The 52865-nt window shown below is 60.0% G+C and carries 72 protein-coding genes and 1 pseudogene (2 of these 73 cut by a window edge); 43 read left to right on the top strand and 30 right to left on the bottom strand.

Features of this window, described 5'->3' with window-relative positions; all coding sequences use genetic code 11:
* The 9 genes from H8711_RS04400 to polA form a co-directional block, all read right to left on the bottom strand.
* On the bottom strand, nt 1–909 hold the 5' portion of the coding sequence (locus tag H8711_RS04400; protein WP_249282329.1) for an NCS2 family permease. Its footprint begins 492 nt before the window's first position; only the first 909 of its 1401 coding nucleotides appear in the window; it begins with the start codon at nt 907–909; its stop codon lies off the left edge, out of view.
* Nucleotides 910–1158: 249 nt separating this feature from the next.
* Nucleotides 1159–2934 (bottom strand): phosphoenolpyruvate carboxykinase (GTP), encoded by a 1776-nt coding sequence (locus H8711_RS04405; protein WP_249282330.1) that lies wholly within the window; start codon nt 2932–2934, stop codon nt 1159–1161.
* 200 nt (nt 2935–3134) lie between these two features.
* Nucleotides 3135–3326, bottom strand: coding sequence for a hypothetical protein (locus tag H8711_RS04410; protein ID WP_249282331.1), 192 nt, complete (start codon nt 3324–3326; stop codon nt 3135–3137).
* 17 nt (nt 3327–3343) lie between these two features.
* Nucleotides 3344–4369, bottom strand: a complete 1026-nt coding sequence (gene tsaD / locus H8711_RS04415) for a tRNA (adenosine(37)-N6)-threonylcarbamoyltransferase complex transferase subunit TsaD (RefSeq protein ID WP_249282332.1) — start codon at nt 4367–4369, stop codon at nt 3344–3346.
* Between the two features lie 172 nt (nt 4370–4541).
* Nucleotides 4542–4997: a ribosomal protein S18-alanine N-acetyltransferase gene (gene rimI / locus H8711_RS04420; protein WP_249282333.1), complete on the bottom strand. Its 456-nt coding sequence runs from the start codon at nt 4995–4997 to the stop codon at nt 4542–4544.
* Between the two features lie 126 nt (nt 4998–5123).
* Nucleotides 5124–5825, bottom strand: a complete 702-nt coding sequence (locus tag H8711_RS04425) for a YjjG family noncanonical pyrimidine nucleotidase (RefSeq protein ID WP_249282334.1) — start codon at nt 5823–5825, stop codon at nt 5124–5126.
* A gap of 2 nt (nt 5826–5827) precedes the next feature.
* Nucleotides 5828–6010 carry a DUF6440 family protein gene (locus H8711_RS04430; RefSeq protein WP_249282335.1) on the bottom strand — a complete coding sequence of 61 codons (183 nt, stop codon included), beginning with the start codon at nt 6008–6010 and terminating at the stop codon, nt 5828–5830.
* Complete coding sequence (locus H8711_RS04435) at nt 6003–6437, bottom strand: acyl-CoA thioesterase (RefSeq protein ID WP_249282336.1); 435 nt, start codon at nt 6435–6437, stop codon at nt 6003–6005. The genes H8711_RS04430 and H8711_RS04435 overlap by 8 nt, the downstream gene beginning before the upstream one ends.
* A 159-nt stretch (nt 6438–6596) precedes the next feature.
* Complete coding sequence (polA, locus tag H8711_RS04440; RefSeq protein WP_249282337.1) at nt 6597–9191, bottom strand: DNA polymerase I; 2595 nt, start codon at nt 9189–9191, stop codon at nt 6597–6599.
* Between the two features lie 282 nt (nt 9192–9473).
* Here polA and dusB point away from each other — a divergent pair, with 282 nt between their 5' ends.
* The 4 genes and pseudogenes from dusB to H8711_RS04460 all read left to right on the top strand — a co-directional run bounded on the left by dusB (nt 9474) and on the right by H8711_RS04460 (nt 12393).
* On the top strand, nt 9474–10478 hold the full coding sequence (dusB, locus tag H8711_RS04445; protein ID WP_249282338.1) for a tRNA dihydrouridine synthase DusB: 1005 nt from the start codon (nt 9474–9476) through the stop codon (nt 10476–10478).
* A complete protein-coding gene (locus tag H8711_RS04450; protein WP_249282339.1) occupies nt 10475–10627 on the top strand; it encodes a sodium ion-translocating decarboxylase subunit beta in 153 nt (50 codons plus the stop codon). Before dusB ends, H8711_RS04450 begins: the two co-directional genes overlap by 4 nt.
* 20 nt (nt 10628–10647) lie before the next feature.
* Nucleotides 10648–11622 (top strand): 1-phosphofructokinase family hexose kinase, encoded by a 975-nt coding sequence (locus H8711_RS04455; protein ID WP_249282340.1) that lies wholly within the window; start codon nt 10648–10650, stop codon nt 11620–11622.
* Nucleotides 11622–12393, top strand: a pseudogene (locus H8711_RS04460) (sulfite exporter TauE/SafE family protein). Before H8711_RS04455 ends, H8711_RS04460 begins: the two are co-directional and overlap by 1 nt.
* A gap of 62 nt (nt 12394–12455) precedes the next feature.
* On the opposite strand, the gene H8711_RS04465 reads toward H8711_RS04460, so the two are convergent.
* Complete coding sequence (locus H8711_RS04465; protein ID WP_249282341.1) at nt 12456–12767, bottom strand: helix-turn-helix domain-containing protein; 312 nt, start codon at nt 12765–12767, stop codon at nt 12456–12458.
* Nucleotides 12768–12879: 112 nt separating this feature from the next.
* On the opposite strand from H8711_RS04465, the gene H8711_RS04470 reads away from it, so the two are divergent.
* Complete coding sequence (locus H8711_RS04470) at nt 12880–13368, top strand: SLOG family protein (RefSeq protein ID WP_283245848.1); 489 nt, start codon at nt 12880–12882, stop codon at nt 13366–13368.
* A gap of 21 nt (nt 13369–13389) precedes the next feature.
* Here H8711_RS04470 and H8711_RS04475 read toward each other — a convergent pair whose 3' ends face one another.
* The 14 genes from H8711_RS04475 to H8711_RS04540 all read right to left on the bottom strand — a co-directional run bounded on the left by H8711_RS04475 (nt 13390) and on the right by H8711_RS04540 (nt 25926).
* Nucleotides 13390–13929 carry a DUF4760 domain-containing protein gene (locus H8711_RS04475; RefSeq protein ID WP_249282343.1) on the bottom strand — a complete coding sequence of 180 codons (540 nt, stop codon included), beginning with the start codon at nt 13927–13929 and terminating at the stop codon, nt 13390–13392.
* 115 nt (nt 13930–14044) lie between these two features.
* Nucleotides 14045–15484, bottom strand: a complete 1440-nt coding sequence (proS, locus tag H8711_RS04480) for a proline--tRNA ligase (protein WP_249282344.1) — start codon at nt 15482–15484, stop codon at nt 14045–14047.
* A gap of 157 nt (nt 15485–15641) precedes the next feature.
* Nucleotides 15642–15779, bottom strand: coding sequence for an OadG-related small transporter subunit (locus H8711_RS04485; RefSeq protein ID WP_249282345.1), 138 nt, complete (start codon nt 15777–15779; stop codon nt 15642–15644).
* A gap of 19 nt (nt 15780–15798) precedes the next feature.
* Nucleotides 15799–16965, bottom strand: coding sequence for a sodium ion-translocating decarboxylase subunit beta (locus H8711_RS04490; RefSeq protein WP_249282346.1), 1167 nt, complete (start codon nt 16963–16965; stop codon nt 15799–15801).
* A 216-nt stretch (nt 16966–17181) separates the two neighbouring features.
* Entirely contained in the window at nt 17182–17409 is a 228-nt protein-coding gene (locus H8711_RS04495; protein ID WP_249282347.1) for an acyl carrier protein, read from the bottom strand.
* Between the two features lie 94 nt (nt 17410–17503).
* A complete protein-coding gene (locus tag H8711_RS04500) occupies nt 17504–18304 on the bottom strand; it encodes an acetyl-CoA carboxylase carboxyltransferase subunit alpha (protein WP_249282348.1) in 801 nt (266 codons plus the stop codon).
* Nucleotides 18297–19175: an acetyl-CoA carboxylase, carboxyltransferase subunit beta gene (accD, locus tag H8711_RS04505; protein ID WP_425516012.1), complete on the bottom strand. Its 879-nt coding sequence runs from the start codon at nt 19173–19175 to the stop codon at nt 18297–18299. The genes H8711_RS04500 and accD overlap by 8 nt, the downstream gene beginning before the upstream one ends.
* A 98-nt stretch (nt 19176–19273) precedes the next feature.
* Nucleotides 19274–20626 carry an acetyl-CoA carboxylase biotin carboxylase subunit gene (locus H8711_RS04510; RefSeq protein ID WP_249282349.1) on the bottom strand — a complete coding sequence of 451 codons (1353 nt, stop codon included), beginning with the start codon at nt 20624–20626 and terminating at the stop codon, nt 19274–19276.
* Nucleotides 20627–20678: 52 nt separating this feature from the next.
* The gene (fabZ, locus tag H8711_RS04515; RefSeq protein WP_249282350.1) at nt 20679–21128 is read right to left on the bottom strand and encodes a 3-hydroxyacyl-ACP dehydratase FabZ; all 450 of its coding nucleotides are present in this window, start codon (nt 21126–21128) and stop codon (nt 20679–20681) included.
* Between the two features lie 14 nt (nt 21129–21142).
* Nucleotides 21143–21589: an acetyl-CoA carboxylase biotin carboxyl carrier protein gene (gene accB / locus H8711_RS04520; protein ID WP_249282351.1), complete on the bottom strand. Its 447-nt coding sequence runs from the start codon at nt 21587–21589 to the stop codon at nt 21143–21145.
* 21 nt (nt 21590–21610) lie between these two features.
* A complete protein-coding gene (gene fabF, locus H8711_RS04525) occupies nt 21611–22846 on the bottom strand; it encodes a beta-ketoacyl-ACP synthase II (protein ID WP_249282352.1) in 1236 nt (411 codons plus the stop codon).
* 128 nt (nt 22847–22974) lie between these two features.
* Entirely contained in the window at nt 22975–23712 is a 738-nt protein-coding gene (gene fabG, locus H8711_RS04530) for a 3-oxoacyl-[acyl-carrier-protein] reductase (protein WP_249282353.1), read from the bottom strand.
* Nucleotides 23713–23728: 16 nt separating this feature from the next.
* Entirely contained in the window at nt 23729–24919 is a 1191-nt protein-coding gene (gene fabV / locus H8711_RS04535; RefSeq protein ID WP_249282354.1) for an enoyl-ACP reductase FabV, read from the bottom strand.
* Nucleotides 24920–24933: 14 nt separating this feature from the next.
* Nucleotides 24934–25926 carry a beta-ketoacyl-ACP synthase III gene (locus H8711_RS04540; RefSeq protein ID WP_249282355.1) on the bottom strand — a complete coding sequence of 331 codons (993 nt, stop codon included), beginning with the start codon at nt 25924–25926 and terminating at the stop codon, nt 24934–24936.
* A 179-nt stretch (nt 25927–26105) separates the two neighbouring features.
* On the opposite strand from H8711_RS04540, the gene H8711_RS04545 reads away from it, so the two are divergent.
* The 6 genes from H8711_RS04545 (at nt 26106) to H8711_RS04570 (ending at nt 31666) form a co-directional block, all read left to right on the top strand.
* A complete protein-coding gene (locus H8711_RS04545) occupies nt 26106–27032 on the top strand; it encodes an ACP S-malonyltransferase (protein ID WP_249282356.1) in 927 nt (308 codons plus the stop codon).
* A gap of 33 nt (nt 27033–27065) precedes the next feature.
* Nucleotides 27066–27917 (top strand): shikimate dehydrogenase family protein, encoded by an 852-nt coding sequence (locus H8711_RS04550; RefSeq protein ID WP_249282357.1) that lies wholly within the window; start codon nt 27066–27068, stop codon nt 27915–27917.
* A gap of 163 nt (nt 27918–28080) precedes the next feature.
* Nucleotides 28081–28584, top strand: coding sequence for a shikimate kinase (locus H8711_RS04555; RefSeq protein WP_249282358.1), 504 nt, complete (start codon nt 28081–28083; stop codon nt 28582–28584).
* Nucleotides 28585–28791: 207 nt separating this feature from the next.
* The gene (locus tag H8711_RS04560) at nt 28792–30099 is read left to right on the top strand and encodes a MurT ligase domain-containing protein (RefSeq protein WP_249282359.1); all 1308 of its coding nucleotides are present in this window, start codon (nt 28792–28794) and stop codon (nt 30097–30099) included.
* Complete coding sequence (locus H8711_RS04565) at nt 30096–30806, top strand: hypothetical protein (RefSeq protein WP_249282360.1); 711 nt, start codon at nt 30096–30098, stop codon at nt 30804–30806. The genes H8711_RS04560 and H8711_RS04565 overlap by 4 nt, the downstream gene beginning before the upstream one ends.
* Nucleotides 30803–31666, top strand: coding sequence for an HAD hydrolase family protein (locus H8711_RS04570; protein WP_249282361.1), 864 nt, complete (start codon nt 30803–30805; stop codon nt 31664–31666). Before H8711_RS04565 ends, H8711_RS04570 begins: the two co-directional genes overlap by 4 nt.
* A 74-nt stretch (nt 31667–31740) precedes the next feature.
* Here the strand turns inward: H8711_RS04570 and H8711_RS04575 are convergent, their stop codons facing one another.
* Nucleotides 31741–32328 (bottom strand): hypothetical protein, encoded by a 588-nt coding sequence (locus tag H8711_RS04575; protein WP_249282362.1) that lies wholly within the window; start codon nt 32326–32328, stop codon nt 31741–31743.
* Nucleotides 32329–32354: 26 nt separating this feature from the next.
* Nucleotides 32355–32618, bottom strand: coding sequence for a hypothetical protein (locus H8711_RS04580; RefSeq protein ID WP_249282363.1), 264 nt, complete (start codon nt 32616–32618; stop codon nt 32355–32357).
* Between the two features lie 659 nt (nt 32619–33277).
* Here H8711_RS04580 and rpsJ point away from each other — a divergent pair.
* The 32 genes from rpsJ to rplQ all read left to right on the top strand — a co-directional run bounded on the left by rpsJ (nt 33278) and on the right by rplQ (nt 49024).
* Nucleotides 33278–33589, top strand: a complete 312-nt coding sequence (gene rpsJ, locus H8711_RS04585) for a 30S ribosomal protein S10 (RefSeq protein ID WP_092755234.1) — start codon at nt 33278–33280, stop codon at nt 33587–33589.
* A 159-nt stretch (nt 33590–33748) separates the two neighbouring features.
* Nucleotides 33749–34381 (top strand): 50S ribosomal protein L3, encoded by a 633-nt coding sequence (gene rplC, locus H8711_RS04590; RefSeq protein ID WP_249282364.1) that lies wholly within the window; start codon nt 33749–33751, stop codon nt 34379–34381.
* Nucleotides 34382–34398: 17 nt separating this feature from the next.
* Nucleotides 34399–35022: a 50S ribosomal protein L4 gene (rplD, locus tag H8711_RS04595; RefSeq protein WP_249282365.1), complete on the top strand. Its 624-nt coding sequence runs from the start codon at nt 34399–34401 to the stop codon at nt 35020–35022.
* A complete protein-coding gene (rplW, locus tag H8711_RS04600) occupies nt 35022–35315 on the top strand; it encodes a 50S ribosomal protein L23 (RefSeq protein WP_249282366.1) in 294 nt (97 codons plus the stop codon). The genes rplD and rplW overlap by 1 nt, the downstream gene beginning before the upstream one ends.
* 113 nt (nt 35316–35428) lie before the next feature.
* Complete coding sequence (rplB, locus tag H8711_RS04605; RefSeq protein WP_249282367.1) at nt 35429–36262, top strand: 50S ribosomal protein L2; 834 nt, start codon at nt 35429–35431, stop codon at nt 36260–36262.
* Between the two features lie 27 nt (nt 36263–36289).
* Entirely contained in the window at nt 36290–36571 is a 282-nt protein-coding gene (gene rpsS / locus H8711_RS04610; RefSeq protein ID WP_249282368.1) for a 30S ribosomal protein S19, read from the top strand.
* A 24-nt stretch (nt 36572–36595) separates the two neighbouring features.
* Nucleotides 36596–36931 (top strand): 50S ribosomal protein L22, encoded by a 336-nt coding sequence (gene rplV, locus H8711_RS04615; protein ID WP_249282369.1) that lies wholly within the window; start codon nt 36596–36598, stop codon nt 36929–36931.
* A gap of 21 nt (nt 36932–36952) precedes the next feature.
* On the top strand, nt 36953–37639 hold the full coding sequence (gene rpsC / locus H8711_RS04620) for a 30S ribosomal protein S3 (RefSeq protein ID WP_249282370.1): 687 nt from the start codon (nt 36953–36955) through the stop codon (nt 37637–37639).
* Entirely contained in the window at nt 37639–38067 is a 429-nt protein-coding gene (gene rplP / locus H8711_RS04625) for a 50S ribosomal protein L16 (RefSeq protein WP_249282371.1), read from the top strand. Before rpsC ends, rplP begins: the two co-directional genes overlap by 1 nt.
* Nucleotides 38067–38267: a 50S ribosomal protein L29 gene (gene rpmC, locus H8711_RS04630; RefSeq protein WP_249282372.1), complete on the top strand. Its 201-nt coding sequence runs from the start codon at nt 38067–38069 to the stop codon at nt 38265–38267. Before rplP ends, rpmC begins: the two co-directional genes overlap by 1 nt.
* On the top strand, nt 38239–38541 hold the full coding sequence (gene rpsQ / locus H8711_RS04635) for a 30S ribosomal protein S17 (RefSeq protein ID WP_249282373.1): 303 nt from the start codon (nt 38239–38241) through the stop codon (nt 38539–38541). Before rpmC ends, rpsQ begins: the two co-directional genes overlap by 29 nt.
* 86 nt (nt 38542–38627) lie before the next feature.
* A complete protein-coding gene (gene rplN / locus H8711_RS04640; RefSeq protein WP_249282374.1) occupies nt 38628–38996 on the top strand; it encodes a 50S ribosomal protein L14 in 369 nt (122 codons plus the stop codon).
* Nucleotides 38997–39014: 18 nt separating this feature from the next.
* Complete coding sequence (gene rplX / locus H8711_RS04645; protein WP_249282375.1) at nt 39015–39338, top strand: 50S ribosomal protein L24; 324 nt, start codon at nt 39015–39017, stop codon at nt 39336–39338.
* 15 nt (nt 39339–39353) lie between these two features.
* Nucleotides 39354–39893, top strand: coding sequence for a 50S ribosomal protein L5 (gene rplE, locus H8711_RS04650; protein ID WP_249282376.1), 540 nt, complete (start codon nt 39354–39356; stop codon nt 39891–39893).
* Between the two features lie 13 nt (nt 39894–39906).
* Entirely contained in the window at nt 39907–40092 is a 186-nt protein-coding gene (locus H8711_RS04655; protein WP_249282377.1) for a type Z 30S ribosomal protein S14, read from the top strand.
* A gap of 27 nt (nt 40093–40119) precedes the next feature.
* Complete coding sequence (gene rpsH / locus H8711_RS04660) at nt 40120–40518, top strand: 30S ribosomal protein S8 (protein WP_249282378.1); 399 nt, start codon at nt 40120–40122, stop codon at nt 40516–40518.
* A 12-nt stretch (nt 40519–40530) separates the two neighbouring features.
* On the top strand, nt 40531–41076 hold the full coding sequence (gene rplF / locus H8711_RS04665) for a 50S ribosomal protein L6 (RefSeq protein WP_249282379.1): 546 nt from the start codon (nt 40531–40533) through the stop codon (nt 41074–41076).
* 19 nt (nt 41077–41095) lie between these two features.
* A complete protein-coding gene (rplR, locus tag H8711_RS04670) occupies nt 41096–41455 on the top strand; it encodes a 50S ribosomal protein L18 (RefSeq protein ID WP_249282380.1) in 360 nt (119 codons plus the stop codon).
* A 16-nt stretch (nt 41456–41471) separates the two neighbouring features.
* Nucleotides 41472–41972: a 30S ribosomal protein S5 gene (gene rpsE / locus H8711_RS04675; RefSeq protein ID WP_283245844.1), complete on the top strand. Its 501-nt coding sequence runs from the start codon at nt 41472–41474 to the stop codon at nt 41970–41972.
* Nucleotides 41973–41985: 13 nt separating this feature from the next.
* The gene (rpmD, locus tag H8711_RS04680; protein ID WP_249282381.1) at nt 41986–42162 is read left to right on the top strand and encodes a 50S ribosomal protein L30; all 177 of its coding nucleotides are present in this window, start codon (nt 41986–41988) and stop codon (nt 42160–42162) included.
* Nucleotides 42163–42182: 20 nt separating this feature from the next.
* Nucleotides 42183–42626, top strand: coding sequence for a 50S ribosomal protein L15 (gene rplO / locus H8711_RS04685; protein ID WP_249282382.1), 444 nt, complete (start codon nt 42183–42185; stop codon nt 42624–42626).
* Between the two features lies 1 nt (nt 42627).
* Nucleotides 42628–43938 carry a preprotein translocase subunit SecY gene (secY, locus tag H8711_RS04690; protein WP_249282383.1) on the top strand — a complete coding sequence of 437 codons (1311 nt, stop codon included), beginning with the start codon at nt 42628–42630 and terminating at the stop codon, nt 43936–43938.
* Between the two features lie 70 nt (nt 43939–44008).
* Nucleotides 44009–44641, top strand: a complete 633-nt coding sequence (locus H8711_RS04695) for an adenylate kinase (protein WP_249282384.1) — start codon at nt 44009–44011, stop codon at nt 44639–44641.
* 3 nt (nt 44642–44644) lie between these two features.
* Nucleotides 44645–45391, top strand: a complete 747-nt coding sequence (gene map, locus H8711_RS04700) for a type I methionyl aminopeptidase (protein ID WP_249282385.1) — start codon at nt 44645–44647, stop codon at nt 45389–45391.
* Nucleotides 45392–45404: 13 nt separating this feature from the next.
* Nucleotides 45405–45677, top strand: a complete 273-nt coding sequence (locus H8711_RS04705) for a KOW domain-containing RNA-binding protein (protein WP_249282386.1) — start codon at nt 45405–45407, stop codon at nt 45675–45677.
* Nucleotides 45678–45682: 5 nt separating this feature from the next.
* Nucleotides 45683–45901 (top strand): translation initiation factor IF-1, encoded by a 219-nt coding sequence (gene infA, locus H8711_RS04710; RefSeq protein WP_249282387.1) that lies wholly within the window; start codon nt 45683–45685, stop codon nt 45899–45901.
* A 56-nt stretch (nt 45902–45957) separates the two neighbouring features.
* Nucleotides 45958–46071: a 50S ribosomal protein L36 gene (gene rpmJ / locus H8711_RS04715; protein ID WP_066455330.1), complete on the top strand. Its 114-nt coding sequence runs from the start codon at nt 45958–45960 to the stop codon at nt 46069–46071.
* 65 nt (nt 46072–46136) lie between these two features.
* Nucleotides 46137–46505, top strand: coding sequence for a 30S ribosomal protein S13 (rpsM, locus tag H8711_RS04720; RefSeq protein ID WP_249282388.1), 369 nt, complete (start codon nt 46137–46139; stop codon nt 46503–46505).
* Nucleotides 46506–46524: 19 nt separating this feature from the next.
* On the top strand, nt 46525–46923 hold the full coding sequence (gene rpsK / locus H8711_RS04725; RefSeq protein ID WP_249282389.1) for a 30S ribosomal protein S11: 399 nt from the start codon (nt 46525–46527) through the stop codon (nt 46921–46923).
* 27 nt (nt 46924–46950) lie between these two features.
* Nucleotides 46951–47583, top strand: a complete 633-nt coding sequence (gene rpsD, locus H8711_RS04730; RefSeq protein WP_249282390.1) for a 30S ribosomal protein S4 — start codon at nt 46951–46953, stop codon at nt 47581–47583.
* Nucleotides 47584–47667: 84 nt separating this feature from the next.
* Nucleotides 47668–48633, top strand: a complete 966-nt coding sequence (locus H8711_RS04735) for a DNA-directed RNA polymerase subunit alpha (protein ID WP_249282391.1) — start codon at nt 47668–47670, stop codon at nt 48631–48633.
* 49 nt (nt 48634–48682) lie between these two features.
* Complete coding sequence (rplQ, locus tag H8711_RS04740; protein WP_249282392.1) at nt 48683–49024, top strand: 50S ribosomal protein L17; 342 nt, start codon at nt 48683–48685, stop codon at nt 49022–49024.
* Here the strand turns inward: rplQ and H8711_RS04745 are convergent, their stop codons facing one another.
* The 4 genes from H8711_RS04745 to H8711_RS04760 all read right to left on the bottom strand — a co-directional run.
* The gene (locus tag H8711_RS04745; RefSeq protein WP_249282393.1) at nt 49025–49330 is read right to left on the bottom strand and encodes a helix-turn-helix domain-containing protein; all 306 of its coding nucleotides are present in this window, start codon (nt 49328–49330) and stop codon (nt 49025–49027) included.
* 414 nt (nt 49331–49744) lie between these two features.
* On the bottom strand, nt 49745–50158 hold the full coding sequence (locus H8711_RS04750) for a type IV pilus twitching motility protein PilT (protein ID WP_249282394.1): 414 nt from the start codon (nt 50156–50158) through the stop codon (nt 49745–49747).
* A gap of 67 nt (nt 50159–50225) precedes the next feature.
* Nucleotides 50226–51563, bottom strand: a complete 1338-nt coding sequence (locus H8711_RS04755) for a glucose-6-phosphate isomerase (protein WP_249282395.1) — start codon at nt 51561–51563, stop codon at nt 50226–50228.
* Between the two features lie 142 nt (nt 51564–51705).
* Nucleotides 51706–52865, bottom strand: partial view of a D-alanyl-D-alanine carboxypeptidase family protein gene (locus H8711_RS04760; protein WP_249282396.1) — the 3' portion only. It continues 31 nt past the right edge of the window; the window shows 1160 of its 1191 coding nt (coding positions 32–1191); the start codon falls outside the window, past its right edge; it ends in the stop codon at nt 51706–51708.

A 52865-nucleotide genomic window follows, 5' to 3' on the forward strand; every position in this document is an offset into this window, starting at 1 on the left:
GCCCGCCTGGCCCGCGGTGCCCAGCAGGGTGCCGATGGTGTCAAACATGTCCACCATCGAGAAGGAGAGGATGAGCACCAGCACGGTGGTGATGGTGGAAGCGATATTTTTACCCGCAAACAGGGTGGCAAAGTCCAGACGGAACAGGGAGACATCCCAAAAATCCTTGGCCTGCGCGGCGAAGTTGATCGAGAAGTTCTCCGGCAGGGTGGCGACGCCGAAGGGGAAGTAGGCCAGGATGGCGGTGATGATGATGCCGATCAGGATGGAGCCCTTCACCTTGAGCTTGTAGAGAGCCGCGATGATGAACACACCCAGGATGGCGAGGATCGCGCCCATCACATCCACATGCATCTCGGGGTTGCCGAGCTGCGAGAAGTTGATGAGGGCGACCTGCGTGGAGGGATCGGCGACGACGATCTTCGCGTTCTGGAAGCCCAGGTAGGCGAGGAACAGGCCGATACCGCCGCTGATGGCGATTTTGACGTTGGCCGGGATGGCCTTGACAATCGCCTCACGCGCACCGATCACGGTGATGACGATGAACAGCAGGCCCGACATAAAGACGATGGCCAGCGCGCACTGGTACTGTTCAACCACGCTGAGTTCCTTCCCGGTGACGCGCACCATGGCGGGCATCACAGTGAAGGCGAAGAAGGCGTTGAGACCCATGCCGGAGGCCTGCGCAAAGGGGATTTTGGCCAAGAACGCCATGAGCATGGTTCCGATGAAGGCCGAAAGACAGGTGGCGAAGAAAACGCCGTTGTAAATCTGGCCGTCGCCCATCGAGAGCATACCGGGGTTGACAACGATGATGTACGCCATTGTGAAGAATGTGGTAAGACCGGCCACAATTTCGGTTCTTACCGTGGTGCCGTGTTGCTTGAGCTGAAAATAGTTTTCCAACATACGGGGACCCTCCTAAGAATTGTTTTATTTCCGGACACCGGCGCCAGCCACCGCGCCGTGTCAAACAGACAGGGACAAAAAGTCATACTATTAATAATTTATTATCAACTTCAATTTTAGCACAACTGCCCATAATCTTGCAATAGGTCTGGCGATAAAATGTAAAATCATTTCCTTCCAGCGGGAAAATGCGCGAAAAAAGCCGCCCGGAAGGCGTCCCCCGGGCGGCGGTCTGATCGAGGATCAGAATTATTTGTTCAGGTTGGCTTCCAGAGTATCCAGCTGTTCGACCAGCTCCTTGGGCAGCTTGTCGCCGAACTTCCCGTAGAACTCGCGGATGCCCTTGGCCTCTTCCTTCCACAGGTCCTTATCGACGTTCAGCAGGCCCTTGACGGTCTCAACATCGATATCCAGGCCCTCGAGGTTGATATCCTCGGGCTTGGGCTCGTAGCCGATCGGGGTCTCCACCGCGTCGGCCTTGCCCTTGCAGCGGTCCACAATCCACATCAGCACACGCATATTGTCGCCGAAGCCCGGCCAGATGAAGTGGCCTTCGTCGTCGGTGCGGAACCAGTTGACGTTGAAGATTTTGGGGGCCTTGTCGCCGAGCTTCTCGCCCATATCCAGCCAGTGCTGGAAGTAGTCGCCCATATGGTAACCGCAGAACGGCAGCATGGCCATCGGGTCGCGGCGCACAACGCCCACAGCGCCGGTCGCAGCGGCGGTGGTTTCAGACGCCATGGTGGAGCCGACGAACACGCCGTGTTTCCAGTCGCGCGACTGATAGACCAGCGGAGCGGTCTTGGCGCGGCGGCCGCCGAAGATCATCGCGGAGATCGGCACGCCCTCGGGGTTGTTGAACTCCTTGCTGATGCAGGGGCAGTTGACTGCGGGAGCGGTGAAGCGGGAGTTGGGATGCGCGCCCTTCTCGGTGGAAGTTTTGCCGTTCCAGGGTTTTCCGGTCCACTCAAGCGCATGCTCCGGCGGGTTCTTGTCCAGGCCTTCCCACCACACGGTGTTGTCGTCCAGGTTTTTCACCACGTTGGTGAAGATGGTGTTCTTCATGGTGGATTTCAGTGCGTTGGGGTTGGACTTCATGTTGGTGCCGGGCGCCACGCCAAAGAAGCCGTTCTCCGGGTTGATGGCGTACAGGCGGCCGTCCTTGCCCTGTTTGAGCCAGGCGATGTCGTCGCCGACCGTCCAGACCTTGTAACCCTGCTTCGCATACACCTCGGGGGGAACGAGCATGGCCAGGTTGGTCTTGCCGCAGGCCGAGGGGAACGCAGCGCAGACGTAGGTGACCTCGCCCTGCGGGTTCTCGATGCCCAGGATCAGCATATGCTCGGCCATCCAGCCCTCTTTCCAGCCCTGGTAGGAGGCGATGCGCAGCGCGAAGCACTTTTTGCCCAGCAACACGTTGCCGCCGTAACCGGAGTTGATGCTCCAGATGGTGTTGTCCTCGGGGAAGTGGACGATGTAGCGGTTCTCGGGGTCGACATCCGCCTTGGAGTGCAGGCCGCGCACGAAGTCGTCGGAGGTTTCGCCCAGGTTCTCAAACGCCTGCTTGCCCATGCGGGTCATGATATCCATATTGAGCACGACATAGATCGAGTCGGTCAGCTCGACGCCCACCTTGGCCAGGGGGGAACCGATCGGGCCCATCGAATAGGGGATAACATACATGGTGCGGCCCTTCATCACGCCGTCATACATCGGGGTCAGCTTCGCATACATCTCTTTGGGGTCGCACCAGTTGTTGGTGGGGCCGGCGTTCTCTTTCTCTCTGGAGCAGATGAAGGTGCGGGCCTCCACGCGCGCAACGTCGTTGGGGTTGGTGCGGTGCAGCAGGCAGCCGGGCAGCTTCTCTTCATTCAGAGCTTCCATCTCGCCGGTGGCGATCGCCTGATCGCGCAGGCCTTTGAGCTGCTCGTCGCTGCCGTCGATCCAGACGACCTGGTCGGGTTTGCACAGGGCGACCATTTCGTCCACCCATTTGAGCACATTTTTGTTATTCGTAAGTGCCATGATGCTATCTCCTTTCGCCGACTTTGTGTCGGATAAACCAAATTTTCCACAAATACATTATAGCTGTCTCGAATGCAATTTGCAATGAGGAAACGCAAAAAATTCACTATTTGTTAAAAATGTAACAAAAACTTCAAAGTTCCATAAAAAATCACCACCCTTTTGATCGGAAAGTGACCGCAGGGTGGTGAAATTTCGCATTAAAAGGGAATGTCGTCCTCGCTTTCGTCCTCATCCGGTTCCCCGTCGCAATAGCCGTCGCCCGGGAAATAATGGTTGCCATTGTTGTTGCCGCAGTAGACCCCCTTCTTGATGGGCGCCATCAGGAAGCCGATCACCACGCCGAGCAGCAGAAACATAGCCGAGAGCACGCAGACAAACGATTTGTTCATAGTGTTTACCTCCGGTTTCAAATTATGCGGGAATAGGGGGAATCGATGGGCCGGGTGGCGCAGGCGTTGAGCGAGAGCGAGGCCGTGCAGCCCGCGACCGCCTCGTAATACCCCTGCGCGCCGATCATGGCCGCATTGTCGCCGCACAGGGCGAGCTCGGGCAGATAGAGCCGGTAGCCGCGCTGGTCACACGCCGCCTGAAGGGAGGTGCGCAGGCCGCTGTTGGCGCATACACCGCCCGCGCCCACGATCACCCGCGCGCCGGTGTGCTCGGCGGCGAGCATCAGCTTGTCGGTGAGGATGCGGCAGACGGTGGCCTGGAAGGACGCGGCCAGGTCGTTGTTGTCGATCGCCTCGCCCTTTTGGGATGCGTTGTGCACGAGATTGACCACCGCCGTCTTGAGCCCGGAAAAGCTCAGGTCAAACGGGCTGCCCTCCACACGGGGGATCGGCAGGCGGTAGGCCTTGGGGTTGCCGGACTGCGCGGCCCGGTCGATATACACCCCGCCGGGGTAACAAAACCCCATCGAGCGCGCGGCCTTATCGAACGCCTCGCCCGCCGCGTCGTCGCGGGTGCGGCCGATCACCTCAAACTCGGTGTAGCCGCGCACGTTGACGATGTGGCTGTGCCCGCCCGAGGCCACCAGGCAGAGAAAGGGCGGCTCCAGATCCGGGTGGGTGATGTAGTTGGCGGCGATGTGACCGCGGATGTGGTGCACCGGCACCAGCGGCTTGCCGCTCGCAAGCGCCAGGCCCTTGGCGAAGTTCACCCCCACCAGCAGCGCGCCGATCAGGCCGGGCGCGTAGGTCACGGCGATCGCGTCGATCCCGCCGAGGCTCACGCCCGCGTCGAGCAGGGCCTTGTCCACCACCGGGATGATCGATTCCGCGTGGCGGCGCGAGGCGATCTCAGGCACCACGCCGCCGTATTGTTGATGCTCCGCCACCTGCGAGTGGATCACCGACGAGCGGACAAGGCGCCCGTCCTCCACTACGGCGGCGGCGGTTTCGTCGCAGGACGATTCTATTGCTAACAGTTTCAAATGCGGTACTTCCTTATCATAGTCAGATTGCTGGCCGCGCCTCCCCGGCGTCGCCGCCGGGCGCATGCCCGGTCAAAGGGTGCGGGTGGCAGGGTGCCCCGGCAGCTTCGGGCAGAGCGGCGGGGATTTTACAGCGGGACCTCCCCGGCATCGCCGCCGGGCGCATGCCCGGTCAAAAGATGCGGGTCATGAGAATCGCATCCTCGACCGGATTGACGTAAAAATCGGGGCGCACGCCCACCTCGTCAAAATCAAAATTTTCGTACAGCCGCCGCGCAACCTCGTTGGAGCGGCGCACCTCCAGGGTGATGAAGCTCAGGTCATTCTCCTTGGCCAGGCAGATGAGCTCGTCCAGCAACGCTTTGGCCACGCCGCGACGGCGGAACCGTTCGGTCACCGCGAGGTTGGCGAGGTACCCCTCGTCAATCACCTGGGTCATCCCCACATAACCGGCGATCTCGCCGTCACACAGAGCCACCAAAAACACCGCGAGAGGGTTGGAGAGCTCGGCAGCCAGCGACTCGTCGCTCCAGGGGGTGGAAAAGCATTCGGTTTCAATCTCCGCCAGACGCTCGATGTGCTCCTGGCGCATGGGCGTGATAGTAATACTTCGGCCTTCTATGTCCACTGATCTATCTCCTTCTTGCTGTGGGACCGGATTGCCGGATGCATGGCCCCAGCTGTCCCGCGATTAACAATACTATAGTATAAAATGGCGGCAGACGCAAGGGCCGCCCCGTTTTTCTCAAAATTTTCAGCCGTCCGCCTGGCCCAGCGCGATGGGGAGGAACCCCTCCAGCGCGCGGATTTCGTAGTCGCACAGCGAGGGCTCGGGGCAGGGCAGCCCCGCGGGGTTTAGCCAGCAGGTGGCGACGCCCGCGGCGCGGCCGCCGCGCATATCCGAGGCGATCGAGTCGCCCAGCAGGATTGCGCGGCCGCGATCGGGGTCGCCCAGCCGTGCAAACAGCCTGTCGAAGTAGTCCGGCTCGGGCTTGTAGCTGCCGAGTTCCTCGGAAATAAAGATGTCGTCTATGTATGTGCAAATGGCCGAACGAGCCAACCGCCGGCGCTGTACTGCGCCGATGCCGTTGGTGGCGATGTACAGCCTGCGCTCCGCAGCGGCCAGCGCTTCGCAGAGCGCCTGGGCCCCGGGCAGCAGATAACAGCCCTCCCCCAACGCATCGAGGTAGACGCGGCTGCACGCCGCTGGGTCGTGCGCTACCCCCAGCTCGGCGAACAGCAGCCGGAACCGCTCGATCTTGAGCGCCTCCTGGGTGATTTCCCCACGCTCGAGGGCGCGCCATAGCCCCTCGTTAATTTCAATATAGCGCGGCAGAAGCTCCTCGCCGGGGAGCCCCAGCCACCCCATCGTGGAGAGGAATGCGCCGCGTTCCGCCAGGTGAAAATCGAATAGCGTCTGGTCCGCGTCCAGCAGGATGATACCGTAACCGCGCATGGTCAAAGTCCTCCGCGGTAAAGCAGAGGATTGCCGTCCGGCCCCACCAACACGGTCATCCCGCCGCCATACCCGTCCACGCGGAACAGGTACTGCACACCGGTCTCGCGGTCCACGAGTATCTGCACCTCGCCGCCGAAATTAGTGGATTGCTTGTAAATGCGCTCAAATCGTTTTTCATCCATGGGGTTGCTCCTCCCTCCAGGCCCGTTCGATCGATGCGTACAGGCCGGGATACCGCTTTTTCATGTTGACCGGGCGGAAGGTCTTGGTGTCTACCCAGGCGTGCAGGGTGCGGCCGGTGTTGAGCGGGGTGTGCTCCCCGATGCGAAATACCTGGTATTGGAACTCCACCCGCGCCGGCGAGAGGTCGCCCACCGTCACCTCCACGATCAGCTCGTCCTCGTAACGGGCGGGGGAGATGTACCGGCAGGAGAGCTCGACCAGCGGGGTCATCACCCCGAGCTTTTCCAGGTCGCTGTAGGAAATCCCCAGCTTTTTGATATAATCGGTGCGCGCCACCTCGTACCACACCGGGTAGACCGCGTGGTGGATCACACCCATCTGGTCGGTTTCGGCGTAGCGCGCGACAATGCGGCTCTGTGATTTCATGGTGAATGCCTCCAGTTGTTCAATCTGCCGGATATTGGCTGATCCCGGCAATATCTGTGGGCGCTGCCCGCTGAGGGATAGCAGAACGTTTTGCAGCTTCGGGCACAGCGCTTGTTTTTTGCGAAGCGGCCGCCCCGAATTGCCTGTGGGCGTTGCCCACTAGCCCTTGGCCTGGTACCAGGTCTCGCCCACGTTGGCGTCGGCCACCAGCGGGACGGAGAGGGACGCGGCTCGCTCCATCTCCTCGGTGACGATGGCCCGGGCGCGCTCGGCTTCGCTGTCGGGCGACTCGACGATCAGCTCGTCGTGTACCTGCAAAATAAGGCGGGAGCGCATCCCCTCCCGCTCCAGGCGGCGGTAGACCCGCACCATCGCAATCTTGATGATGTCGGCGGCGCTGCCCTGGATGGGGGTGTTCATCGCCACCCGCTCGCCGAACGAGCGCAGGTTGTGGTTGCTGCTGGAAAGCTCGGGCAGATAGCGCCGCCGCCCCCACAGCGTCGAGACATAGCCGTGCTCCTTGCCGAAGGCCACGGTGTCCTCCATATACTGTTTGACCCCGGAATAGGTCCTGAGATAATCCTTGATATAGCGGTCGGCCTCAGCCACCGAGACGCCGATATCCTGCGACAGAGAGAAGGCCGAGATGCCGTAGACGATGCCGAAGTTGACGGCCTTGGCGCGGGAACGCATCATGGGAGTGACGAACAGGGGCGGCAGGCCGAACACCTGCGAGGCGGTCTGGGTGTGGATATCCTCACCGGTGCGGAACGCCTCGGCCATGTTTTTGTCGTTCGCAACATGCGCCAGCACCCGCAGCTCGATCTGGCTATAGTCGGCGTCCACCAGCTTGCAGCCGGGCGCGGCGCGGAAGAACTTGCGCAGGTTGCTGCCGATTTCGGTGCGCACCGGGATGTTTTGCAGGTTGGGCTCGGTCGAGCTGATCCGCCCGGTGCGGGTCTCGGTCTGCTGGAAGCTGGAATGGATGCGGCCGTCCGGCCCGATCACCTTGATGAGCCCGTCCACATAGGTGGATTTGAGCTTTGTTAGTTTGCGGTACTCCAGGATGCACTCGATGATCGGGTGCTTGCCGCGCAGCGATTCCAGCACGTCCGCGTTGGTGGAGTAGCCGGTCTTGGTCTTCTTTTTGGCGGGCAGCTCCAGGTCGCCGAACAGCACCTCGCCGAGCTGTGCAGGGCTGTTGATGTTGAACTCCCGACCGGCGTACTCGTAAATCTGCTTTTGATACCGCGCGATGTCCACATCCAGCTCTTCGCCGAAGCGCTCCAGCGCCTGGGCGTCGATCGAGAAGCCGAGCACCTCCATCGAGGCCAGCACCTCCGAGAGGGGCAGCTCGATCTCGTAGAGCAGCTCCCCCTGCCCGTTCTCGTCGATCTCCTGCGCCATCTTGTCGCACAGCGAGGGGAAGGCGGCGCAGTCGGCGGCCAGCTCTTCAAAGCCCTCGGGCACAGCGCCGGCCAGCTCCGCGACAGCGGCGCCGGTGTTTTGCGCGAGCGCCGTGATCGTGTAGTTGCTCGAGTTGGGGTTGGAGAGGTATCCGGCCAGCAGAATGTCGAAGGTGATGTTTTTCACCGGCACCTGATGCAAAAAACCGTAGCGGTAGAGCTGCTTGGCGTTCTCCACCCGCAACCTCCACGGCTTTTTGAGCAGGCGGTTTAAGATGGTGCGGCTCTCGGTGAATGCCGCACGCCCGCCGAACAGGATCGCTGTGCGCACCGGCTCGTCCCCCTGCCAGCGGCAGAGCAGGTCCACCACAGCGTCGGGCGCGTCATCCAGCGCGCGCAGCATCTCCTCCAGCTCGATCACCGTCAGCAGCGGCGCAGATGCTGCGGAACCGGCCTCCTCACCGGCGCCAGCTGCGTCCGCTGAGAGCCCGAGCCGGTCGATCATCTTGTACATCTCCAGGCGGGCGAGCAGCCGTGCGGCCCTGTCCTGCTGCACTTCGCCGCGCTTATAGTGGGTAAGGTCGGTGTCCACCGGCGCGTCGCAGCAGATGGTGGCCAGCTCCTTTGAGAGAAACGCCATCTCGCGCCCGGCCTCGAGCTTGGCGCGCATGGCGGGCTTGAGCTCGATTTCGTCGAGCTGCTCATAGAGCGCCTCCACCGATCCGTACTGCGAGATGAGTTGAATCGCGCCCTTCTCGCCGATCCCCTTGACGCCGGGGATGTTGTCCGAGCTGTCGCCCATCAGGGCCTTGAGGTCGATGAGCTGGATGGGGTCCACCCCGTACCGCTCGCGGAAGGCGGCGGTGTCATACACGCTGGAATCGGGCTGCCCCATCTTGGTGGAGGCCAGCCGCACGGTGACATAGTCGCCGATCAACTGGAGGCTGTCCTTATCCCCGGTGGCGATCACGCAGGGAACCTGCGCCCGGGTGCAGGCGGCGGCCAGCGTGCCCAGGATGTCGTCGGCTTCATAGCCTTCGCACTCCACCATCGCATAGCCGAGGTAGCCGAGCAGCTCCTTCAAAACGGGCAGCTGTTGGGCGAGTTCCTCGGGCATCCCCTTGCGCTGGGCCTTGTAGCCCTCGTAGCGCTTGTGGCGGAAGGTGGGCGCGCGCAGGTCGAACGCGATGGCCACCGCGTCTGGCTCCACGTCGGCGGTGATTTTGAGCAGGATGCTCAAAAAGCCGTAGATACCGTTGGTATAGTCGCCATTTTTGGTGGAGAGCAGCTTGATGCCGTAAAAGGCGCGGTTGAGGATCGAGTTGCCGTCCACAGCGAGTAGTTTCATCATCATCCCTCTTTTTTGATCCGGCCGGATGTATTTTCCAACCGTCTGAGTCAATCGTCAGGTTCTATTGCGGTTATTATAGCGCAAGTGCAAAGCACGCAGGGCTATAATAGGCCATCAAGGCGGAAGCGGGCGCAGCGCGCGGATCGCCTGACCATCAAACTATAATGACCGCTTGCGGTTATTATATCACAAAAGATTGTAAATTTCTCGCGCTTTTGCTAAGATAAAGTGGATGCGGGCGTGGGAGCCCGCGCAAAACTAAGCCATCAGGAGTCGTTTATGATAGAAACAATTCAAATCGGCGGCGTGAGCGTCAAGCGCACCGCGGCGCTCGCCCCCATGGCCGGTGTGGCGGACCGCGCGTTCCGCGAGATCTGCCGTAGGTTCGGCGCGTGCTACGCAGTGGGCGAGATGGTCAGCAGCAAGGGGCTCACCTATCAGAGCAAAAAGTCGGCCGAGCTGCTGGTCACGTCGGGGGAGGAGCGCCCGGTGGCGGTGCAGCTGTTCGGCGACGACCCGCTCACCATGGCGCGCGCGGCCGAGCTGGCGCTGAGCTACCAGCCGGACGTCATCGACATCAACATGGGCTGCCCCGCGCCCAAAATTGCGGGCAACGGTGGGGGCAGCGCGCTGATGAAGCGGCCGCAACTCGCGGGGGAGATCATCCGCGCGGTGGCGGGCGCAGTGGACGTGCCGGTGACGGTGAAGTTCCGCAAGGGCTGGGACGACGAAACCGTCAACGCGGTGGAGTTCGCCAAAATCGCCGAGCAGAGCGGCGCGGCGGCGCTCACGGTGCACGGGCGCACCCGCAAGCAGATGTATGCCCCGCCTGTGGACGTGGAGATCATCGCGGCGGTCAAACGCGCGGTTACCTCCATCCCGGTGATCGCCAACGGCGACGTGACCGACCTCGCGAGCTGCCTCGCGATGTACGAACGCACCGGCGCGGACCTGGTGATGATCGGGCGGGGAGCCCTGGGCAATCCGTGGGTGTTCCGCGAGATCGACGCATACTTTTCCGGCGCGCCCCTGCCGCCGCAGCCCACCCTGGAGGAGAAACTCGGGGTGATGCGGGAACAGATCGCGCTGGCCTGCGCCTACAAGACCGAGCGGGTGGCGATGCGCGAGGCGCGCAAGCACGCGGCGTGGTACCTCACCGGGGTGCGCGGCGCGGCGTCCTTCCGACATCAGGCGGGCACGCTGTGCACCTTGGCCGACCTGGACGCGCTGATCGAGCAGGTGCTCGAGCGGCAGACGATACAACGAGAGGAGGAATCGACATGAGCACCGGTATCATCGGCGGGGCGGACGGCCCCACGGCGATCTATATCGCCGGTCAGTTTCACTGGATTGCGCTGCTGGTGGGCGCTGTGGCCGCGGTTATCGCAGCCCTGGTGATCTACCTGGTCTGGAAGAAAAAATCCGGCCGATAACGAAGAAATGGGATGATGAGATGAGCTTCAATCGGATCGTGACGGTTTCGCTGAACCCAGCGCTGGACATCACCCTTTGGGTATCCGGCCTGGATCGGGAATACAACGATGTGACGAACGAGCAGTGGGAGGCCGCGGGCAAGGCGGTGAACGTGGCGCGGGTGATGCACGCGTATGGGTCACCTGTTAAGGCGGTGCTGTTGGCGGGCGAGGACAACCGCAAGCGCTATTTCGACCGGCTGGACCGCGAGGGCATCGACTATGAGGCGGTGCTGCTGCCGGGCGAGACCCGCGAGAATATCAGCCTGGTGCAGCCCGACGGGAGCCTCCTGCGGCTGGCGCGGCCGGGCTTTTTCGTGGAGGCGGCCCACCTGGACGAGCTGAAAAACCGCCTGCGCCGCCTGGTGGGGCCGGGGACGCTCGCGGTGCTGGCGGGCAGGAACCCGCGCGGCGTGGGCCCGGAGGCGTTTGTGGAGCTGTGCGCCTTTTTGAGCGGATTGGAGGCCCGGCTCGCGGTGGATACCAGCTCGGTCGGGGCGCGGGAGCTCGCGGCCATCCGGCCGTGGATCATCAAGCCCAACCTAGAGGAGCTCGAGGGGATGACCGGCCGGAGCTGCCGCACCCGCGAGGATCTCTGCGCCGCGCTGCACGGCCTGCACAGCGGCGGGGTGGAGCGGGTGCTGCTCAGCCTGGGCGGGGCGGGCCTGCTTTATTCCGGCGCGGACGGCGCGGTCTGGTATGCGCAGGTGCCCGAGGTGCCGGTCAAATCCACGGTGGGCGCGGGGGATAGCTCCCTTGCGGGCTTTCTGCTGGCACACCGCGCCGGGCGGCCGTTGGAGGAGTGCGTGCGCATCGCGGCGAGCTTCGGCACCGCCGCCGTGATGATCGACGGCACCAACCCGCCGCGCCGTGCCGACCTGGAATGGGTCTACCCGCGCGTGGAGCTTTTTCCCCTCGCGCACGACTTCGGCCCGGCCGCCGGGGAGGGCGGCTGATGGAACCACAGCTTTCCACCCTGCTCGTCGTCTGCCCGCTGGTGTTTCTGGCGGGCCTCGTCGATTCCATCGCGGGCGGCGGGGGGATCATCAGCCTGCCCGCCTATCTGTTCGCGGGCCTGCCGGTGCATCTGGCCTACGGCACCAACAAGTTCGCCATGTCCAGTGGCACGTTGATCGCCACCCTCAAATATGCGCGCAGCGGGTGCATCCGCTGGAAACCCGCCCTCTGCTCGGTGGCCGGGGCCCTGATCGGATCGTGGTGCGGCGCGCAGCTTGTGATCTACCTGGATGAAAAAATACTTAAAGTATAGCTTGCTTGTCATATTACCTATGGTTGCGGCGTTTCTGCTGTTCAACCGCAATTTTGGCCGGACAAACCCCGAGCGCGAGGCCACTGGACCGAAGCTCTACCTGTTGGCGTTTGCCATCGGCCTGCTGCTGGGCGCCTACGACGGCTTCATCGGGCCGGGCACCGGCACCTTCCTCACGCTGGCGTTCACCGGCCTGCTGGGCTTTTCATTGATCAGCGCGTCGGGCAACGCGCGGGTGGTCAACCTCGCCTCCAATGTGGCGGCGCTCGCCGCCTACATCCTGGGCGGCAAGGTGCTGTTCTGGCTGGGGATTCCCGCAGCGCTCTGCGCCATTGCGGGCAATTACCTGGGCGCGCGCGCCGCGGTGAAGCGCGGGGAGCGGTTCATCCGGCCGGTGATTCTATTGTCGGTGGCGCTGCTGTTTGTACATATGATTTTAGAGTTGACCGGGAAATAGCCGGAGAAATAGCGAGGGCGGCCTTCCTTTGTGGAGGGCCGCCCGATTTTTATTGTTGATCATTATTTGCAGATCAGCCCTTGCAGAAAAAGATCGAGCTTTCCCTTTTGGGCATCTGTCAGGTAGGAATATTGATGAAGAAGTTTCTTCTGTTCGGGTGTCAATGTCACCGCCTGCTCCTCTTCGCAGAAGAACTGGCAAAGGGTGATGCCCAAACCGGTGCAGATTTTTTCCAGCGATGGGATGGACGGCAACATTTCTTTTTTATACCACGACGAGATGGTGGACTGCGGCAAATCCGAACGTTTAGCAAGTTCATACTCTGACCAGCCCTTTCGGCAACGCAGGTCTGCGATTCTATTTAAGATGTCCATTTTCCCACCTCCGCTTCAATAGTAATGATTGTCGTATATTATATACGGATTATCGTTGCAATATAATAATCATTATTGTAGTATTACTACGATAATAATTATTATATTGGAGATGGTAGATGTGAAAGAAAGAACTTGCTGCTTTACGGGCCACAGGGAGATACCCGAGGAAAGCCTGATGAAAATAAAACAACGCCTTGAAGAACAAGTCGTAAGACTCATTCAACAAGGCGTTATCTATTATGGCGCGGGCGGGGCGCTGGGGTTTGACACCCTGGCCGCCCAGACAATACTGGCGCTAAAAAATGCCTATCCGCAGGTGAAACTGATATTAGTGTTGCCCTGCCAGAATCAAAGCGAGCGGTGGAACAGGGCGGACCGCGCAATTTATGAAGGGATTTTGGTGCAGGCCGATAAGGTGGTATATATATCAGAGCATTATTATAAGGGGTGTATGCACAAGCGAAATCGGCATCTTGTCGATTGCAGCGATTATTGTATCTGCTATTTAAACCGACTTTCGGGAGGCACCTATTATACGGTACATTATGCACGAGAAAAAGGTCTCAAGATTATAAATTGTGCTGAGCAACTCGGGTGATCCCATTCCCTTGCAACCGCATTACTTCGTCTTCGCCAAGCTCTTGGAGTTGTAAAAGGTCGGGGAATGCTTGATCTCCCCGCCGATCTCGGGAAACGTCGAGCGGATTTTCTCCAGCTCGTTTTTCATATGCTCAAATTCCTCGTACAGCCGGTTGTCGAACCGCTTTTTCCGGATATCCAAAATAAACGGCTGCAACTGGTAATAGGTGTTGATAAAAAACGAGCCGCTCATCCGGTCGGCCACGATGAGGTCGTAGACGCCCAGGTTCACCCCCAGGCTGAACCGCTCCAACAGGCTCAGATACTGCTTGATTTGCAGCAGGGTCTCCTCATCCAGCTCGTCCAGATGGATCGGATCCAGGCCGTACTTCAGAAAGAGCTTCTTTTCAATCTCCTCCGATTCCTTTTTGAGCTCGTTGAAAAATTCGATGGTCGTCTGCTTGCAGGTGCGTTCGTGGGTGGCAAGGTAGGTTTTCCGCAGTTGAAACAGGTTCACCAACGCAATCGCCACCCCGATGCAGGCAAATATAGACGCCGCCATGTCAATCCATTCCGCCATATGCTCCCCTCCCAGTTGTTAAACTTCATTTTGTCGCGGGTAAAAAATGCGGACCGGCGCGTTTCGGCGCCGGTCCGCATGGTGCATACCTGTGGGTGAGATGTAAGATTGGACTTTAGTACGCTTTGCCCCAATAGACCATCGCCTTGGCGGGCTTGCCGCAGCACACGCAGGTGCCGTCGCCGATCGTCTCCTGCTCGAACGGCATACAGCGCGAGGTCACGCCGGCTTCCTCCTTGAGCTTCTCCTCGCAGCTGAGATCGCCGCACCACATGGCCTTGACAAAGCCCATGTCCTTGCTGAGCAGCTCGTTGATCTGGTCGATCGAGGTGGCGCTCCAGGTACGGCGCTCGCGGTTTTCCAGCGCCTTCCGGTAGAGCCCGTCATGCACCGCGCGCAGCAGCTCGGGAATTTTCTCTTCCAGCTGATCCAGCGGTACAAAGGTCTTTTCGCGGTTGTCGCGCCGCACAATCACGCACTGGTTGTTCTCGATGTCCTTGGGCCCGATCTCCAGGCGCAGGGGCACGCCCTTCATCTCATACTCCGCGAACTTCCAGCCCGGGGAGTTGTCCGAAGCGTCCATCTTGACGCGGAACTTGCTGGCCAGGCGCGCGCGCAGTTCCTCGGCCTTGTCCAGCACGCCGGGCTTGTGCTGCGCCACCGGCACGATGATCACCTGGATGGGCGCGACCGCGGGCGGCAGCACCAGGCCGTTGTCGTCGCCGTGGGTCATGATAATCGCGCCGATGATGCGGGTGGACAGGCCCCACGAGGTCTGGTGGGGATATTGCAGGGTGTTGTCCCGCCCGGTGAACTGGATATCGAACGCGCGGGCAAAGCCGTCCCCAAAATAGTGGGAGGTGCCCGATTGCAGCGCCTTGCCGTCGTGCATCATCGCCTCGATGGTGTAGGTGGCCTCGGCGCCCGCGAATTTTTCCTTGTCGGTCTTGCGGCCCTTCACCACCGGGATGGCCAGCGAATCCTCGCAGAAGCTCGCATAGACGTTCAGCATCCGCTCGGTTTCCTCAATCGCCTCCTCGGCGGTCTCGTGCATGGTGTGGCCCTCCTGCCAGAAGAATTCCATCGTGCGCAGGAACGGGCGGGTGGTCTTCTCCCAGCGCAGCACCGAGCACCACTGGTTGTACAGCTTGGGCAGGTCGCGGTAGGAGTGGACGACGTGCGCGTAATGCTCGCAGAACAGCGTCTCGGAGGTGGGGCGGATGCACAGCCGCTCCTCCAGCTTCTCGCTGCCGCCGTGGGTCACCCACGCCACCTCGGGCGCGAAGCCCTCCACGTGGTCCTTTTCCTTTTGCAGCAGGCTCTCGGGGATCAGCATGGGCATCGCGACGTTCTCGTGGCCCAGCTCCTTAAAGCGGGTGTCGAGGATGTGCTGGATGTTTTCCCAGATCGCGTAGCCGTACGGGCGGATGACCATGCATCCCTTGACGCAGGAATAATCCGCCAGCTCGGCCTTTTTGACCACGTCGGTGTACCATTTGGCAAAGTCCACGTCCATCGAGGTGATCTCATTGACCATTTTCTTGTTGTCTGCCATGTTCTTGTTCCTCCTGTCGCGCAGCGCCCCACAGACCCTTTCCGCAGCGGCCGCAGCGCGGGATATTCCGGAAACACGCCTCCGGGGTGGCGCAGCCGGCCCCCAAGGCCGGCACGATATCATCTATCATACCACAACCGCGCACAGGCCGCAACGGTTACTCGTCGCCGGTTTTCTTCCCCGCAGTCAGCTTGGTGAGCGCCAGGATGATGAGGTAGATGATGAAGATGACCACAAAGATACCCAGCATCCCCTTGCCCATCAGCACCAGGGATTGCATAAAAAGTTCGTTCATACGCTGATTCCTCCCGTCGTTATTTGAGCATCTGGGGCACCAGGCCCAGGATCATGCCGCCCGCGATAACCGAGGCGATCTGTCCGGCCACGTTCGCGCCCACCGCGTGCATCAGCAGGTGGTTCTGGTTGTCCTCGGCGAGCGCCATCTTCTGGATGACGCGCGCGGACATGGGGAACGCCGAGATGCCCGCCGCGCCGATCATCGGGTTGATCTTGTTCTTGCTGAACAGGTTGAGGAACTTGGCGAAGAAGATACCGCCGATCGAATCGAAGATAAACGCCAGCAGGCCGATGGCCATGATGATGAGGGTGTTGACCTGCACAAAGTATTCCGCCCGCATCGAGAAGGAGATGGTGATGCCCAGCAGCAGGGTGATGATGTTGGCGAACTCCTTCTGCGCGGTCTGCGAGAGGGAATCGAGCACGCCGCACTCGCGGATGAGGTTGCCGAACATCAAAAAGCCAACCAGCGAGACCGAAGCCGGGGCCACCAGTCCGGCCACGATGGTGACACAGATGGGGAACAGCAGGCGGGTCATGCGGGAGACGCTCTTGGGGTTGTAGGGCATGCGGATCATGCGCTCCTTTTTGGTGGTGACCAGCTTGATGGCGAACGGCTGCACGATGGGCACCAGCGCCATGTAGCTGTAGGCCGCCACCGCGATGGCGCCGACATAGGGTGTTTTAAAAATTTGAGACACCAGGATCGACGTGGGGCCGTCGGCCGCGCCGATGATGCCGATGGATGCGCAGTCCGCCAGGGTGAAGCCAAACACGGGGGCCAGCAGCGCCGCCACCATGATGGCGAAGAAGATGCCGAACTGCGCGGCCGCGCCGAACAGGATCATCTTGGGGTTGGAGAGCAGCGGCCCGAAGTCGATCATCGCGCCAATGCCGATGAACAAAAGCAGCGGCAGCGCCTCGCTCGCCTCGATGGTGGTTTCAAACAGCCACTGGATGATGCCGTGGCTGGCCTCCGCGCCCGGGATCAGGAACTGGTCGAGCGCGCCGCTCAGGGGGATGTTGACGAGAATCGCGCCGAAGCCCATCGGCAGCAGCAGCGCGGGCTCAAAGCCTTTGGCGATCGCAAGGTAGATGAGCAGGCCGCCGATGGCCCACATCACCAGCATCTTCCATCCGCCGGCCTGGAAGAGCGCCAGAACACCGTCCAATAAAAAATCCATCACAAATTCTCCTTTGTCACAATTTCCTTAAGGTCCAGACGAAAATCATTGTACCCGAATATCTGCCATTTTTCAAGATATTGTGTGACCAAAAGATGAATAAATTATGAACTGAGCTGTTAAGATTCCGTACAGATTGTGAAATGCGCTGGTATGCACAAAAAAGCCGCCGCGCCCCCATGCAGGGGAACGCAGCGGCGGAGGGTTTCGTCCCAATCAGATCTGGTCTTCGATGTATTTCACGATATCGCCGACGGTTTTGATGTTCTCTACCTCTTCGTCGGGAATTTCGACGTCGAACTCTTCCTCAAGGCTCATGACAAGGTCAACGACATCCAGCGAATCAGCGCCCAGGTCGTCGATGATGCTCGCCTCCATCGTGACTGCGTCCTCCTCGACGTCCAACTGATCCATGATGATGCCTTTTACTTTCTCGAATACCATAGAAAGTTTCCTCCTCGTAAAATTTTTGTAGTTTATATTTTTTTGCTGATCGGGCCGACACAGCGCGGATGCGCCGCAATACCCGCCCGCGGGTTTACTCTAAATATGCCCCAATCTTCCTGAACTTATCATAGCGGTTTTGCAGCAGCAGGTCAATAGGGGTTGCGGTATATTTTTTCACCGCTTCGCGCAGGAAATCCGCGATCTGTCCGGCGGCCTGCGCGGGGTTTGCCTGCGCCCCGCCCGCGGGCTCTGGGATGATCCGTTCGGCCACCTCCAGCTCCACCAGGTCGCGCGCGGTGATGCGCATCATGTCCGCCGCCTCCTGCTCGCGAGCAGCGTCCTTCCACAGGATGCTCGCGAAGCCGCGCGGGGAGATCACCGAATACACCGCGTTTTCCAGTACAGCCAGCTCGTCGCAGACGCCCAGCGCCAGCGCGCCGCCGCTGCCCCCCTCGCCCAACACCACCGAGATGACCGGGGTGCGCAGGCGCATCATCTCCATCAGGTTGCGGGCGATCGCCTCGCCCTGCCCGCGCTCCTCGGCGGCTACGCCGCAGAACGCGCCCGGGGTGTCGATAAAGCAGAGCACTGGGCGGTGAAACTTCTCGGCCTGCTTCATCAGGCGCAGCGCCTTGCGGTAGCCCTCGGGGTGCGGCATGGCGAAGTTGCACGCTTGGTTCTCCGCCAGGTTGCGGCCCTTCACCTCGGCAACCACCGTGACGGGTTCGCCGCCCAGCCGGCCGATGCCGCCCAGAATCGCGCCGTCGTCGCCATACAGCCGGTCGCCGTGCAGCTCGATGAAGCCGTCGAACAGCAGAGGGACATAGTCGCGGATGGTCGGCCGATTTTTGTCGCGGATGAGTTGGATGCACTCCCATGCGGTTTTAGCCATCGAGCGCACCCCCTTTCGTGTGCAGACCGATGAGTTGCGACAGGGTGGAGCGCATGGCCGCGCGGGTCACGATGCTATCCACAAAGCCGTGCTGCAAGAGAAATTCCGCCGACTGGAAGTCGTCGGGCAGGCGCTGCTTGATGGTGCCCTCGATCACACGCCGCCCCGCAAAGCCCACTAGTACCTTGGGCTCGGCCAGGATGATGTCGCCGAGCATCGCAAAGCTGGCGGTCACGCCGCCGGTGGTGGGGTCGGTGAGCACGGTGATGTACAAAAGGCCCGCGTCGCTGTGGCGGGTCACCGCGCCCGAGGTCTTGGCCATCTGCATCAGCGAGACGATGCCCTCCTGCATGCGCGCGCCGCCCGAGGCGGCGAACAGCACCACCGGCAGGCGGCGTTCGGTGGCGCGCTCAAACAGGCGGGTGATCTTTTCGCCGACCACCGAGCCCATCGACGCCATCATGAAGGTGGAGTCCATCACGCCGATGCCGCAGCGCGCCCCTTCGATTTCGCATTCGCCGGTCACCACCGCGTCGCGCTGCCCGGTCGTCGCCTGCAGCGCCGCGATTTTGGCCTCGTAGCCTGGAAAATCGATGGGGTTTTTGCTGGTCATTTCCTTATCATATTCACAAAAGGTGCCGTTGTCAACCGTTAATTGGATGCGCTGGGTCGCATTGATGCGGGAATGATACCCGCAGGAGGGACAAACCCTGAGGTTTTTCTCAAATGCCTCCACAATTTCGACATGCGAACAGCGCGGGCACTTGAACAACAGGTCGGACGGGGTCGAAAACTTATGGATCATCCCCGTCACCGCCTGGGTGCCGTCGTTCATGCGCGTCTTGACCGTGCTGAAGATATCCTGTAGCATGGCGCACCTCACTCTCAAACAAAATCGTCCGGGAGCCGCTCAAAAGCGGCGCGGGGCAGGGCAGCGTTCCCACTCCGCGCAGTTTTTGCACGGCCCGGTTATTTTCCTTCCATCCTCCGGGTCAAAAAGCCGATGTCGTAGCGGCCGCGCTCCACGTCCGGGTCGCGCAGCAGCTCAAGCTGGAACTCGACGTTGGTGTCTACCCCCTCCACCAGAAACTCTGCCAGCGCCCACTTCATCTTGGCGAGCGCCTGCTCGCGGGTGGGGGCGTAGGCGATCAGCTTGGCGATCATCGAGTCGTAGTAGGGTGGGATGGTATAGCCCGCGTACATCGCGCTGTCTACCCGGATGCCCGGGCCGCCCGGCATGTGCAGGGCGGTCACCGTGCCCGGCGAGGGGCGGAACCCCAGCGCCGGGTTCTCCGCATTGATGCGGCACTCGATCGCGTGGCCGGTCAGATGGATGTCCTCCTGCCGCAGATCGAGCGGCTCGCCCGCGGCGATGCGGATCTGCTGCTGCACGATGTCCAGCCCGGTGACAAACTCGGTCACCGGGTGCTCCACCTGCACGCGGGTGTTCATCTCCATAAAGTAAAAATCCCCGCGCGTGTCCAGCAAAAATTCGATGGTACCAGCGTTGTGGTAGTCCACCGCGCGCGCCGCGCTCACTGCAGCCTCGCCCATTTTGGCGCGCAGGGCGTCATTCATCAGCGGCGAGGGGCTGGGGGACTCCTCGATCATCTTTTGGTTGCGCCGCTGGAGGGAACAATCGCGTTCGCCCAGATGCACCACATGGCCGTGCTCGTCCGCGAGGATCTGGATCTCCACGTGGCGCGGGTCCACGATGAACTTTTCGAGGTAGACGGTGTCGTCCCCAAAGCAGCTCTGCGCCTCCTGCTGTGCGGCGGTCACCGCCGCCTCCAGCGCGTCCTCGTTGTCCACCCGGCGGATGCCGCGGCCGCCGCCGCCGGCGGAGGCTTTGACCATCACCGGGTAGCCCACCTCGCGCGCAATCCGCCTGGCCTCAGCCATCGAGGTGATCGCGCCGTCGCTGCCCGGCACCACCGGCACGCCCGCCAGGCGCATGGTGGTCTTGGCGTTGGCCTTGTCGCCCATGCGGTCGATCGATTCGGGCGAGGGGCCAATGAATTTTACATTGCAGCGCTCGCACAGCCGCGCAAAGGCGCTGTTTTCCGATAGAAAGCCGAAGCCGGGGTGCACCGCCTCGGCGCCGGTGATCTCGCAGGCCGAGAGAATCGCCTGCATGTTGAGGTAGCTGTCCCGGCTGGGCGCGGGCCCGATGCAGACGCACTCGTCCGCGATCTGGGCGTGCAGCGCCAGGCGGTCGGCCTCCGAGCAGACCGCCACCGTGCGGATGCCCATTTCCCGGCAGGCGCGGATGATCCGCACCGCGATTTCGCCCCGGTTGGCGATGAGTATTTTATGAAACATGGCAGTCGCCCTTTCCCAATGCTGTTTTCATGTGGGCTGTGGGGGCGCGTTGCTACGCGCCTTCGCCTTCCGCGGGGCCGATTGCAAAGGTCAGCTCGGCCGAGACCGCCTTCTTGCCGTCCACAGTCGCCACCGCCTTGCCCACGCCCACCGGGCCGCGCACCTTGACCACCTCGAGCTCGAGGCGGATGGTCTCGCCGGGCAGGATTTTGCGCTTGAATTTGGCCTTGTCGATGCCCGCAAAGTAGGCCACGCGGCCCTTGTACTCGGGCAGGGACAGGATGCACACCGCGCCCGCCTGCGCGAGCATCTCGATGGTGAGCACGCCCGGCTGCACCGGCTCCTGCGGGAAGTGCCCCTTGAACCAGAATTCGTCGGGTTTCAGAGTCTTCTGCGCCACCACGCGCTTGCCGGGCTCCAGCTCGAGCACCTCGTCGATCAGCAAAAACGGGTCGCGATGGGGGATGATCCCCTTGATCTGTTCCTGATTGAGCAGCGCCATATCCGCCGCCTCCTTTATTCCAAAATGAGAATCGGCTGGCCGTATTCCACGGCCTGGCCGTTGTTTGCGATAATCTCCCTGACCACGCCGTCGCAGTCGCTCTGCACCTCGTTCATCAGCTTCATCGATTCGATGATGAACAGCACGTCGCCCTTCTTCACCGCCTGCCCCACCGAGACAAACGGCGGCTTGTCGGGTGCGGGCGAGCTGTAGTAGGTGCCCACGATGGGGGCCTTCACCACCGTGCCGGTGGGCTGAGGCACGGGCTGCTCCACGGCCGTGTTCACCACCGTTGCCTGGATGTTGGCGGGCGCGGGGGCGGCGGGCGGCGCTGCCGCGAGGGCCGGTTCGCGCTTGCCGTCGATCTTCACCTGAAAGTCCTGGTCGGCGATCTCAACGCTGACCCCCAGCTGGGACGCCCTTTCCATCAGCTCCATGATCTCCTTGGTCGTATATCCCACAAGAATACACCTCGTTTTCTCTTAAAGTTTGCGCAGGCAGAGGGTGGCGTTGTGCCCGCCGAAGCCCAGCGAGTTGGAGAGCGCATACCGCGCGTCGGATTTGCGCGCGCCCTCGGTGATGTAGTCGAGGTCGCATTCCTCGTCCGGCACCCGGTAACCGACGGTCGGGGGCAGGACCCCGTCGCGCAGCGCGAGCGCGCAGGCGATCGCCTCAACCGCGCCGGCCGCCCCCAGCAGATGGCCGGTCATGCTCTTGGTGGAGCTGATCGCCACCGTTTGGGCCGCGTCGCCCAGCGCCAGCTTGATCGCCTGGGTCTCGCAGGCGTCGTTGGGGCCGGTGGAGGTGCCGTGCGCATTGATGTATCCGATCTCCTCAGGAGCAGCTCCCGCCTCGGCCATCGCCAGCTTGAGGGCGGTCGCGGGGCCTTCGCCGGTCGGGTCGGGGCTGGTGATGTGGTAGGCGTCGGCGGTCGCGCCGTAGCCCGCCAGCTCGGCGTAGATCTTCGCGCCGCGCGCCTTCGCGTGCTCGTATTCCTCGAGCACCAGCACGCCCGCGCCCTCGCCCATCACAAAGCCGCAGCGCTCCTTGTCAAACGGGATGGACGCGCGGTCGGGGTCGGTGGCGGTGCAGAGCGCGCCCATGTTCTCGAACCCGCCCATGCCGAATTCGCAGATCGCCGCCTCCGCGCCGCCCGCCAAGGCCGCGTCGAGATGGCCGTATTTGATGGCGCGGAACGCCTCGCCCAGCGAATGCGCGCCCGAGGCGCAGGCGGTGACCACGCTGAAGTTGGCGCCCTTGAAGCCGTATTTCATGGCCACCGTGCCCGCCGCCATGTTGGCGATCATCATGGGGATGAAGAACACCGAGATGCGCCCCGGTCCCTTTTCGATGTATTTGCGGTGCTCGGCGTCGATGCTGTTCAGGCCGCCGATGCCGCTGCCGATGATGACGCCCACGCGGAACGGGTCGAGGTCCTTAAACTGGGTGCCCGCGTCGGCCATGGCCTGGTTGGCGGCCGCTACGGCGAACTGGCAGTAGCGGTCCATGCGGCGGGCGCTTTTTTTGTCGATGCCGAATGCGGCGGGGTCAAAATCCTTGACTTCGGCCGCCAGCTTGGTGGAGATCGCGTCGCTTGTAAACGAGGCGACCGGCCCGATGCCGTGCCGCCCAGCCTTCAGCGAATCCCAAAATTGTTCCACCGAGTTGCCCACGGGTGAAATCACGCCGGTACCGGTGATGACCACTCTTCTTTCCATCTGTTGCATTCCTCCCAAAAAACCGGCGATCGCCGGCGCTAGCTTTCAAAATATTGTCCTGTTGTTCCGGGCGGCGCGCCCCGCGTTGCGCACAGGGCCCGCCCGGCACTTCCAGCGGGCGTTGCCCGCTACATGGCGATGCAGCCGTCGATCACCAGCACCTGGCCGGTGATGTAGCCCGCCTCCTCGCTGGCGAAAAAGGCGATGGCGTTGGCCACGTCCTCGGGCTGACCGAAGCGGCCCAGGGCGATCTGGCCGAGCATCATTTCGCGGGTCTTTTCGGGCAGCGCGTCGGTCATGGCGGTCTGGATGAACCCGGGCGCGACTGCGTTGACAGTGATGCCCCGCCGTCCCAGCTCCTTGGCGGCGGTCAGGGTGATGCCCACCACGCCCGCTTTGCTGGCGGAATAGTTGACCTGGCCCGCGTTGCCGTACACTCCGGCCACCGAGCTCACGTTGATGATGCGGCCGCCCTTCTGGCGAATCATCACGCCGGAGGCGTGGCGGCACATGTTGAACACGCCCTTGAGGTTCACGTTGATGACCGCATCGAACGCCTCCTCGCTCATGCGGGGCAGCAGGCCGTCCTTGGTGATGCCCGCGTTATTCACCAGCACATCCAGGCTGCCGAACCGCGCGGCCACGGCCTTGACCATCTCGCCGCACTGCTCAAAGCTGGTCACGTCCGCGAGAAACAGCTCGCTTTCCGCACCCAGCGCGCGGCACTCCTGCACGGCGGCCTCGCCCTGCTCCTTCATGAATTCCAGCGCGTTGATGGCGATGTTGTAGCCCTGCGACGCCAGTTTGAGCGCCACCGCCCGGCCGATGCCGGTGGCGGAGCCGGTAATCAATGCTGTTCTTGCCATACGTAAAACACTCCTTTTATTCTGTATCCTGCGCGATGCTCGGGATCATGACCTCCACATCCACGTCGGCGTCGTAGTCCACGCCGGGGGTGGAGAACCCGAACATGCGGTAAAAATCCTCCCAATAGCCGTCCAGATCGGTGGATTCGGCCAGATTGCTGTTGTCGATCTTGCGCCACAGGGTCTCGACCTCGCGCTGCACGTCGTCGCGCATCTCCCAATCGTCGATGCGGATGAGGCCCTGCTCGTCGAGCTGCGGGTCGCCGCCGTAAAGGCGCTCGCCAAACAGGCGGCACATCTGCTCGATGCAGCCCTCGTGCAGCCCCTTTTCCTTCATCACTTTATATAGAATGGAGATGTACAGCGGCACAATGGGGATGGCCGAGCTCGACTGGGTGACCAGCGCCTTGTTGACCGAGACAAACCCCTGCACCCCGCCGAAACATTCGGTGATGCGATCCGCAGTGCGGTAGAGGTCGCGCTTGGCCTCGCCGATCGAGCCGTCCTTGTACATAGGATGGGTGAGCGCCGGCCCGATGTAGGAGTAGGCCACGGTGGTCGCGTCCAGCGCGATCGCGTCCGCGTCCTTGAGCGCTTTGATCCAGTCCATCCAGTCCTCGCCGCCCATCACCTTCACGGTGGCCTCGATCTCCTCGGGGGTGGCGGGGGACAGGGTGATCTCAGAGATTTCGTTGGTGCGCAGGTCGATGGTCTTGTTGGTGTAGGGCGCGCCGGTCGTCTTGAGCACCGATGAATAGACGGTGCCGTCGGGCATGGTGCGGCGCGGCGCGGCCAGGGAGTACACCACCAGATCCACACGGCCGAGGTCGCGCTTGATGGTTTGGATGGCTTTCTCCTTTATTTCCCGGGTAAAGGCGTCGCCGTTGATCGTCTTGGCGTACAGGCCGTCGCGCGCGGCGAACTCCTCGAACGCGGCGGTGTTGTACCAGCCCGCGCTGCCGGTGCGGCTGCCCGAACCGGGCTTGTCGAAGATCACGCCGAGGGTGGCGGCCCCCGCGCCGTAGGCCAATGCGATGCGCGAGGCCAGGCCGTAGCCCGCCGACGCGCCGATCACCAGCACCTTTTTCGGTCCTTCGATACGCGGGCGGCTGCGGGCAACTTCAATCTGCCGCCGCACCTGCTCGCGGCATCCGGCCGGGTGCGCGGTGGTGCAGATAAATCCACGGATTTTCGGTTTCACTATCATGTCGGTTGTCCTCCTCACCAGGTAAAGATCGCGGAAGCGTAGGTAAGCCCCGCGCCGAAGCCCACCAGGGCGATCCGCCGGCCGGGCTGTATCAGCCCGCCTTTGTTGATTTCATCGAGACACAGCGGGATACATGCGCTCGAGACGTTGCCGTGCTTGGCCAGGTTCACATAGACCCGTTCGGGGGGCAAACCCAGCGTCTTCACCGCGGTGTCCACGATGCGCACATTCGCCTGATGCGGCACCAGCAGGTCGATCGCCTCCACCGGCACGCCCAGCTTGTCGCAGGCCTCCTGCACCGCGTGAGGCATGATCTTCACCGCGAACTTGTAGACCTCCCGGCCGTCCATATATAAAAAATGGTTTTTCGCGTGGATAATCTCCTCATATTCCGGCGCCAGCTCCGGCTTGCGGAAGGGATTCTCGTTGACCGCCGGGCTCTTGGCGTAGAGCAGAGGTGCGCCGGTGCCGTCCGCCCCGATGACCGAGGCGAAGGGGGTGTCCGCAGCCTCCACCACCACCGCGCCCGCCGCGTCGCCAAACAGCACGCAGCTCGCCCGGTCGGTGTAATCGGTGATCTTGGAGAGCTCCTCGGCGGAGACGATCAGCACCCGCCTGACGTCGTCGAAGCAGAGGTAGCGGCGGGCCATGTCCAGCGCGTACACAAAGCCCGCGCAGGCCGCGTTAAGGTCGATGCAGGCCGCGTTTGCCGCGCCGATGCGCCCCTGGATGATGCAGGCGGCCGACGGGGTCATGTAGTCGGGCGTCACGCTGGTCACCAGGATGAGATCGATCGACAGGGGGTCGATCCCGCCGCTCTCCAGCGCGTCGCGCGCCGCCAGCTCGCCCATCAGCCAGGTGGGCTCTCCGCTCGCGATGTGGCGCTCCTTCATGCCGGTGCGCTGGCTGATCCACTCGTCCGATGTGTCCACAATCCCGGTGAAATCGTCGTTGGTGACGATGTTCCGGGGCAGATAGCGGCCGGTGGCGATAATTTTAATTCCCATAAAACGGCTCCCCCTTGATTGCTTTTCAAAAACGTGGTATTCTGGAAACGACAAATTTTGTAACAAGTGTTTCATACAGTCTGATCAAATCATAGCGCTTTTCCTCTAAACTGTCAATGAATATTTTGTGAAAACTACCGATGGTAGGCCGCCCCGCGCGGCTGGAAAGGAGCATCCCCATGGCAAATATCGCATTTTTGTTCCCCGGCACCGGGTCCCAGACGGTCGGGATGGGCCGGGAATTTTACGAGCAGTACCCCGAGTTCCGGCGTGTGTACGAGTGCGCGGGCGACCTGTTCGGGTTCGACGTGGCGAAGCTGGCGCTGGAGGGCAGCGCGGAGGAGATCTCCGGCACGGCTGTCTCTCACCGCCTGATCTACGCCATGTCGATGGGCGTCTACGAGGTGGCGAAGACCCGCCTGCCCGCGCCCGCGGCGTTCGCGGGGCATTCGCTGGGCGAGATCGCGGCGCTCACCGCCTGCGGGGTGTTCAGCGCCGAGCAGGGCTTTTTGGCCCTCAAGTGGCGCTCGCAGTATATGGAGGAGGCGGGCCGCGAGCTCTGCGGCGCGATGTACGCCATTCTGGGCAGCGCGCCCGAGGCGATCGAGGAGGCGTGCGCGCGGGTGGACGGCTTCGTGCTGCCGGTCAACTACAACTCCCCCGCTCAGACGGTGATCTCGGGCGACGCGGATGCCGCAGCCGCAGCAGCGGCCCTGCTCCAGGAGCAGGGCGCCAAGGCGGTCAAGCTGGGGGCCAGGGTGCCCTTCCACACCGAGCGGCTGCGCGGCGCGTCTGACCGCCTGCGCGAGAGCCTCGCCGCGCTCGACTACAGCCGCACCCCCTCCGCGCCCTTCTTCTGCAACGTAACCGGCGCACAGATGACCGACTTTTCCGACCTGCCCGATTATTTGGCGCGGCAGATGATCTCGCCGGTGCGGTTCACCGACGAGCTGGCCGCGATGGAGGCCGCCGGCGTGGACGCCTACCTGGAGCTCGGTCCGGGCAAGGTCTTGACAGGGCTGGTCAAAAAGACTATAAAGGGAAGGAAAGCGGCGAATATCGACACCCCGGCCGCGCTGCAAAAGGCGGCCGCGCTGTTCGGGTGAGCGCCGCATCCTGAAGGAATCGAGCGTGAGAAGATGATGAGAAAATTCGGCATTCTGGGTTACCCCCTGGGGCACACCATGTCCCCGCCCATCCACACCCGCCTGTTTGAAATGAGCGGGCATTCCGACGACTACGAGATTTTTGAGATCCCGCCCGAGCGGCTGGCGCAGGAGATGCCGATGCTGCGGGAGCTGTCGGGCTTCAACGTCACCATCCCGCACAAGGTGGAGATGCTTCCCTACATGGACCGCCTGGACGAGACGGTCGGGCGCTACCACGCGCTCAACGTGGTGGACGGGCTGCACGGCGGCCTGGTGGGCTACAACACCGACTGCTACGGCTTCCAAAAGACGGTCGAGACGATGGGCGCGTCCCTTTCAGGCAGCGTGTGCGTGCTGGGCGCGGGCGGCGTGGGCCGCATGTTCGCCATCGAGTCGGCCCGCTGCGGCGCTGAGGTCACCATCGCGGTGCGCGAGAACGCCATCGGGCTGGCACAGCGGGTGCAGGCCGACATCCGCGCGCAGACGCCGGACGCGGCGGTGCGCATCGTGGATATCTCTAAGCTGCACGCCCTGGGGGAAGAGTTTCATCTGCTCATCAACGCGACCCCGGCGGGCATGTACCCCAAGGTGGACGGCATGGCGGTGGACGCCGCGTTGCTGCCCCGCTGCGAGTACCTGTTCGATTCGGTCTACAACCCGTCCGAGACGCGGCTGATGCGCGAGGCGCGGGCCGCGGGCTGCAAGGTGACCGGCGGCATGGCCATGCTGGTGTGGCAGGCGGTCAAGGCGCACGAGATCTGGGACCATGCGCACTATGAGACGGAAGCGGTCGCGGCGCTGATCGACGAGATGGCGGCGCAGGTGGACCGGGATTTTCACTGAGATAAGGTGACCGGCGGCATGGCCATGCTGGTGTGGCAGGCGGTCAAGGCGCACGAGATCTGGGACCATGCGCACTATGAGACGGAAGCGGTCGCGGCGCTGATCGACGAGATGGCGGCGCAGGTGGACCGGGATTTTCACTGAGATAAGGGAGGCGACTGCGATGCACCGGAAAAATATCGTGCTGTGCGGCTTCATGGGCTGCGGCAAGACCACCGTGGGCCAGGAGCTGGCGTGGCGTATTTTCTACGACTTTGTGGACATGGACGAGCGCATCGAGCAGGTGGCGGGTATGACCATCCCCGAGCTATTCGCACAGAAGGGGGAGGAGGCGTTCCGCGACCTGGAGAGCAAGGTGCTCGCCGACCTGATGCAGGGGCACGGCCAGGTGATCGCCACCGGCGGCGGCGCGCTGATGCGCGAGCGCAATGTCGAGCTGGCGCGGCAGGCGGATGCAGCGATTGTGTTTGTCAACAGCGAGTTCGACCTCTGCTGGGAGCGCATCAAGGACAGCGACCGCCCCCTGGTGGCCCGCGAGGGGCGCGAGGGGCTGGAACGCCTGTTCGCCGAGCGCTACCCGGTTTACCAGAGGATAGCCGACTTCGAGGTGTTCAACCAGCACGAACCCAAGGACGCGGCCAAAGCGATCCTTTATAGTTTGATCTGATCGGATGCGCCTCATCCCACCCGCCGGGCGCCGGCGGGCGCGGATGGGGCCTTTTTTGTTCGTGAAACGAGAAAAATTGCGAAACCGGGTGTCTCCACCCGCAAAACTGTGCTATAATTGGTGCTGTCATAGCCGCCGGGCGGTTATGGCGCATGTGCCCGCCCGGCGCTGCGCCTTTTCAGATTTCTGTTTTTGGAGTGATATCAGATGAAGTTTCAACTGGCCCTGCTCGTGGGCAAGCTGCTGCGCTTTGTGGGCAAATATTTCGGCAAAGCCACCAATCTGCCCGGCGAGTGGGCCCTCAAGCTCTGCCCCGACCTGATGGGGCGGTTCCGGTTCCAGGGCAAGGTGATCGCAGTGACCGGCTCGAACGGCAAGACCACCACCGCCAACATGCTCGCGTACATCCTCACCGACCAGGGGTACAAGGTCGCCAACAACGCCAAGGGCTCCAACCTGACCGGCGGCGTGGCCACCACACTGCTGGCGGCGTCCAATTTTTCCGGCGTGATCGACGCCGACTTTGTGGTGCTGGAGGTGGACGAGCGGTTTTCCCGCCTGATTTTTAAGTTTTTCTCGCCCGATTACCTGCTGTGCACCAACCTGTTCCGCGACCAGCTCACCCGCAACGGCAACGTGGACGTGATCATTGAGAAGCTGCACGAGGCGATCAAGCCCGGCGTCAAGCTGATCCTCAACGCCAACGACCCGATCAGCGGCAGCCTCGCGCCGGACAACCCCCGCGTCTACTACGGCATGGCCAGAACCGATAAGTCGCCGCTCGACTGCCCCAACATCACCCACGACGCCAAGGTCTGCCCCAAGTGCTTCGGCCGGATGCGCTACTTCTACTATCATTACAACCACATCGGCGCGTTCACCTGCCTGTCGTGCGGGTACGCCACCCCCGAGGCCAAATATCTGGCCGACAACGTCAACTTTGAAACCGGCGATTTCACCATAGGCGGAGCGCCGGTCTACGCCGACTACCGCCCGCCGTTCAACATCCTCAATATGACCGGCGCGGTGGCGGCCTGCTGCGAAATGGGCCTGTCCCTCGAATCCGCCTGCGCCTCCATCTCCCGCTTCCGCGTGATGCAGGAGCGGTACGACGAGTTCCAGGTGGGGGACCGCACCGCGGTGATGATCCTCTCCAAAAACCAGAACCCGGTGTCGTTCGACCAGTCGATCAGCTATGTGCTGGACCTGCCCGGCGAAAAGACGGTGGTGGCCCTGGTCAACAACATCAACCACACCGGCCACCGCGACACCACTTGGCTGTACGACATCGGCTGGGAGCGGCTGCGCGGCAAGGTCGATTCGGTGGTCTGCACCGGCCCGCGCGCCTGGGATCTCACGGTGCGCCTCAAGCTGGCCGGGTTCCGCGACGACGCGGTGAAGGTGGAGTGCGACGTGCAGAAGGTAAAACCCAAGGTCGATGAGACCAAGGGGACCATCTGCATCCTCACCGAGCTGTACGATGCGAAGTCGATTCTGGAGGTGATCGGGAAATGAGCGCGAATATTCTGTGGCTGTACGACGACCTGTTGGACCTCTATGGGGATAGCGGCAACCTGCTCATTCTGTGCAACCGCCTCAAAAAGATGGGCCTAGAGCCCAAGGTCTCCCGGCTGAGCCTGGGCGATACGCTGGACTTTAACCTCTACGATCTGATCTACATCGGCCCGGGCAAGGCCAAAAACCTCGCCAAGGCCAGCGAGCACCTCGCGCCCTACGCTGGACGCATGAAGGAGGCGGTAGAGAGCGGGCGGGTGTTCTTTGTCACCGGCAATGCGCGCCTGTTGTTCGGTAAAAACTTCATCGGCTGGGACGGCAACACCTATCCAGGCGTGGGCCTGTTCGATTACACCGGCCGCGAGACCGGCAACGTGTTCATCAGCGACGTGGTGGCGAGCCCGGTGTTCGCACCGGATACCCCCGGCTACGGTTTCATCAACCGCACCGCCCACATCGACGGCAACAACGGCGACTGGCTGTTCACCCTGCGCAGCGGCGTGGGGGACAACGAGACCGAAACCGAACACGAGGGCAACCTGCTGCACAACTTTTTCGGCACCTGGCAGCTCGGTCCAGTGCTGGTGAAAAACCCGCACCTGCTCTGCGAGGTGCTGCGCCGCGTGGCGGGCGACCAGTACCGCGATCCGGACAACACCCTGGAGCAGAAGGCGCTCGACCTCACCTTGGAGGAATTCGGCCTGTGAGCGCGGGCGCGCCGCGCCGGCTGTCCACCCTGTACCTCACCGATCTGGACGGCACCCTGTTCGACGATACCCCCGGCTTGAGCGAACGCACGCGCACAATTCTCAACCGCCTGCTGGACGAGGGGCTGCTGTTCTCGGTGGCGACCGCGCGCTCGGCCGCCTCGGCGCTGGAAAAGCTGGAGGGCCTGCGGCTGCGCCTGCCGGTGGCGCTGATGAACGGGGTGTTGCTGTTCCGCACCGATACCCGCACCTATGTGGGCCACACCGCGATCGACTGCGGGACGGCGGCCCGTGTGATGGACGCGATGGAAGAATTTGGCCAGAGCGCCTATGTGTTCACCTTTGCGCAGGGGCAGCTCTACGCCAACTTCCGCGACCTGTCCACCCCGCACCAGCGGCAGTTCTGTGAGGAGCGGCGCTCGAGCGGGCTGAAGCGGTTCGAGCGGGTGGACCGGTTCCGCGACCTGCTGGGCCGCCGGGATGTGATCTTTTTCAGCGTGACCGGCGCGTATGAGGAGCTGCTGCCCCTGTGCGAGCGGGTCAGGGCGATCGGCGGCGGGCTCGATGTGCTGATGTACGAGGACTTTGTCAACCGCATCTGGTACCTCGAAATATTCGACGCGCGCGCCGGCAAGGCGGCCGCCCTGCGGCAGCTCCGGTCGATCAGCGGCGCGGAAGAGACCGTCTGCTTCGGCGACAACTACAACGACGTGGAGATGATGCGCGCGGCCGACCGCAGCTATGCGGTGGCCAACGCGGTGGACGCGGCCAGGGCGTCCGCCACCGGGGTGATCGGCCACCACTGCAGCGATGCGGTGGCGCTGTTTATCCGGGACGAATGGGAGGCGCGGACCAGATAATCGACCACAACGCAAAGGGGCCGTCCCCGGCCAATGCCGGGGACGGCCCCTGATGATATTTTTGCTGCATCCGGTCACGCGGCGGGCGCGCCCTCCGTTGAGGCCGGGTCCACCGAGGCAAGGTCGGTCTGCGGGGTGAACTCGGTGACCTCTCCGCCAACCGTCTTGTAATAATAGGTGTTGTCGTAGGGCTTAATCACCGAGGCGATCTCCTGGCCATCCAGCACAAAGCGGAAGGTGTAGTCGGCCGATACCGGCGGATTGCTGAGCGCCTCTTCGGCCAGCCGTACCGATTCGCGCTCGATTTTGCCGCCGATTTCGTCGTCGGTCATCGAGCCTTTTTCGCCCAAATCGAGGGTGACAGAGATTATCATGCGGCCGCTTTCGATTGAGGATTGAACGGCGAAATAGCTGGAGGACTTGTACTCCTCGGGTATGTTTTCGCTGACGTAGCTCAACATATCCGGCGCGGCCGAGACCAGTTCCTCCGGCGCGGAGCTGGACGGCGCCTGGGGCGTCATGTCCGCAATGGGGTAGGAGGAGCTGCTGTCCGACTGGGAGGACGGGGACTGAGAGGGCTCGGCCTTGTCGCCGCAGGCGGCCAGGGACAGCGCCATCGCAGCCGCCATCAGAAGGGCGGCGGTTTTATGGATCGGTTTCATTTTCTTGAACTCCTTCGCATGTGGAATTAGAACTGCGGGTCGGTGGTCTCCTGCTCAGGCTGGGCGTCCTCTTCCACGTTCTGCACACCGGCGTCATCCTGCTCGCAGCTCACCGGCGCGGGCTGGGCAGGCTTCTGCGGGGCGTGCTCGGCTGCGTACGCCTTGAGCGCCCGCACCAGCGGCCCGGTGGCGCGGGCCAGCAGGACGATCACAAAGACATACATAATCCCCTGGAACAGGGCCACAACATACGGTAAAAATTGCAGGGTAAAATAAAAAAGATCTTGCACGGGGCGGATACCTCCTATATAAAGTTAAGATGAATTGTCTCTTAGTATAGCACAATCTTTCCGCGGAAGAAATCGGTTGCGCGCGGAATTTGCATAAAGTTCAAAACCACGCCGCGCAAGGACGCCGGACGGCGGCGGAAAATGGGCGCAGCCCACATGCGCAAAAACTTTATGCACACAGCATTTGACAACTTTCGCCGTGCGCGCAGGTGCATGAAATTTTACGGCTTTGCCGCATCCCGCGCGGCTGTAGAACTTTTCAAAAAAAGTTTGTGAAAAATGCAAAAAATGCTTGCAATGGCGTCCGTCCCGTGCTATTATAATTAAGCGTGACTGCACAGGCACATCCAATGTGCCAGATATGCGATGATGCGGGAGGTGGCCGCCCTTTTGTGGCGGGGAATTTCCGCGGAGTATGTCCGATTTCAAACCGGGCGACCAAATACTGATAACACCACGGGGAGGCACAACGACCTCGGAGGAGGGACCCGTGTGTGGCGTATTGCGACATTTTTGCAATGTCAGGTCCCGGGGGAGCTTTGCGCCGTTAAGGAGCAGGACTCAACCGGTTTTTCCATGCCCCAATACGAAACACACGGCTCCGTGTTCAGTTTTTTGATTCGTCGTCTGCAGGCAAAATTTTAAGGAGGCGATGGTAAGTGGCAGTCAAGGAAAAAATCAGAATCAGGCTCAAAGGCTACGATCACCAGCTGGTGGACGCGTCGGCGGAGAAAATCGTTGAAACGGTGAAGCGCACGGGCGCTCGCGTTTCCGGTCCGATCCCCCTGCCCACCGAGAAAGAGATCGTCACCATCCTGCGCGCGGTGCACAAATATAAAGATAGCCGCGAGCAGTTTGAGATGAGAACCCACAAAAGACTCATCGACATTCTGCGGCCTTCCAACAAGACGGTGGAAGCGCTTCAGAGTCTTGAGCTCCCCGCTGGCGTCGAGATCGAGATCAAGCTGTAACAAAGCCCGCGGCGCTGTAAGGCGGCCGCACCCCGAACCGGATGAAGCGTGTTTTTCCTTCGTCTAGGCGGGCGGCAGAAACCAGCATTGTGACCGAACGAGAGGTCCGGCAGGTCATGTTGGCGCAGGCCAACCAATAACCGTAAGGAGGTATATGGTATGCAAAAATGCATCGTGGGCAAAAAGATTGGGATGACCCAGCTTTTTGACGAAAAGGGGAAGATCATTCCCGTCACCGTCGTAGAGGCGGGTCCGTGCGTCGTGGTCCAGAAGAAAACCGTTGAGAACGACGGTTATGAGTCGCTTCAGGTGGGCTTCGGCGAGGTTTCGGACAAACATGTCAACAAACCCCAGAAGGGCCATTTCGCAAAAGCGGATGTCGCCTGCAAGCGTCACCTCAAGGAGTTCCGCCTGGACGACTGCTCGGCGCTCTCCGTCGGCGACATCATCAAGGCCGACACCTTCGCTCCGGGCGACAAGGTGGATGTGGTGGGAACGTCCAAAGGTAAGGGATACGCCGGCACCATCAAGCGCTTCGGCAACCACTCCCTGAAGGACACCCACGGTTCCGGCCCGGTTCACCGCCATGCCGGTTCCAACGGCGCGTGCTCCGATCCGTCCCGCGTGATGAAGGGCAAGGGGCTTCCCGGCCACATGGGCGTTGAGACGGTCACCATCCAGAACCTGGATGTGGTCAAGGTGGACGCAGAGAACAACCTGATCGCGCTCAGAGGCGCGATTCCCGGCCCCAAGGGCGGAATCGTGTACCTCACAGACAGCGTTAAGGCTTAAGGGGAGGAGGAAGCATAATGCCAAAAGTGAATGTAGTAGATATGGCCGGCAAGGCCGTTGGTGAAATCACCCTTTCCGATGCCGTTTTCGGGATTGAGCCGAACAAAGCCGTCCTGCACCAGGTAGTGGTCAACTACCTCGCAAATCAGCGCCAGGGCACACAGTCCACGCTGACCAGAACCGAGGTTCGCGGCGGCGGCCGCAAGCCCTGGAGACAGAAGGGCACCGGTAACGCCCGCCAGGGCTCCATCCGCGCCCCCCAGTGGCGGCACGGCGGCATCGCGCTGGGCCCCAAGCCCCGCGATTACAGCTACACCCTGAATAAAAAGGTTAAGAGACTGGCGTTCAAATCGGCGCTGTCTTCCAAGGTCTTGGAGAATAACCTCATCGTTGTCGACAAGATCGAGCTCAACGAGTTCAAAACCAAGGCGATCGTAAACATGCTCGCAGCGGTGGGCGCCGGCAAAAAGGCCCTCATCGTGATGCCCGAGCGCGACCTCAAGGTCATCAAGAGCGCCAGCAACGTGCCGGGCGTGAAAACCGCCCTGACCAACACGCTCAACGTTTACGATATGCTCAACTATGATACCATGATCGTGGCGAAAGACGCGGTTGCAAAGCTTGAGGAGGTGTATGCATAATGAGAACGGCGCATGACGTTGTCATTAAACCGGTCATCACAGAGGCCAGCATGGCGGCCCTGCAAATGAAGAAATACACGTTCCGGGTTGCAAACGACGCGAACAAGATCGAAATTGCGAAAGCGGTGGAGGAACTGTTCGGCGTGAAGGTGAAGAACGTCAACACCATGCACGTGCGCGGCCGCTACAAGAGACAGGGCCTGCACGCGGGTTACACCCCGGCCTGGAAAAAGGCCATTGTTACCCTGACCGAGGGTTCCAAGGGAATCGAGTTCTTTGAGAGCATGATGTAACCGGCCCCTGGGCTGGTGGTAAGCCGGGGACACCCCGCCGCGCACCGAATGCAGCGCGGGCCGGCCGGAAGCGGCCGGGTCCCCACCCTATTTTACAAGGAGAGTGAAACCGAATGGCTATTAAGACCTATAAGCCGACAACCCCGGCGCGCCGTGAAATGACCGTCACCGATTACAGCGGGTTGTCAAAGGTTGCTCCGGAGAGATCGCTTACGCAGACGCTGAAGAAGAACTCCGGCAGAAACAACCTCGGCAGAATTACGGTTCGCCACCGCGGCGGCGGCGTGCGCACCAAATACCGCATCATCGATTTTAAACGCGATAAAGCCGATATCCCCGCCAAGGTTCTGACCCTGGAATATGACCCCAACCGTTCCGCTCATATCGCCCTGGTGCAGTATGAGGACGGCGAGAAGCGCTACATCCTGGCCCCCAACGGCCTCAAGGTGGGCGACACGGTCGTTTCCGGTCCCTCCGCGGATATCAAAGCGGGCAACGCCCTGCCGCTCGCCAACATCCCCGTCGGTACCTTCATCCACAACGTGGAGCTGTACCCCGGCAAAGGCGCCCAGCTGGCCCGCGCGGCCGGCATCCAGGCGCAGCTGATGGCGAAAGAGAACGGCTACGCCCTCATCCGTCTCCCCTCCGGCGAGCTGCGCAACGTCGCGATGAACTGCATGGCCACCATCGGCCAGGTCGGCAACATCGACCACGAGAACGTCTCGGTCGGTAAGGCTGGCCGCAAGCGCCACATGGGTTGGCGTCCCACCGTGCGCGGTTCTGTTATGAACCCGTGTGATCACCCCCACGGCGGTGGTGAAGGTAAATCCCCCATCGGCCGTCCGGGCCCTGTCACCCCCTGGGGCAAGCCTGCGCTCGGTTACAAGACCAGAGCCAAGCACAACCGCTCCGACAAGTTTATCGTGAAGCGCCGCAACGTGAAATAATGCGGCTTGAAAGGAGGCAGATGAAGTATGGGTAGAAGTGTTAAAAAAGGACCGTTCGTACAGCCCGCGCTGATGAAGCGTGTTCTTGAGATGAACGCCGCCGGCGAGAAGCGTGTTCTTCAGACCTGGAGCCGTTCTTCCACAATATTCCCTGATTTCGTAGGACACACATTTGCTGTCCATGACGGCCGCAAACATGTGCCCGTCTATGTGACTGAGGATATGGTGGGCCACAAGCTCGGTGAGTTTGCTCCCACGAGAACGTTCCGGGGCCACGCTGGTTCCAAGAAATCCAATACCGGTAAATAACGCAGACCTAAAGGAGGTTTACACATGGAAGCAAGGGCTTATTTAAGACATGCCCGTATTGCACCTCGTAAGGTTCAGATTGTGCTGGATTTGATCCGCAACAAGCCTGTGAATACTGCGATGGCAATATTAAAGCACACGCCTAAGGCTGCGTGTGAGCCGCTGGAGAAGCTGCTGAAGTCGGCCGTGGCCAATGCGGAGAACAACCACAACATGGATAAGAACAACCTGTATGTGGCCGAGTGCTTCGTGTGCCCCGGTCCCACCATGAAGCGCATCCGGCCCCGCGCCCAGGGACGCGCGTTCCACATTTTGAAGAGAACTTCTCACGTGACCATGGTCCTCAAAGAGAAGGAATAAGCTGAAAGGGAGGTAAACTTAATGGGACAGAAAGTTAATCCGCACGGTCTGCGTGTGGGCGTCATCAAAGATTGGGATTCCCGCTGGTTTGCTAAGGACAACGCTTTCGGCGACATCCTCGTTGAGGATTACAAGCTGCGTGAGTTCCTGAAAAAGACTTTGTATGCTGCCGGCGTTCCCCGCATCGAGATCGAGCGTGACGCTACTAAGGTCAGAATCAACATCCACTGCGCCCGCCCGGGCATGGTGATCGGCCGCGGCGGCGCTGATATCGAGAAGCTCCGCCAGCAGTGCGAAGCCCTCATCAACAAAGGCAAGGACAGCAAGGTTTCCGTTTTCCTCAACATCATCGAGGTAAAACAGCCCGATAAGAACGCGCAGCTGGTGGCCGAGAGCATCGCCCAGCAGCTCGAGCGCCGCGTCTCCTTCCGCCGCGCCATGAAACAGGCGATCGGCAGAAGCATGCGCCTCGGCGTGAAGGGCATCAAAACCGCTGTGTCCGGCCGTCTGGGCGGCGCTGAAATCGCCCGCTCCGAGCACTATCACGAGGGCACCATCCCCCTGCAGACCCTGCGCGCCGACATCGACTACGGCTTTGCCGAGGCGAGAACCACCTACGGTAAGATCGGCGTAAAAGTTTGGATTTACACCGGCGACGTGCTCACCGATGTGAAGCGCCAGCCCCGTAAGGAAGGAGGCAACAGATAATGCTTCTGCCGAAGAGAGTAAAATACCGCAGAGTTCACAGAGGTAGACTCAAGGGCGTTGCCTCCCGCGGCAACACCGTCACCTACGGTGATTTCGGCCTGCAGGCGCTCGAGCCCGCCTGGGTCACTTCCAACCAGATTGAGGCGGCCCGTATCGCCATGACCCGTTACATCAAGCGTGGCGGTCAGGTCTGGATCAAGATTTTCCCCGATAAGCCCATCACTGAGAAACCCGCCGAGACCCGCATGGGTTCCGGTAAAGGTTCGCCCGAATACTGGGTGGCCGTGGTAAAGCCCGGCCGCGTGATGTTTGAGATCGGCGGCGTGAGCGAGGAGCTGGCCCGCGAGGCTATGCGCCTGGCTGCATACAAGCTGCCCATCAAGTGCAAATTCATTGCGAAAGAAAAGGAAGAGGAGAGTGAAAAGTAATGAAGGCCACTGAGATTCGTGAAATGAACGCCGCAGAGCTCAACCAGAAGCTGAGCGACCTCAAAGCCGAGCTTTTCAATCTGCGCTTCCAGCACGCGATCAACCAGCTCGAAAACCCGATGCGCATCAAAGCGGTCAAAAAGGATATCGCCCGCATCAAGACGGTTATGCATGCGCTGGACGCCAAGAAGGCGCAGTAAGGGAAGGGAGGATTTAGCTTTGGAAAGAAACCTGAGAAAAACGAGGGTTGGTAAGGTTGTCAGCGACAAGATGGACAAAACGGTTGTCGTCGCCATCGCGGATAACGTAAAGCACCCCCTTTACAAAAAGATCATCAAGAGAACCGTTCGGCTGAAGGCTCACGATGAGAACAACGCCTGCGGCATCGGCGACCGCGTGCTGGTCATGGAGACCCGTCCCCTCTCGAAGGATAAGAGATGGAGAGTCGTCGAGATCGTGGAGAAGGCGAAATAAGCAGGGCCCAAACCGCATTGAAGCCGGGAAACAGATAAATCCCGGAATACAAGCGGGCATCAGGCCCGCCGGAAGGAGGAATTACTGTGATTCAGATGCAGACCCGTCTGAAGGTAGCCGACAATACCGGCGCGAAAGAGCTCATGTGCATCCGCGTGCTGGGCGGCTCCCGCAGAAGATATGCCAACATCGGCGATGTGATCGTGGCTTCGGTCAAGAAAGCGGCGCCGGGCGGCGTTGTAAAGAAGGGCGAAGTGGTCAAGGCTGTTGTCGTCCGTTCCGCAAAAGGTCTCGGCCGTGACGACGGCACCTACATCCGCTTCGACGAGAACGCGGCTGTGATTATCAAAGAAGATAAAAACCCGAGGGGCACGCGTATTTTTGGCCCGGTAGCGAGGGAACTCCGCGACAAGGATTACCTCAAGATATTAAGCCTCGCACCCGAGGTGCTCTAATTGGAGGTGCACTACTAGATGAATAAAGTCCACGTCAAAAAGGGCGACACGGTCGTCGTTTTGTCCGGCAAGGATAAAGGCAAAAAGGGCAAGGTTCTGGAAGTGAGCCCGCGCGAGGAAAAGGTCATCATTGAGGGGATCAACATGGTAAGCAAGCATGTGAAACCCCGCAAGATGGGCGAACCGGGCGGCATTGTCAAGGCGGAAGCGCCGATGTATGCCTGCAAGGTGATGCTGGTATGCCCCAAGTGCGGCAAACCCACCCGCCTGGCGCACAAAATCATGCCCGACGGTACCAAACTGCGCGCCTGCAAAAACCAGAAATGCGGCGAAACATTCTAAGAGGAGGGATTTAACATGGCGAGAATGAAGGACCTCTACGTAAAAGACGTAGCGCCCGCTTTGATGAAAAAGTTCAGCTACAAAAGTGTCATGCAGATTCCGAAGCTCGAGAAAATCGTTGTAAACGTTGGTTGCGGCGAGGCCAGAGATAATCAGAAAATGATTGACGCTATCATGACCGACCTCAAGGCCATCACCGGTCAGAAGCCCGTGGTGTGCAAAGCGAAAAAGTCGGTTGCAAACTTCAAGCTCCGCGAGGGCATGAATATCGGCGCGAAGGTGACCCTGCGCGGCGACCGCATGTATGAGTTTCTCGACAGACTCTTCAATGTGGCCCTGCCCCGCGTCAGAGACTTCCGCGGCATCAACCCCAACGGTTTCGACGGCCGCGGCAACTACAACATGGGTCTTCGCGAGCAGCTCATCTTCCCGGAAATCGAGTACGACAAGATCGATAAAGTGCGCGGTATGGACATCTGCTTTGTCACCACCGCCAACACGGACGAAGAAGCTCGTGAGTTACTCACATTGATGGGCGCTCCGTTCACGAAATAAGGAGGGTAATTTAGTGGCTAAAAAGTCTATGAAAGTCAAACAGCAGTTGGCACCTAAATACTCCACTCGCGCGTATAACAGATGCAAGATCTGCGGCCGGCCGCACGCCTATCTGCGCAAATTTGGCATCTGCCGTATCTGCTTTAGGGAGCTCGCTTACAAGGGCCAGATCCCGGGCGTGAGAAAAGCTAGCTGGTAAAAGCTTTAAGCGAAGGAGGTTGACTGTATGCATATCACCGATACAATTGCGGATCTGCTCACCCGCATCCGGAACGCGAGCAGCGCAAAACACGATACGGTGGACATTCCCGCATCGAACATGAAAAAGTCAATCGTACAAATTCTGTTGGATGAAGGTTATATCAAGGCTTTCAACGTCATCGAAGACGGAAAGCAGGGAATTATCCGTGTTGTCCTGAAATACGGCGAGAACAAGACCCCGGTGATCACGGGACTCCGCCGCGTTTCCAAGCCCGGCCTGCGTATCTACACCAACTGTGAGGATATGCCCAAGGTCATGAAGGGCCTCGGCATTGCGATCCTTTCCACGTCGAAAGGCGTTATGACCGACAAACAGGCGAGAAAAGAGAATGTGGGCGGCGAAGTCCTTGCATTCATTTGGTAAGGAGGTGCAATTATGTCTCGTATAGGTAGAAAACCCATCACGGTGCCCGCCGGTGTCGATGTGAAGATCGACGGAACGACCGTGACTGTCAAGGGCCCGAAGGGCACCCTGACCGAATCCTTCCACAAGGATATGGCAATCACACTCGAAGGGAACGAAATCATTGTGACGCGTCCCACAGAGGATAAGATGCACAAGAGCCTGCATGGACTCACCCGCACCCTCATCGCGAACATGATCGAGGGCTGCACCAATGGGTTTAAAAAGGAACTCGAGATCAACGGCGTCGGCTACCGTGCTTCCAAGCAGGGCAAAAAGACCACGCTGATCCTGGGCTTCTCGCATCAGGTGTTTGTGGACGATACCGCTGACATCACGGTGGAGGTTCCCGCCCCCAACAAGCTGGTCATCACCGGTATCGACAAACAAAAGGTCGGCCAGTTTGCGGCCGAGGTGCGCGAGCTGCGTCCGCCCGAGCCGTACAAGGGCAAGGGCATCAAATATGTCGACGAGGTTATTATCCGCAAAGAGGGTAAGGCCGGTAAAGGCAAGAAGTAAGAAAGGAGTGCCGTAAACTATGGTGAAAAAGCCTGATAGTAATAAGGCAAGGCTGAAAAGACACTACAGAGTCCGCAACAAGATCAGCGGAACCCCTGAGTGCCCGCGCCTGAATGTATTCCGCTCCGCCAAGCACATTTACGCCCAGCTCATCGACGATGTCAACGGCGTAACACTTGCCGCGGCATCCACGATGGATAAGGGCTTCGAAGGCTTCGGCGGCAACAAAGAGGCCGCGCACAAGGTTGGCGTGGCAATTGCGCAGCGCGCCTTGGATAAGGGCATCAAAGATGTCGTGTTTGACCGCAGTGGTTATATCTACCACGGCCGCGTGAAGGACCTTGCTGAGGGCGCGCGCGAAGGCGGACTCAATTTCTAAAAAGGAGGGATAACTTTTGGCAAGAATAGATGCTTCTACCATGGAGCTGCAAGAGCGCGTGGTAGCCATTAACCGTGTTTCCAAGACGGTTAAAGGTGGTCGAATCTTCAAATTCGCGGCGCTGGTTGTTGTCGGTGACGGCAACGGCACCATTGGGTTTGGATTGGGAAAAGCTTCTGAGGTTCCGGATGCTATCCGCAAAGGAATTGAGGACGCGAAGAAAAATCTGATTAAGATTTCGCTGAAAGGCACAACGATCCCGCATGAGGTAATCGGTAAGTTCGGCGCCGGCCGAGTTCTGATGAAACCGGCCCCCGAAGGTACCGGCGTTATCGCCGGCGGTCCGGTGCGTGCGGTTTTGGAAACCGCCGGAATTCGCGACATTCGTACGAAATGTCTGCGCTCCAACAACCCGTGCAACGTTGTCAACGCCACCATCAACGGTTTGGCGTCCCTGCGCTCGGCCGAAGAGGTCGCGGCGATCCGTGGAAAAACAGCGAAAGAAATTTTAGGATAGGAGGGTGTGCAGGATGGCTCTGAAAATTAAACTGGTAAAAAGCTTTATCGGCAGAAAAGACGACCAGATTGCAACCGCGAATTCCCTGGGGCTCCGCGTCGTCGGGGACGAAACTATCCAGCCGGATAATCCGTGCACACGGGGCAAAATCGCAAAAATTTCCCACCTCATTGAGGTAACCGAAGAGTAAAGCAAGGAGGTGCGAGTACCATGAAATTGCATGAAATTCCCGCGATTCCGGGCGCGAACAAGGAGTGCTACCGCAAGGGCAGAGGCGCTGGTTCGGGCAACGGCAAAACTGCGGGCAAGGGCCACAAGGGCCAGAACGCGCGCTCGGGCGGCGGTGTCCGTCCCGGCTTTGAAGGCGGCCAGATGCCGTTGCAGAGACGCGTTCCCAAGAGAGGCTTTGTCAACATTTTCGCCACCAGATACGCCACCGTCAACGTTTCCGACCTCAACAAATTTGAGGATGGCGCGGTTGTAGACGCGCAGGCGCTGGTCGCGGCGGGCCTGTTAAAGAAAACGCTCGATGGCGTGAAGGTGCTGGGCAACGGGGAGCTCACCAAAAAGCTGACCGTCAATGCCGCCGCTTTCTCGGCCTCTGCCAAGCAGAAAATCGAGCAGGCAGGCGGAAAGACGGCGGAGGTGAAGTAGGATGTTTAGCACCTTGCGCAATGCTTGGCGTGTCGCCGACATTCGAAAGAAGCTTCTGTACACCCTGATGATCCTGGTCATCTTCCGGATCGGTTCCGCCATCCCGGTTCCGTTCCTCGATCCTTCCGCACTCAAAGAGATGGTATCCAGCCAGGGCAACCTGCTGGGCTACATCGATATCCTCACCGGCGGTGCGTTTGCAAACGCCACCATCTTTGCAATGTCCATCACCCCCTACATCACATCTTCCATCGTGATTCAGCTGCTCACCATCGCCATCCCGGCGTTGGAACGGCTGGCCAAGGAGGGGGAAGAGGGCCGCAAACAGATCAATAAAATCACCCGCTACACCGCGGGCGGCCTGGCACTGGTGCAGGCCATTGCCTACTTCATCATGCTCCGCAACCTGGGCGCGCTCACCTACAACTCCGGCTTTGCCTTCTGGTTCTCCGCTGTTGTAATCGTCACCGTGTTCACCGCGGGCGCCAGCCTGATCGTCTGGCTGGGCGAACGCATCGATGAAAAGGGCATCGGCAACGGCATCTCGATGATCCTGTTCGCGGGTATCCTGTCCCGCGGCCCTTCGGCTGTGATGAGGCTCTGGTCCTATATCCAGATGGCCAACCAGGGCGAAACCCAGTACTACTTCCTGGTTCCGCTGGTTGTGGTGCTCTTCCTCGTCATCATCGCCTTTATCGTGCTGATGACCAACGCGGAACGCCGCATCCCCGTGCAGTACGCCAAACGCGTGGTCGGCCGGAAGATGTACGGCGGCCAGTCCACCCACATCCCCATCAAGGTGAATATGTCGGGTGTTCTGCCGATCATCTTCGCGTCCTCGCTGCTCTCTATCCCCGGCACCATCAAGGGCTTCGCTTACGCGAACGCCACAGTGGAGCAGATGCAGGGCTTTGGCTACAAGCTGCTCTCCCTGTTCGATTACAACAACTGGCTGTACGCGATCCTCTATTTCATCCTGATTATCGCGTTCAACTATTTCTATGTTGCAATCCAGTATAACCCGATTGAAATGGCCAATAATCTCCAGAAGAACAACGGCGGTATTCCCGGTATCCGTCCGGGCCGTCCGACTTCTGATTTTATCGCCCGCGTCATTTCCAAGATCACGCTCATCGGCGCTCTGTTCCTGGCGGTCATCGCCATCCTCCCCATTGGGTTGGGTGCGATCACCCGCATGAACATCTCCCTGGGCGGTACCAGCATCCTGATTCTGGTCGGCGTTGCGCTCGATACCATGAGACAGCTCGAGAGCCAGATGATGATGCGCCACTACAAGGGCTTCCTGGAATAATCCCGTGGGCCCGCTTTTGCGGGCGGGTTGTGATAACGCCGGCTTTGCCGGCAGAAAGAGGTGTGCAGGTATGAATTTAATCCTATTGGGCGCCCCCGGCGCAGGTAAAGGTACACAAGCGGAGATCATCTGTGAAAAGCTTGGCATCCCTGCCATCAGCACGGGGAATATCATCCGTGAGGCTCTGAAAAACGGCACCGAGCTGGGCCTGCGCGCCAAATCCTATATGGATGCGGGCGCGCTGGTCCCGGACGAGGTGGTGATTGCAATCATCCAGGAGCGCTTGGCGCAGGATGACTGCAAGAACGGATTTATCCTCGACGGTTTCCCGAGGACGGTCCCACAGGCGCGCGCCCTCGACGAGATGGGTGTGCGCATCGACAAGGTGATCGACATCGAGGTGCCGGACGAAAAGATTGAACAGCGGCTGGGCGGCCGCCGCGTGTGCGAAGCCTGCGGGGCTTCCTATCACCTGCTCTTCAAGCCCTCGTCGGCTGGCGAGGCTTGCGGGAAGTGCGGCGGCAAGCTGATCGTCCGCAAGGATGACCAGCCCGAGACCATCCGCGAGCGCCTGAAGGTTTACCACGACCAGACCGAGCCCCTCAAGGACTATTACGCCCAGACGGGCAAGCTCACGGTTGTGGAGGGCCAGGAGGAAGTGGCCGATACCACCAAACTCACCCTCGCCGCACTGGAGGCTTAAAGCATGGTTGTGTTAAAAACCACCCAGGAGCTGCAAAAGATCGGCGAAGCCTGCCGGCTGTCGGCTCAGGCGCTGAAAATCGGCGGTGAGGCGGTCGAACCGGGTATCACCACCCGCGAGATCGACCACATCATCAAAAAATTTATCACATCACAGGGCGCGACCCCTTCGTTCCTCGGTTACGGCGGCTTTCCGGCCAGCGCGTGCATCTCGGTCAACGATGTGGTCATCCACGGCATCCCCTCCTCCTACAAAATCCAGGAGGGCGACATTGTCAGCATCGACGTGGGCGCTTGCTACAACGGCTACCACGGCGACAACGCCGCCACCTTCGCGGCGGGCAAGGTCTCGGACGAAGCGCTGCGGCTGATGCAGGCCACCGAAAAGAGCCTGTATCTGGCCATTGAGGCTGCGCAGCCGGGCGCCCGCATCGGCGATATCGGCAGTGCGGTGCAGACCTACATCGAGGCCCAGGGCTATGCGGTGGTGCGCAAGTTTGTCGGCCACGGCGTGGGCGCGAAGCTCCACGAGGACCCAGAGGTTCCCAACTACGGGACTGCGGGCCACGGGGTGCGTCTGCTGCCGGGCATGACCATCGCCATCGAGCCGATGGTCAACGCGGTCGGGTCGGACGTCAAGGTTTTGGCGGACGGCTGGACCACCGTGACCAGAAGCGGAAGCCTGGCCGCCCACTTTGAGCACACCATCGCGATCACCGAGAACGGTCCGGTGATTTTGACCAAGGCTTAAAGGGGGACCCGCGATGCAGATAGAGAAGGGCTGTGTGGTCCGGTCGATCTCGGGCAGGGACGCCGATCGCTTTTACGTGGTGATGGAGTTGCAGGACGACTGCGCGCTGATCTGCGATGGAAAGGTGCGGCGGCTCGAAAGGCCCAAGCGCAAAAACTTGCGGCATCTGCGGCCGACCAAAACGCTGCTTGCCCTCGAGGATCTGACCACAAACAATCAACTCCGGCGGGCCCTGCGGGCTTACAACAACCCCGAAGAGGCCGGCCCGTCCACCAAAGGGAGGTAAACCGCTTGTCGAAGGAAGACGTCATTGAGATTGAAGGAACCGTTGTCGACGCCCTGCCCAACGCTCAGTTCAAAGTTGAGCTGCCGAATGGCCATGTCATTCTGGCGCATATCTCGGGCAAGCTGCGCATGAACTTCATCCGCATCCTGCCCGGGGATAAAGTTACGGTGGAGATGTCTCCATACGATCTCACCAAGGGACGCATCACTTGGCGCTCCAAATAAGCGCCGCGCGCCCCAGGCGCCGCCCCTATGGCGGCACACAAAGGAGGTTATTTGTAATGAAAGTAAGACCTTCCGTAAAACCCATCTGCGAAAAGTGCAAGATCATCAAACGCAAAGGTCGTATCATGGTAATCTGCCAGAACCCCAAGCACAAACAGCGTCAGGGCTGATGTGCGGGAAGCGCAGAGGAGAACGAAGTATAGTTTGAGAAACTATATCATGGAGGTGCACAAGAATGGCTCGTATAGCTGGTATCGATTTGCCGCGCGAAAAACGCATTGAAATCGGCCTCACCTACATCTACGGAATCGGCCGCCAGACCGCCAGTGATATCATCAAGGCGACCGGTGTCGACCCCGATGTCCGCGTGAAGGATCTGTCGGAGGACGATGTCAACAAGCTGCGTGAGTATATCGACAAAAACTGCCACGTTGAGGGTGATCTCCGCCGCGAGACCGCGCTCAACATCAAGAGACTGGTCGAAATCGGCTGCTACCGTGGTGTCCGCCACAGAAAAGGCCTGCCGGTAAGAGGTCAGCGCTCCAAAACCAACGCGAGAACCAGAAAAGGTCCCAAGAAGACCATCGCGAACAAGAAGAAATAATTAGGGAGGGATAACTGAGATGGCAAAAGTTGCAACCAAGAAGGCCACTCGCCGCCGCCGCGAGAAGAAAAACATCGAGCGTGGCGCTGCTCATATCCAGTCCACCTTTAACAACACCATCGTTACCATTACCGATACCCAGGGGAATGCGTTGTCTTGGGCGAGCGCGGGCGGTCTGGGCTTCCGTGGCTCCAGAAAATCCACCCCGTTTGCCGCGCAGACCGCCGCTGAGACGGCTGCCAAGGCCGCCATGGAGCACGGCCTGAAGACGGTTGAAGTGTTTGTGAAGGGTCCCGGCTCCGGACGTGAGGCTGCGATCCGCGCGCTGCAGCAGGCGGGCCTCGAGGTCAACATGATCAAAGATGTGACCCCGATTCCGCACAATGGATGCAGACCGCCGAAGAGAAGACGCGTCTAATCACACAATACAGGAGGTGTAACCCACATGGCAAGATATACCGGCGCTGTCTGCAGATTGTGCAGACGTGAAGGGAAAAAACTTTTCCTCAAAGGTGAAAGATGCTACTCGGATAAGTGTGCGATCAACACCAGAAAGGATTCGCTGATTCCCGGCCAGCACGGTCAGGGCCGCAAGAAGGTTTCGGAGTACGGCGTTCAGCTGCGCGCGAAACAGTCTGCCCGCCGCTTCTATGGCGTGCTGGAGAACCAGTTCTATAAATATTACGAGATGGCCGAACGCCAGGCCGGCGTAACGGGTGAAAACCTGCTCCGCATCCTGGAAAGCCGTCTGGATAACGTTGTTTACCGCTCCGGCTTCGCTTCTTCCAGAAAAGAAGCCCGCCAGCTGGTGCTGCACTGCCACTACACGGTCAACGGCAAGAAGGTCAACATTCCTTCCTATCTGCTGAAGGCCGGCGATGTGGTTGCAGTTGCGAACAACTTCAAATCCACCGATAAGATGAAGGCCATCACCGACGCGAACGGCTCCCGTCCCGTCCCGAAATGGCTGGAAGTCGACCAGGAGAAGCTCACTTCCCGCGTAGCACAGCTGCCCGCCCGCGAGGATATCGACCTCGACGTGGAAGAGCATCTGATCGTCGAGCTCTATTCTAAATAATAGGCTCGTAAGCATCATCATCGGCTGGGGAACGCGAAAAGTCAGGCAGGCCCTAATCAGGCCGGCCATTTAAGGAGGGTTTTTATGATAGAGATTGAGAAGCCGAGAATTGAGACAGCGGAGATCAAATCCGACGGAACCTACGGCAGATTTGTCGTGGAGCCTCTCGAGCGCGGCTTTGGTACAACATTAGGTAACAGCCTAAGACGTGTGCTACTCTCCTCGCTTCCTGGTGTTGCTGTCACATCGGTTAAGATTGACGGCGTACAACATGAGTTTTCAACCATTCCCGGTGTGAAAGAGGATGTCACTGAGATTATCCTGAACATCAAGGGCCTCACCGCCAAGCTGTATTGCGACGGCCCCAAAACCGTTGTGATCGACGCGACCGGCGAATGTGAGGTCACCGCCGATTCGATTACTGAGGACGCGGAGGTTGAAATCCTCGACCCTGGTATGCACATTGCCACATTGGGAGCTGGCGCCAAGCTGTATATGGAGATCACCTTGGACCGCGGCCGCGGCTATGTGCCCGCGGAGCGGAACAAGCAGATGATGCAGGCGCCAACCGCACAGCAAACATTAGGCGTCATTCCGGTGGATAGCATTTATACACCGGTGCTGAAGGTAAACTACACTGTCGAGAACACCCGTGTTGAGCAGATCACTGACTACGACAAGTTAACCCTCGAGGTATGGACAGACGGAACCATCTCCGCCAAAGAAGCCGTATCCCTGGGGGCCAAGGTCCTCAACGAGCATCTCAACCTGTTCGTTGACCTTTCCGACGAGGCTTATCACACCGAGATCATGGTGGAAAAAGATGATAACGGCAAGGAAAAGGTCCTTGAGATGACCATTGAAGAGCTTGACCTGTCTGTCCGTTCGTTCAATTGTCTGAAACGGGCAGGCATCAACACAGTGGAAGACCTGATCAACAAGTCCGAGGACGAGATGATGAAAGTTCGCAACCTCGGCAAAAAATCTCTGGAGGAGGTCATTGCCAAGCTGAAATCGCTGGGCTTTAACCTCAACAAAGAGGACGAATAAAATCTTACTTTGTTTATGACTGCATAAACCGGTAAAGGAGTGAATTTCGATGCCAGGTACCAGAAAACTCGGTAGAAGCTCTGACCACAGAAAAGCCATGCTCCGTGCGATGGTGACCTATCTCTTCGAGAACGGAAAGATCGAGACCACCGTCACCCGGGCCAAAGAAGTTCGTGCTATGGCCGAGAAAATGATTACAATAGGCAAACAAGACAATCTCCACTCCAAGCGTCAGATCTATTCCTTTGTCACAAAGGAAACCGTTGCGAAAAAGGTGATTGACGAGCTCTCCCCCAAGTATAAGGAGAGAAACGGCGGTTATACCCGCATCGTCAAGATCGGCCCCCGCCGCGGTGACGCTGCTGAGATGGCAATTATTGAGCTGATCTAATCATTGGTTACAATAAAAAAGCAGGATGCTTGAAACAGCATCCTGCTTTTTTCGTTGGTGAGGTTCCCGTTGATCGATGAGCTCCACGATGTAGTCTATGCTGACATTGTAAAAGTAGGCCAGCCGGATGACAAACTTTGCTCTAATGGGAACACGGCCCAGCTCATAGTTCCGATAGGTGTGAGGGGACACGCCGGTGCGGCGCGCCACTTCCGCGCAGGATAGGTGGTGCTCCCAGCGCAGCTCGCCGATTCTTGGATAAAAGGGACAGGTTTCCCCGCAGTTTTTTACATTTGGATATGCCACTAAGATCACCTCCGGATGTATTATAATTTATTTGGAGGTGCCATATTGAATTTTAATTCGCTCCGAATTAAAAATTTTTAAGGATGATGGTTTTAGGCAGTTCGCCGGGTGGTGAGGGTTGCGCTTGCCCGACCCGGAGCCGAAAATCAAGTGGTGCAAGGTCTGCGCGCCATGCGGGAGTCGCCCGAGGGCACCCCGTAGGGGCAATGGTTTGTGGGAGCGAAGTGCCGGGTATGCACCCGGGGGCGTTGCCGAAGAAAACACTTGCTAAGGCGTTGGGCTCGCTGCCCGTAGCTGCAAAGTCAGGTGCGAACATGCGCACGGTAGTGCGCAAAATTGCTTTGTCCATATGCGCTTATGGCCAAAACAAAAGCGCCCGAATGCTTTCGCATCCGGGCGCCTGCCTTTTTAAAGTTAATCCACGATATACTTTTTGACGTTCTCGGGGAGTTCAGAAACATCGCAGGAAACCGTGAAGGTGACCTCAGCCTTGCTGACGTCGAGCAACACCTGCAGGCGCTCGATAAACGCGGCGAACTCGTCATAATTGCGGCCGCCGATCTTCAGGGTGCCGTCCACGAAGATCTCAGAAATGTCGTAGTTGCCAGCGAAGATACCGGCGAGGAAACCGTAAAACGCGTCGTAGCCTTCCACCTTATACTCTTCGATGTCGATCAGGCGGACCGCATGGTCAATATCGTAAGTCATTTTGAGGCCTTTTTCAACGCATACGATGTTGCCCGCAGTTGTTTTAACGGCAGCGTTGATCATGTCGATGAGGGTCTTGGTTTTTCCGGAGCCTTTGTTTCCCACGATAAGTTTTATCATGTTTCATTCCTCCCAAGTTTGGTATATTTTGAAATCGCCCTTGGCGAATTTTGCACGTCTTTTGGTCTCAGTGCAGTTTGGCCTCCAAAGCGGCTTTCATGTCCTCATAGCCGGGCTTGCCCAACAGAGCGAACATATTCTTTTTGTAGCTTTCCACGCCGGGCTGGTCGAACGGGTTGACGCCCAGGGTGTAGCCCGAGATGGCGCAGGCCTTTTCAAAGAAATAGACCATGTAGCCAAACTCATATTCGTTGATCTCGGGGACCTCCAACACCAGGTTGGGCACGCCGCCTTCGGTATGCGCCAGGATGGTGCCCTCCAGCGCCTTGCGATTGACCACCGACATATTCTGCTCCGCTAGGAAGTTGAGGCCGTCCGCGTTGACAGCGTCCTTCTCGAGGTACAGGTCGGTCTTGGGTTTTTTGATGTCCACCACAGTCTCCAGCAGGATGCGCTCACCCTCCTGGATGTACTGGCCCATCGAGTGCAGGTCGGTGGAGAAGGTCGCGGCGGCGGGGAACAGGCCCTTGTTTTCCTTGCCCTCGCTCTCGCCGAACAACTGCTTGAACCACTCCGCCATCATGGTGAAAGCGGGCTCGTAGCTCACCAGCATCTCGACGCGCTTGCCCTTGCGGTACAGGCAGTTGCGGATCGCCGCATAGCGGTAGCAGTCGTTGGATGCGATGTCGTCGTTGTCCAGCTCCTTTTCCGCAGCGGCTGCGCCCTTCATGATCTCGCCGATATCGATGCCGGCCACCGCGATCGGCAGCAGGCCCACAGCGGTGAGCACCGAGTAACGGCCGCCCACGTCGTCGGGGATGACGAACGTCTCATAGCCCTGCTCGTTGCACAGCTCCTTGAGAGTGCCGCGCGCCTTGTCGGTGGTGCAATAGATGCGGCCGCGCGCGCCGTCCACGCCGTATTTTTTCTCCAGCAGCTCGCGGAATACGCGGAACGCCAGCGCGGGCTCGGTGGTGGTGCCGGATTTTGAAATCACATTGATGGAAATCTCCTTGCCCTCGCAGATCGAGAGGATCTCGTTCAGATAGGTGGGGTTGATGTTGTTGCCCGCAAAGAAGATTTCCGGGGTATCCTTTTTGAGGTTGTTATAGAACGGGGAACGAAGCAGCTCGATCGCGGCGCGCGCGCCGAGGTAGCTTCCGCCAATGCCGATGACGATCAGGATGTCGCTGTCCTTCTTAATCTTTTCCGCAGCGGCCTGGATGCGGGTGAACTCCTCCTTGTCGTACTCGGTGGGAAGATGCAGCCAGCCCAGGAAGTCGTTGCCCCGGCCCGAGCCGCTGTGCAGGGTGTTGTGCGCGGCCTTCACTTCGGGGTAGATCGCTTCCAGTTCTGCGTCGGTCAGAAAGTCTTTGACATAATTTGCGTTGAGTTTCATGGACATTTGAATTCCTCCAATTTCTATGCTCCTATTTTACAATATATCAGCATTATTTTCAAGTATTTCACATGAGAATCTTAACCATTTATGCAGTTTTCACAAATCGTTCCCAATTTCTTCACAGTATACACATGGCACGCCCGGCTCATTCCTCAAAGGTAATCAGGCGGGAAAACAGGATTTTCATGCCGTTTCCAAAGGTCATCTTTTGCACCGCCTCCGCGGCCTTCAGGGGGTATTCCGAGATGGGCTGCGAGTCGAGCGAGATGAGCACCTTGCCCAAAATCTGGCCCTTCTCCACCGGGGCCTGCACATCCGGCACCAAGCTGATGCGCTGTTCCAGCCGCTGTTGATCCCCCTGCTTTACCACGATGTTGCTTGGCGGATCGCACTCCACCGCGACCTCGGGGACCACGCCGCCGATCACCTTGACCGGTGTGAGCTGATCCGCCACGCTGGGCGGGGTTGCCATCGCGTAGTTGGCGAAGCCGTAATCCAGCAGCTTGCGCGCACCGGCAAACCGGTCGTCGCTGGTGGGCGCGCCCAGCACCACCGCCACCAGGGAGAGCCCGTTCCGCTCCGCAGAGGCGGAGAGACAGCTCCCCGCGCCGTTGGTCGTGCCGGTCTTGAGGCCGGTTGCGCCGTCATAGAAGCGCACCAGCTTGTTGGTGTTCACCAGCTGGGTCGCGCCGTCGCGCAGCGAGTCCATCCACACGGTGGAATATTCCTTGATCTTGGGGTGCCTCAGCAGCTCGCAGGACATGATTGCGATGTCGCGCGCGGTGGTCTCGTGGCCGGCCGCGTCCAAACCGCAGGCGTTGATAAAGGTGGTGTTCTCCATGCCCAGCTCCTGCGCGCGCTGGTTCATCAGCGCCACAAACCCCTCTTCGCTGCCCGCAACCGCCTCGCCCAGCAGCACCGCCGCGTCGTTGGCCGAGGAGATCGCCGTCGCCTTGAGCAGGTCGTGGACGCTCATCTGCTCGCCTGGTTCCAGCCAGATTTGGCTGCCGCCCATGGTGGACGCGTGCTCCGAGCAGGAGATCATGTCCTCCATCTTTAGCTTGCCCGAATCCAGCGCCTCCATCACCAGCAGGAGGGTCATTACCTTGGTGATCGAGGCGGGCGGCATCCGCTCATCCGCGTTGTCCTCATAGAGCACCTGCCCGGTGGTCTGTTCCAGCAGGATCGCCGATTTCACATTGAGCGCCAGCGGCGCGGCTGCGGCGTCGGTATCCAGGGCCGCCTCCTCGCCGGCGGCGAACGCGGGCAGGGCGCCGGAAACGCACAAGCCAATCGCCAAAACCC

The organism is Ligaoa zhengdingensis, from assembly GCF_014384885.1.
Taxonomy (GTDB): Bacteria; Bacillota; Clostridia; order Oscillospirales; family Ruminococcaceae; genus Ligaoa; species Ligaoa zhengdingensis.

Bases quoted from the DNA above. Each gene is read 5' to 3' on its own strand.
- H8711_RS04405 (WP_249282330.1), bottom strand. From the start codon at position 2,934: ATGGCACTTACGAATAACAAAAATGTGCTCAAATGGGTGGACGAAATG.
- H8711_RS04410 (WP_249282331.1), bottom strand. From the start codon at position 3,326: ATGAACAAATCGTTTGTCTGCGTGCTCTCGGCTATGTTTCTGCTGCTC.
- H8711_RS04425 (WP_249282334.1), bottom strand. From the start codon at position 5,825: ATGCGCGGTTACGGTATCATCCTGCTGGACGCGGACCAGACGCTATTC.
- H8711_RS04430 (WP_249282335.1), bottom strand. From the start codon at position 6,010: ATGGATGAAAAACGATTTGAGCGCATTTACAAGCAATCCACTAATTTC.
- H8711_RS04435 (WP_249282336.1), bottom strand. From the start codon at position 6,437: ATGAAATCACAGAGCCGCATTGTCGCGCGCTACGCCGAAACCGACCAG.
- polA (WP_249282337.1), bottom strand. From the start codon at position 9,191: ATGAAACTACTCGCTGTGGACGGCAACTCGATCCTCAACCGCGCCTTT.
- dusB (WP_249282338.1), top strand. From the start codon at position 9,474: ATGATAGAAACAATTCAAATCGGCGGCGTGAGCGTCAAGCGCACCGCG.
- H8711_RS04450 (WP_249282339.1), top strand. From the start codon at position 10,475: ATGAGCACCGGTATCATCGGCGGGGCGGACGGCCCCACGGCGATCTAT.
- H8711_RS04455 (WP_249282340.1), top strand. From the start codon at position 10,648: ATGAGCTTCAATCGGATCGTGACGGTTTCGCTGAACCCAGCGCTGGAC.
- H8711_RS04465 (WP_249282341.1), bottom strand. From the start codon at position 12,767: ATGGACATCTTAAATAGAATCGCAGACCTGCGTTGCCGAAAGGGCTGG.
- H8711_RS04470 (WP_283245848.1), top strand. From the start codon at position 12,880: ATGGTAGATGTGAAAGAAAGAACTTGCTGCTTTACGGGCCACAGGGAG.
- H8711_RS04475 (WP_249282343.1), bottom strand. From the start codon at position 13,929: ATGGCGGAATGGATTGACATGGCGGCGTCTATATTTGCCTGCATCGGG.
- proS (WP_249282344.1), bottom strand. From the start codon at position 15,484: ATGGCAGACAACAAGAAAATGGTCAATGAGATCACCTCGATGGACGTG.
- H8711_RS04485 (WP_249282345.1), bottom strand. From the start codon at position 15,779: ATGAACGAACTTTTTATGCAATCCCTGGTGCTGATGGGCAAGGGGATG.
- H8711_RS04490 (WP_249282346.1), bottom strand. From the start codon at position 16,965: ATGGATTTTTTATTGGACGGTGTTCTGGCGCTCTTCCAGGCCGGCGGA.
- H8711_RS04495 (WP_249282347.1), bottom strand. From the start codon at position 17,409: ATGGTATTCGAGAAAGTAAAAGGCATCATCATGGATCAGTTGGACGTC.
- H8711_RS04500 (WP_249282348.1), bottom strand. From the start codon at position 18,304: ATGGCTAAAACCGCATGGGAGTGCATCCAACTCATCCGCGACAAAAAT.
- accD (WP_425516012.1), bottom strand. From the start codon at position 19,175: ATGCTACAGGATATCTTCAGCACGGTCAAGACGCGCATGAACGACGGC.
- H8711_RS04510 (WP_249282349.1), bottom strand. From the start codon at position 20,626: ATGTTTCATAAAATACTCATCGCCAACCGGGGCGAAATCGCGGTGCGG.
- fabZ (WP_249282350.1), bottom strand. From the start codon at position 21,128: ATGGCGCTGCTCAATCAGGAACAGATCAAGGGGATCATCCCCCATCGC.
- fabF (WP_249282352.1), bottom strand. From the start codon at position 22,846: ATGGAAAGAAGAGTGGTCATCACCGGTACCGGCGTGATTTCACCCGTG.
- fabG (WP_249282353.1), bottom strand. From the start codon at position 23,712: ATGGCAAGAACAGCATTGATTACCGGCTCCGCCACCGGCATCGGCCGG.
- fabV (WP_249282354.1), bottom strand. From the start codon at position 24,919: ATGATAGTGAAACCGAAAATCCGTGGATTTATCTGCACCACCGCGCAC.
- H8711_RS04540 (WP_249282355.1), bottom strand. From the start codon at position 25,926: ATGGGAATTAAAATTATCGCCACCGGCCGCTATCTGCCCCGGAACATC.
- H8711_RS04545 (WP_249282356.1), top strand. From the start codon at position 26,106: ATGGCAAATATCGCATTTTTGTTCCCCGGCACCGGGTCCCAGACGGTC.
- H8711_RS04550 (WP_249282357.1), top strand. From the start codon at position 27,066: ATGATGAGAAAATTCGGCATTCTGGGTTACCCCCTGGGGCACACCATG.
- H8711_RS04555 (WP_249282358.1), top strand. From the start codon at position 28,081: ATGCACCGGAAAAATATCGTGCTGTGCGGCTTCATGGGCTGCGGCAAG.
- H8711_RS04560 (WP_249282359.1), top strand. From the start codon at position 28,792: ATGAAGTTTCAACTGGCCCTGCTCGTGGGCAAGCTGCTGCGCTTTGTG.
- H8711_RS04565 (WP_249282360.1), top strand. From the start codon at position 30,096: ATGAGCGCGAATATTCTGTGGCTGTACGACGACCTGTTGGACCTCTAT.
- H8711_RS04575 (WP_249282362.1), bottom strand. From the start codon at position 32,328: ATGAAACCGATCCATAAAACCGCCGCCCTTCTGATGGCGGCTGCGATG.
- rplC (WP_249282364.1), top strand. From the start codon at position 33,749: ATGCAAAAATGCATCGTGGGCAAAAAGATTGGGATGACCCAGCTTTTT.
- rplD (WP_249282365.1), top strand. From the start codon at position 34,399: ATGCCAAAAGTGAATGTAGTAGATATGGCCGGCAAGGCCGTTGGTGAA.
- rplW (WP_249282366.1), top strand. From the start codon at position 35,022: ATGAGAACGGCGCATGACGTTGTCATTAAACCGGTCATCACAGAGGCC.
- rplB (WP_249282367.1), top strand. From the start codon at position 35,429: ATGGCTATTAAGACCTATAAGCCGACAACCCCGGCGCGCCGTGAAATG.
- rpsS (WP_249282368.1), top strand. From the start codon at position 36,290: ATGGGTAGAAGTGTTAAAAAAGGACCGTTCGTACAGCCCGCGCTGATG.
- rplV (WP_249282369.1), top strand. From the start codon at position 36,596: ATGGAAGCAAGGGCTTATTTAAGACATGCCCGTATTGCACCTCGTAAG.
- rpsC (WP_249282370.1), top strand. From the start codon at position 36,953: ATGGGACAGAAAGTTAATCCGCACGGTCTGCGTGTGGGCGTCATCAAA.
- rplP (WP_249282371.1), top strand. From the start codon at position 37,639: ATGCTTCTGCCGAAGAGAGTAAAATACCGCAGAGTTCACAGAGGTAGA.
- rpmC (WP_249282372.1), top strand. From the start codon at position 38,067: ATGAAGGCCACTGAGATTCGTGAAATGAACGCCGCAGAGCTCAACCAG.
- rpsQ (WP_249282373.1), top strand. From the start codon at position 38,239: ATGCGCTGGACGCCAAGAAGGCGCAGTAAGGGAAGGGAGGATTTAGCT.
- rplX (WP_249282375.1), top strand. From the start codon at position 39,015: ATGAATAAAGTCCACGTCAAAAAGGGCGACACGGTCGTCGTTTTGTCC.
- rplE (WP_249282376.1), top strand. From the start codon at position 39,354: ATGGCGAGAATGAAGGACCTCTACGTAAAAGACGTAGCGCCCGCTTTG.
- rpsH (WP_249282378.1), top strand. From the start codon at position 40,120: ATGCATATCACCGATACAATTGCGGATCTGCTCACCCGCATCCGGAAC.
- rplF (WP_249282379.1), top strand. From the start codon at position 40,531: ATGTCTCGTATAGGTAGAAAACCCATCACGGTGCCCGCCGGTGTCGAT.
- rplR (WP_249282380.1), top strand. From the start codon at position 41,096: ATGGTGAAAAAGCCTGATAGTAATAAGGCAAGGCTGAAAAGACACTAC.
- rpmD (WP_249282381.1), top strand. From the start codon at position 41,986: ATGGCTCTGAAAATTAAACTGGTAAAAAGCTTTATCGGCAGAAAAGAC.
- rplO (WP_249282382.1), top strand. From the start codon at position 42,183: ATGAAATTGCATGAAATTCCCGCGATTCCGGGCGCGAACAAGGAGTGC.
- secY (WP_249282383.1), top strand. From the start codon at position 42,628: ATGTTTAGCACCTTGCGCAATGCTTGGCGTGTCGCCGACATTCGAAAG.
- H8711_RS04695 (WP_249282384.1), top strand. From the start codon at position 44,009: ATGAATTTAATCCTATTGGGCGCCCCCGGCGCAGGTAAAGGTACACAA.
- map (WP_249282385.1), top strand. From the start codon at position 44,645: ATGGTTGTGTTAAAAACCACCCAGGAGCTGCAAAAGATCGGCGAAGCC.
- H8711_RS04705 (WP_249282386.1), top strand. From the start codon at position 45,405: ATGCAGATAGAGAAGGGCTGTGTGGTCCGGTCGATCTCGGGCAGGGAC.
- rpmJ (WP_066455330.1), top strand. From the start codon at position 45,958: ATGAAAGTAAGACCTTCCGTAAAACCCATCTGCGAAAAGTGCAAGATC.
- rpsM (WP_249282388.1), top strand. From the start codon at position 46,137: ATGGCTCGTATAGCTGGTATCGATTTGCCGCGCGAAAAACGCATTGAA.
- rpsK (WP_249282389.1), top strand. From the start codon at position 46,525: ATGGCAAAAGTTGCAACCAAGAAGGCCACTCGCCGCCGCCGCGAGAAG.
- rpsD (WP_249282390.1), top strand. From the start codon at position 46,951: ATGGCAAGATATACCGGCGCTGTCTGCAGATTGTGCAGACGTGAAGGG.
- H8711_RS04735 (WP_249282391.1), top strand. From the start codon at position 47,668: ATGATAGAGATTGAGAAGCCGAGAATTGAGACAGCGGAGATCAAATCC.
- rplQ (WP_249282392.1), top strand. From the start codon at position 48,683: ATGCCAGGTACCAGAAAACTCGGTAGAAGCTCTGACCACAGAAAAGCC.
- H8711_RS04750 (WP_249282394.1), bottom strand. From the start codon at position 50,158: ATGATAAAACTTATCGTGGGAAACAAAGGCTCCGGAAAAACCAAGACC.
- H8711_RS04755 (WP_249282395.1), bottom strand. From the start codon at position 51,563: ATGTCCATGAAACTCAACGCAAATTATGTCAAAGACTTTCTGACCGAC.